Source organism: Kitasatospora sp. McL0602 (assembly GCF_052076145.1).
Lineage (GTDB): Bacteria > Actinomycetota > Actinomycetes > Streptomycetales > Streptomycetaceae > Kitasatospora.
In genome coordinates this window covers 395,555-449,575 of sequence record NZ_CP197246.1, presented here as the reverse complement: position 1 = coordinate 449,575, position 54,021 = coordinate 395,555, and the positions used below count along the sequence as shown (strand labels likewise).

59 protein-coding genes and 2 pseudogenes (2 of these 61 only partly in view) are annotated in these 54,021 nt (G+C 70.6%); 31 read left to right on the top strand and 30 right to left on the bottom strand.

Annotation, left to right across the window (positions count from 1 at the left end; genetic code table 11):
- On the bottom strand, nt 1-79 hold the beginning of the coding sequence (locus ACR68M_RS02160; RefSeq protein WP_441248651.1) for a hypothetical protein. Its footprint begins 338 nt before the window's first position; 79 of the gene's 417 nt are visible here — the first part of the coding sequence; it begins with the start codon at nt 77-79; its stop codon lies off the left edge, out of view.
- A gap of 343 nt (nt 80-422) precedes the next feature.
- On the opposite strand from ACR68M_RS02160, the pseudogene ACR68M_RS02155 reads away from it, so the two are divergent.
- Nucleotides 423-1,156 (top strand): annotated as a pseudogene (locus tag ACR68M_RS02155) (SDR family NAD(P)-dependent oxidoreductase).
- Between the two features lie 78 nt (nt 1,157-1,234).
- Here ACR68M_RS02155 and ACR68M_RS02150 read toward each other — a convergent pair.
- Nucleotides 1,235-1,843, bottom strand: coding sequence for a TetR/AcrR family transcriptional regulator (locus ACR68M_RS02150; RefSeq protein ID WP_441248650.1), 609 nt, complete (start codon nt 1,841-1,843; stop codon nt 1,235-1,237).
- Between the two features lie 187 nt (nt 1,844-2,030).
- Here ACR68M_RS02150 and ACR68M_RS02145 point away from each other — a divergent pair, with 187 nt between their 5' ends.
- From ACR68M_RS02145 to ACR68M_RS02130, 4 genes are all read left to right on the top strand, one after another.
- On the top strand, nt 2,031-2,489 hold the full coding sequence (locus ACR68M_RS02145) for a nuclear transport factor 2 family protein (protein WP_441248649.1): 459 nt from the start codon (nt 2,031-2,033) through the stop codon (nt 2,487-2,489).
- Nucleotides 2,490-2,561: 72 nt separating this feature from the next.
- Complete coding sequence (locus tag ACR68M_RS02140; protein WP_441248648.1) at nt 2,562-3,791, top strand: epoxide hydrolase family protein; 1,230 nt, start codon at nt 2,562-2,564, stop codon at nt 3,789-3,791.
- A gap of 198 nt (nt 3,792-3,989) precedes the next feature.
- Nucleotides 3,990-5,165 carry an IS630 family transposase gene (locus ACR68M_RS02135; RefSeq protein ID WP_441248647.1) on the top strand — a complete coding sequence of 392 codons (1,176 nt, stop codon included), beginning with the start codon at nt 3,990-3,992 and terminating at the stop codon, nt 5,163-5,165.
- A gap of 108 nt (nt 5,166-5,273) precedes the next feature.
- Complete coding sequence (locus ACR68M_RS02130) at nt 5,274-5,816, top strand: DUF4240 domain-containing protein (protein WP_441248646.1); 543 nt, start codon at nt 5,274-5,276, stop codon at nt 5,814-5,816.
- A gap of 18 nt (nt 5,817-5,834) precedes the next feature.
- On the opposite strand, the gene ACR68M_RS02125 is transcribed toward ACR68M_RS02130, so the two are convergent.
- Entirely contained in the window at nt 5,835-6,758 is a 924-nt protein-coding gene (locus ACR68M_RS02125; RefSeq protein ID WP_441248645.1) for a hypothetical protein, read from the bottom strand.
- A 188-nt stretch (nt 6,759-6,946) separates the two neighbouring features.
- On the opposite strand from ACR68M_RS02125, the gene ACR68M_RS02120 reads away from it, so the two are divergent.
- Nucleotides 6,947-8,536, top strand: coding sequence for a M4 family metallopeptidase (locus ACR68M_RS02120; protein WP_441248644.1), 1,590 nt, complete (start codon nt 6,947-6,949; stop codon nt 8,534-8,536).
- Between the two features lie 66 nt (nt 8,537-8,602).
- Here the strand turns inward: ACR68M_RS02120 and ACR68M_RS02115 are convergent, their stop codons facing one another.
- Both ACR68M_RS02115 and ACR68M_RS02110 read right to left on the bottom strand, forming a co-directional pair.
- A complete protein-coding gene (locus ACR68M_RS02115; protein WP_441248643.1) occupies nt 8,603-9,019 on the bottom strand; it encodes a VOC family protein in 417 nt (138 codons plus the stop codon).
- A 10-nt stretch (nt 9,020-9,029) separates the two neighbouring features.
- On the bottom strand, nt 9,030-9,458 hold the full coding sequence (locus ACR68M_RS02110; RefSeq protein ID WP_441248642.1) for a helix-turn-helix transcriptional regulator: 429 nt from the start codon (nt 9,456-9,458) through the stop codon (nt 9,030-9,032).
- A 95-nt stretch (nt 9,459-9,553) separates the two neighbouring features.
- Here ACR68M_RS02110 and ACR68M_RS02105 point away from each other — a divergent pair, with 95 nt between their 5' ends.
- On the top strand, nt 9,554-9,964 hold the full coding sequence (locus tag ACR68M_RS02105; RefSeq protein ID WP_441248641.1) for a VOC family protein: 411 nt from the start codon (nt 9,554-9,556) through the stop codon (nt 9,962-9,964).
- A 104-nt stretch (nt 9,965-10,068) separates the two neighbouring features.
- Nucleotides 10,069-12,456, top strand: a complete 2,388-nt coding sequence (locus tag ACR68M_RS02100) for an ATP-binding cassette domain-containing protein (protein ID WP_441248640.1) — start codon at nt 10,069-10,071, stop codon at nt 12,454-12,456.
- A gap of 1 nt (nt 12,457) precedes the next feature.
- On the opposite strand, the gene ACR68M_RS02095 is transcribed toward ACR68M_RS02100, so the two are convergent.
- On the bottom strand, nt 12,458-12,754 hold the full coding sequence (locus ACR68M_RS02095; protein ID WP_441248639.1) for a hypothetical protein: 297 nt from the start codon (nt 12,752-12,754) through the stop codon (nt 12,458-12,460).
- 91 nt (nt 12,755-12,845) lie between these two features.
- Nucleotides 12,846-14,342, bottom strand: coding sequence for an MFS transporter (locus tag ACR68M_RS02090; RefSeq protein WP_441248638.1), 1,497 nt, complete (start codon nt 14,340-14,342; stop codon nt 12,846-12,848).
- Nucleotides 14,343-14,524: 182 nt separating this feature from the next.
- On the opposite strand from ACR68M_RS02090, the gene ACR68M_RS02085 reads away from it, so the two are divergent.
- Complete coding sequence (locus ACR68M_RS02085) at nt 14,525-15,091, top strand: DJ-1/PfpI family protein (RefSeq protein ID WP_441248637.1); 567 nt, start codon at nt 14,525-14,527, stop codon at nt 15,089-15,091.
- Nucleotides 15,092-15,166: 75 nt separating this feature from the next.
- Here the strand turns inward: ACR68M_RS02085 and ACR68M_RS02080 are convergent, their stop codons facing one another.
- Complete coding sequence (locus ACR68M_RS02080) at nt 15,167-16,348, bottom strand: serine hydrolase domain-containing protein (RefSeq protein WP_441248636.1); 1,182 nt, start codon at nt 16,346-16,348, stop codon at nt 15,167-15,169.
- Nucleotides 16,349-16,562: 214 nt separating this feature from the next.
- Between ACR68M_RS02080 and ACR68M_RS02075 the strand changes: the two genes are divergently transcribed.
- Nucleotides 16,563-17,201, top strand: coding sequence for an NAD(P)H-binding protein (locus ACR68M_RS02075; RefSeq protein WP_441248635.1), 639 nt, complete (start codon nt 16,563-16,565; stop codon nt 17,199-17,201).
- On the opposite strand, the gene ACR68M_RS02070 is transcribed toward ACR68M_RS02075, so the two are convergent.
- Complete coding sequence (locus ACR68M_RS02070; protein ID WP_441248634.1) at nt 17,198-17,632, bottom strand: MarR family winged helix-turn-helix transcriptional regulator; 435 nt, start codon at nt 17,630-17,632, stop codon at nt 17,198-17,200. The genes ACR68M_RS02075 and ACR68M_RS02070 overlap by 4 nt on opposite strands.
- Before the next feature lie 60 nt (nt 17,633-17,692).
- Here ACR68M_RS02070 and ACR68M_RS02065 point away from each other — a divergent pair, with 60 nt between their 5' ends.
- The gene (locus tag ACR68M_RS02065) at nt 17,693-18,094 is read left to right on the top strand and encodes a VOC family protein (protein WP_441248633.1); all 402 of its coding nucleotides are present in this window, start codon (nt 17,693-17,695) and stop codon (nt 18,092-18,094) included.
- A gap of 62 nt (nt 18,095-18,156) precedes the next feature.
- Nucleotides 18,157-18,645: an N-acetyltransferase family protein gene (locus ACR68M_RS02060; RefSeq protein ID WP_441248632.1), complete on the top strand. Its 489-nt coding sequence runs from the start codon at nt 18,157-18,159 to the stop codon at nt 18,643-18,645.
- Nucleotides 18,646-18,661: 16 nt separating this feature from the next.
- Here ACR68M_RS02060 and ACR68M_RS02055 read toward each other — a convergent pair whose 3' ends face one another.
- Complete coding sequence (locus tag ACR68M_RS02055; RefSeq protein ID WP_441248631.1) at nt 18,662-18,925, bottom strand: hypothetical protein; 264 nt, start codon at nt 18,923-18,925, stop codon at nt 18,662-18,664.
- 230 nt (nt 18,926-19,155) lie between these two features.
- Here ACR68M_RS02055 and ACR68M_RS02050 point away from each other — a divergent pair, with 230 nt between their 5' ends.
- Nucleotides 19,156-19,734, top strand: coding sequence for a TerD family protein (locus ACR68M_RS02050; protein WP_441248630.1), 579 nt, complete (start codon nt 19,156-19,158; stop codon nt 19,732-19,734).
- On the opposite strand, the gene ACR68M_RS02045 is transcribed toward ACR68M_RS02050, so the two are convergent.
- Nucleotides 19,724-20,938 carry an MFS transporter gene (locus tag ACR68M_RS02045; RefSeq protein WP_441248629.1) on the bottom strand — a complete coding sequence of 405 codons (1,215 nt, stop codon included), beginning with the start codon at nt 20,936-20,938 and terminating at the stop codon, nt 19,724-19,726. The two genes, ACR68M_RS02050 and ACR68M_RS02045, sit on opposite strands and share 11 nt — an antisense overlap.
- Before the next feature lie 93 nt (nt 20,939-21,031).
- Here ACR68M_RS02045 and ACR68M_RS02040 point away from each other — a divergent pair, with 93 nt between their 5' ends.
- On the top strand, nt 21,032-21,994 hold the full coding sequence (locus ACR68M_RS02040) for a helix-turn-helix domain-containing protein (RefSeq protein ID WP_441248628.1): 963 nt from the start codon (nt 21,032-21,034) through the stop codon (nt 21,992-21,994).
- A gap of 32 nt (nt 21,995-22,026) precedes the next feature.
- Here the strand turns inward: ACR68M_RS02040 and ACR68M_RS02035 are convergent, their stop codons facing one another.
- Entirely contained in the window at nt 22,027-24,252 is a 2,226-nt protein-coding gene (locus ACR68M_RS02035; RefSeq protein ID WP_441248627.1) for a family 2 encapsulin nanocompartment cargo protein terpene cyclase, read from the bottom strand.
- Between the two features lie 276 nt (nt 24,253-24,528).
- On the opposite strand from ACR68M_RS02035, the gene ACR68M_RS02030 reads away from it, so the two are divergent.
- Nucleotides 24,529-25,062, top strand: coding sequence for an N-acetyltransferase family protein (locus ACR68M_RS02030; protein WP_441248626.1), 534 nt, complete (start codon nt 24,529-24,531; stop codon nt 25,060-25,062).
- Nucleotides 25,063-25,222: 160 nt separating this feature from the next.
- On the opposite strand, the gene ACR68M_RS02025 is transcribed toward ACR68M_RS02030, so the two are convergent.
- A complete protein-coding gene (locus tag ACR68M_RS02025; RefSeq protein WP_441248625.1) occupies nt 25,223-26,518 on the bottom strand; it encodes an ROK family transcriptional regulator in 1,296 nt (431 codons plus the stop codon).
- A gap of 252 nt (nt 26,519-26,770) precedes the next feature.
- Here ACR68M_RS02025 and ACR68M_RS02020 point away from each other — a divergent pair, with 252 nt between their 5' ends.
- Entirely contained in the window at nt 26,771-28,183 is a 1,413-nt protein-coding gene (locus tag ACR68M_RS02020; RefSeq protein WP_441251807.1) for an APC family permease, read from the top strand.
- A gap of 99 nt (nt 28,184-28,282) precedes the next feature.
- Complete coding sequence (locus tag ACR68M_RS02015; protein WP_441248624.1) at nt 28,283-29,656, top strand: FAD-dependent oxidoreductase; 1,374 nt, start codon at nt 28,283-28,285, stop codon at nt 29,654-29,656.
- A gap of 25 nt (nt 29,657-29,681) precedes the next feature.
- Here ACR68M_RS02015 and ACR68M_RS02010 read toward each other — a convergent pair whose 3' ends face one another.
- Entirely contained in the window at nt 29,682-30,050 is a 369-nt protein-coding gene (locus ACR68M_RS02010) for a DUF6188 family protein (protein ID WP_441248623.1), read from the bottom strand.
- Nucleotides 30,051-30,210: 160 nt separating this feature from the next.
- On the opposite strand from ACR68M_RS02010, the gene ACR68M_RS02005 reads away from it, so the two are divergent.
- Nucleotides 30,211-30,567 carry a DUF488 domain-containing protein gene (locus ACR68M_RS02005; RefSeq protein ID WP_441248622.1) on the top strand — a complete coding sequence of 119 codons (357 nt, stop codon included), beginning with the start codon at nt 30,211-30,213 and terminating at the stop codon, nt 30,565-30,567.
- Nucleotides 30,568-30,659: 92 nt separating this feature from the next.
- On the opposite strand, the gene ACR68M_RS02000 is transcribed toward ACR68M_RS02005, so the two are convergent.
- Entirely contained in the window at nt 30,660-30,851 is a 192-nt protein-coding gene (locus tag ACR68M_RS02000) for a YegP family protein (RefSeq protein WP_441248621.1), read from the bottom strand.
- A gap of 189 nt (nt 30,852-31,040) precedes the next feature.
- Entirely contained in the window at nt 31,041-31,982 is a 942-nt protein-coding gene (locus ACR68M_RS01995; RefSeq protein ID WP_441248620.1) for a LysR family transcriptional regulator, read from the bottom strand.
- Nucleotides 31,983-32,140: 158 nt separating this feature from the next.
- On the opposite strand from ACR68M_RS01995, the gene ACR68M_RS01990 reads away from it, so the two are divergent.
- Entirely contained in the window at nt 32,141-32,434 is a 294-nt protein-coding gene (locus tag ACR68M_RS01990; protein WP_441248619.1) for a DUF1330 domain-containing protein, read from the top strand.
- A gap of 133 nt (nt 32,435-32,567) precedes the next feature.
- Here ACR68M_RS01990 and ACR68M_RS01985 read toward each other — a convergent pair whose 3' ends face one another.
- On the bottom strand, nt 32,568-33,047 hold the full coding sequence (locus tag ACR68M_RS01985; protein ID WP_441248618.1) for a hypothetical protein: 480 nt from the start codon (nt 33,045-33,047) through the stop codon (nt 32,568-32,570).
- A gap of 300 nt (nt 33,048-33,347) precedes the next feature.
- Between ACR68M_RS01985 and ACR68M_RS01980 the strand changes: the two genes are divergently transcribed.
- On the top strand, nt 33,348-34,505 hold the full coding sequence (locus ACR68M_RS01980) for an IS701 family transposase (RefSeq protein WP_441246950.1): 1,158 nt from the start codon (nt 33,348-33,350) through the stop codon (nt 34,503-34,505).
- A gap of 216 nt (nt 34,506-34,721) precedes the next feature.
- Here the strand turns inward: ACR68M_RS01980 and ACR68M_RS01975 are convergent.
- The 4 genes and pseudogenes from ACR68M_RS01975 to ACR68M_RS01960 form a co-directional block, all read right to left on the bottom strand.
- Nucleotides 34,722-35,243, bottom strand: a pseudogene (locus ACR68M_RS01975) (IS5 family transposase); the annotation flags it as partial.
- Nucleotides 35,189-35,707, bottom strand: a complete 519-nt coding sequence (locus tag ACR68M_RS01970) for a transposase (protein ID WP_441251795.1) — start codon at nt 35,705-35,707, stop codon at nt 35,189-35,191. The pseudogene ACR68M_RS01975 and the gene ACR68M_RS01970, both read right to left, overlap by 55 nt.
- A 285-nt stretch (nt 35,708-35,992) precedes the next feature.
- A complete protein-coding gene (locus ACR68M_RS01965) occupies nt 35,993-37,150 on the bottom strand; it encodes an IS701 family transposase (RefSeq protein WP_441246950.1) in 1,158 nt (385 codons plus the stop codon).
- A gap of 354 nt (nt 37,151-37,504) precedes the next feature.
- On the bottom strand, nt 37,505-38,233 hold the full coding sequence (locus ACR68M_RS01960; protein WP_441248617.1) for a class I SAM-dependent methyltransferase: 729 nt from the start codon (nt 38,231-38,233) through the stop codon (nt 37,505-37,507).
- A 250-nt stretch (nt 38,234-38,483) separates the two neighbouring features.
- On the opposite strand from ACR68M_RS01960, the gene ACR68M_RS01955 reads away from it, so the two are divergent.
- The 6 genes from ACR68M_RS01955 to rox all read left to right on the top strand — a co-directional run bounded on the left by ACR68M_RS01955 (nt 38,484) and on the right by rox (nt 44,320).
- Entirely contained in the window at nt 38,484-39,242 is a 759-nt protein-coding gene (locus ACR68M_RS01955; protein ID WP_441248616.1) for a MerR family transcriptional regulator, read from the top strand.
- 84 nt (nt 39,243-39,326) lie between these two features.
- On the top strand, nt 39,327-39,689 hold the full coding sequence (locus ACR68M_RS01950; protein ID WP_441248615.1) for a hypothetical protein: 363 nt from the start codon (nt 39,327-39,329) through the stop codon (nt 39,687-39,689).
- A gap of 192 nt (nt 39,690-39,881) precedes the next feature.
- Nucleotides 39,882-41,129 carry a hypothetical protein gene (locus ACR68M_RS01945; RefSeq protein WP_441248614.1) on the top strand — a complete coding sequence of 416 codons (1,248 nt, stop codon included), beginning with the start codon at nt 39,882-39,884 and terminating at the stop codon, nt 41,127-41,129.
- A gap of 75 nt (nt 41,130-41,204) precedes the next feature.
- Nucleotides 41,205-42,032 carry an alpha/beta hydrolase gene (locus tag ACR68M_RS01940; RefSeq protein WP_441248613.1) on the top strand — a complete coding sequence of 276 codons (828 nt, stop codon included), beginning with the start codon at nt 41,205-41,207 and terminating at the stop codon, nt 42,030-42,032.
- Nucleotides 42,033-42,067: 35 nt separating this feature from the next.
- Nucleotides 42,068-42,742 (top strand): DUF6585 family protein, encoded by a 675-nt coding sequence (locus tag ACR68M_RS01935; protein ID WP_441248612.1) that lies wholly within the window; start codon nt 42,068-42,070, stop codon nt 42,740-42,742.
- Between the two features lie 150 nt (nt 42,743-42,892).
- Nucleotides 42,893-44,320, top strand: a complete 1,428-nt coding sequence (gene rox / locus ACR68M_RS01930) for a rifampin monooxygenase (protein ID WP_441248611.1) — start codon at nt 42,893-42,895, stop codon at nt 44,318-44,320.
- A gap of 37 nt (nt 44,321-44,357) precedes the next feature.
- Here rox and ACR68M_RS01925 read toward each other — a convergent pair whose 3' ends face one another.
- The 3 genes from ACR68M_RS01925 to ACR68M_RS01915 all read right to left on the bottom strand — a co-directional run bounded on the left by ACR68M_RS01925 (nt 44,358) and on the right by ACR68M_RS01915 (nt 45,880).
- Nucleotides 44,358-44,852, bottom strand: coding sequence for an alpha/beta fold hydrolase (locus ACR68M_RS01925; protein WP_441248610.1), 495 nt, complete (start codon nt 44,850-44,852; stop codon nt 44,358-44,360).
- A gap of 70 nt (nt 44,853-44,922) precedes the next feature.
- A complete protein-coding gene (locus tag ACR68M_RS01920) occupies nt 44,923-45,276 on the bottom strand; it encodes a hypothetical protein (RefSeq protein WP_441248609.1) in 354 nt (117 codons plus the stop codon).
- A gap of 31 nt (nt 45,277-45,307) precedes the next feature.
- Nucleotides 45,308-45,880, bottom strand: a complete 573-nt coding sequence (locus ACR68M_RS01915; protein ID WP_441248608.1) for a dihydrofolate reductase family protein — start codon at nt 45,878-45,880, stop codon at nt 45,308-45,310.
- Nucleotides 45,881-46,026: 146 nt separating this feature from the next.
- Here ACR68M_RS01915 and ACR68M_RS01910 point away from each other — a divergent pair, with 146 nt between their 5' ends.
- A complete protein-coding gene (locus ACR68M_RS01910; protein WP_441248607.1) occupies nt 46,027-46,611 on the top strand; it encodes an SMI1/KNR4 family protein in 585 nt (194 codons plus the stop codon).
- Nucleotides 46,612-46,647: 36 nt separating this feature from the next.
- On the opposite strand, the gene ACR68M_RS01905 is transcribed toward ACR68M_RS01910, so the two are convergent.
- The 3 genes from ACR68M_RS01905 to ACR68M_RS01895 all read right to left on the bottom strand — a co-directional run bounded on the left by ACR68M_RS01905 (nt 46,648) and on the right by ACR68M_RS01895 (nt 48,586).
- The gene (locus ACR68M_RS01905; RefSeq protein WP_441248606.1) at nt 46,648-47,109 is read right to left on the bottom strand and encodes a flavodoxin family protein; all 462 of its coding nucleotides are present in this window, start codon (nt 47,107-47,109) and stop codon (nt 46,648-46,650) included.
- A gap of 35 nt (nt 47,110-47,144) precedes the next feature.
- Nucleotides 47,145-47,990: a methyltransferase domain-containing protein gene (locus ACR68M_RS01900; protein ID WP_441248605.1), complete on the bottom strand. Its 846-nt coding sequence runs from the start codon at nt 47,988-47,990 to the stop codon at nt 47,145-47,147.
- Between the two features lie 116 nt (nt 47,991-48,106).
- Entirely contained in the window at nt 48,107-48,586 is a 480-nt protein-coding gene (locus ACR68M_RS01895; protein WP_441248604.1) for a hypothetical protein, read from the bottom strand.
- Nucleotides 48,587-48,840: 254 nt separating this feature from the next.
- Between ACR68M_RS01895 and ACR68M_RS01890 the strand changes: the two genes are divergently transcribed.
- Together ACR68M_RS01890 and ACR68M_RS01885 are read left to right on the top strand one after the other, a co-directional pair.
- Nucleotides 48,841-49,224: a hypothetical protein gene (locus tag ACR68M_RS01890; RefSeq protein ID WP_441248603.1), complete on the top strand. Its 384-nt coding sequence runs from the start codon at nt 48,841-48,843 to the stop codon at nt 49,222-49,224.
- Between the two features lie 39 nt (nt 49,225-49,263).
- On the top strand, nt 49,264-49,764 hold the full coding sequence (locus ACR68M_RS01885; RefSeq protein ID WP_441248602.1) for a GNAT family N-acetyltransferase: 501 nt from the start codon (nt 49,264-49,266) through the stop codon (nt 49,762-49,764).
- Between the two features lie 149 nt (nt 49,765-49,913).
- On the opposite strand, the gene ACR68M_RS01880 is transcribed toward ACR68M_RS01885, so the two are convergent.
- Entirely contained in the window at nt 49,914-50,759 is an 846-nt protein-coding gene (locus ACR68M_RS01880; protein WP_441248601.1) for a hypothetical protein, read from the bottom strand.
- Nucleotides 50,760-51,118: 359 nt separating this feature from the next.
- Between ACR68M_RS01880 and ACR68M_RS01875 the strand changes: the two genes are divergently transcribed.
- Complete coding sequence (locus ACR68M_RS01875) at nt 51,119-51,886, top strand: alpha/beta hydrolase (protein ID WP_441248600.1); 768 nt, start codon at nt 51,119-51,121, stop codon at nt 51,884-51,886.
- 75 nt (nt 51,887-51,961) lie between these two features.
- Here the strand turns inward: ACR68M_RS01875 and ACR68M_RS01870 are convergent, their stop codons facing one another.
- Nucleotides 51,962-53,044, bottom strand: coding sequence for an SDR family oxidoreductase (locus ACR68M_RS01870; protein WP_441248599.1), 1,083 nt, complete (start codon nt 53,042-53,044; stop codon nt 51,962-51,964).
- Nucleotides 53,045-53,124: 80 nt separating this feature from the next.
- Nucleotides 53,125-53,694 carry a TetR/AcrR family transcriptional regulator gene (locus ACR68M_RS01865; RefSeq protein WP_441248598.1) on the bottom strand — a complete coding sequence of 190 codons (570 nt, stop codon included), beginning with the start codon at nt 53,692-53,694 and terminating at the stop codon, nt 53,125-53,127.
- Between the two features lie 81 nt (nt 53,695-53,775).
- Between ACR68M_RS01865 and ACR68M_RS01860 the strand changes: the two genes are divergently transcribed.
- Nucleotides 53,776-54,021, top strand: the beginning of a protein-coding gene (locus tag ACR68M_RS01860; protein WP_441248597.1) for an NAD-dependent epimerase/dehydratase family protein. The gene runs 711 nt beyond the window's last position; the window shows 246 of its 957 coding nt (coding positions 1-246); its start codon is at nt 53,776-53,778; its stop codon lies beyond the right edge, outside the window.

Sequence of the window (54,021 nt, the reverse complement as noted above, 5' to 3'; positions counted from 1 at the left end):
GCGCGCTGGTCAGGGTCGCCGCCGAGAGCGCGATGGTGAAGGCGGCGCCGATCTTGGCGGCGTTGCGAGCGATGCGCATGGGGTTCCTCCTCGTCGGTGGGCCGCCTGGTGGTTGCTCGCCGACGACGATGCGCTGTCCGGCTGACCGTGGGCTTAGTAGTCAGCTCCGGAAGTCCTTCGGGGGTTGACTTCGGAGTCAATCGTGGGGCTGACCGGGCAGGTGTGTCAGGGGCCAGGCCAAGGCTCAGCGTTGCAACATCACCGACTCTGGACTTGTGAGTCCATTTTCGTCGGCGCACTGTGGGACTCCGCCTGGCTGTCAGGGCCCCGATCGGCCGAAACGCCACATGGGGATCGGCCGTGCGGGTTCATAGCGGAGAACCAATCAATGGAGTGGGCCATGTCTTGAGGGCAAGACCGCCCTGGTGACGGGAGCGACCAGCAATATCGGGCGGGCCATCGCGGAGGCATTCGCGGCCGAGGGGGCACATGTCGTGGTCACCGGCCGCAGCGCCGGGCGCGGCCTGGAGGTCGTCGACGGCATCCGCATGCGCGGCGGTCACGCCGACTTCGTGCAGGCGGACCTGGGTGGCAGCGCCGGCGCCTCGCGGGCGCTGGCTGCGGAGGCGACGCGGTTGCTCGGCGGCCGCATCGACGTCCTGGTCAACAACGCCGGGATCTACCCCCTCAGCACCACGGTGACCATCGACGAGAAGACCTTCGACCAGGTCTATGCGGTCAATGTGAAGACCCCGTACTTCCTGACCGCGGCCGTCGCACCTGCCATGGCGGAGGTCGGCGGCGGAGCGATCGTCAACCTGGGCTCCTGGATCGCACGCCTCGGCATTACCGGCAGTGCCCTCTACAGCGCCACCAAGGGAGCCGTGGAGACCCTGACCCGGGCCTGGGCAGCGGAGTTCGGGCCGCAGGGCGTTCGCGTGAACGCGATCTCTCCGGGTGTCGTTCAGGCGCCCGCTCCCGGCGAGAGCCATCCCGGAGAGGTCATGATGAAGGGCACCCCCGCAGGCCGCGTGGGAACCCCTGATGCGATTGCGAACGCTGCGGTTACCTCGCCAGTGACGAGTCGGCTTTCGTGCACGGCATCATGCTTGACGTCGACGGGGGCCGCACCGCCGTTGCCGTCATCGCCGGCTGAAGCGGTGCCACCGACTCTCGACGGCGCGACAGCCACACCACGCTGCAGTGCGGTGCGGTGCGTGAATCGTCCAGAGGGTTACGGGCCTGTGCTGCCCGTGCGGCGCAGGTCCGTGATCCCCAGGTCGAGGGCTGCGCGCAGGTGCGTGGACCGACCCGTGGACAGCAGGATTGACACACCCCCTTGAATCGCGGCCAAAAGCGCGGCAGCCCTGGCGTCGACGTCGAGGTCGGCTGGGAGTTGGCCAGCCGCCTGGAGAGATCGGATGCCCACGGCCAGGTTCTCCTGCCAGCGGCGCATCAACTCGATCACGAGCGCACGCGCCCCAGGCGTCGAGCGTCCGATCTGAAGAAACAGAGACCCGAGCGGACACTCGTCGCCTTGAGCCTCATAGCGCTCAATCACAACGTCCCGCCACTGCTCCCAGGCTCTCCAGGAATCAAGACGGCCCAGATACGGCTGTTGGTCCTCCAGAACCCGATCCGCCTCGAACTGCGCAACCGCGAGCAGCAGTTCGTCCTTGCCGGCCGGGAAGTAGTGGAACAGCTGACTCTTGCTGGTGCTCGTCCGCGCGATGACGTCGTCCAGGGTCACCGAAGCGACCCCCTTCTCCCGAAGCACCACTGCTGCCCCTTCGACGATCCGGCTCCGCGTCGCCTTCCCCTTCGCTGTCAGTTCCCCGCGCATGATCCGCCTCCTAAAAATGGACTGGCGAGTCCACTATAGATCGGCACCCTGGCAGCGTCGGCACTCGACCAAGGGCACTTTCTGGACTTGCTGGTCCATTTTTGAAGGGGCAGTCTTCAAGAACCGAGCGGTTCATGAATGCGACCGGCCTGGCCGCGCCTGCACTATGAGAACGAGGGGCACCACCGTGGACGACATCGAGCGCCTGACGATCATCGAGGAACTCCGTCGGCTGATGGCGCGGTACGTCTACAGCGCGGATCACCAGCAGTGGGACGAGGTGGGGGCGCTCTTCACCTCGGACGGCACGTTCACCCCGCGCAACGTCGACGGATCCATCGTGCGGCGTATGACGGGGCCCGCCGGGATCGCCGCGAGCGTCGCCGCCAGCGTCGGTCCTGACGCCGTCGTGATCCATCATCTGTTCTCCGACGAGATCGACGTCGAGTCCACTACCTCGGCCCGGGGCACCTGGGCCATGGAGGACCTGATCACCCGGCCTGCCAGCACTGACGACGACGGCAACCCGCGGTTCGTGTCCATGCACGGCTTCGGGCACTACCGGCCCCGGTTCGCACTGGTCGACGGCACCTGGCGGATCGCTCAACTGGACCTGACCCGGCTGCGCATGGACTTCGGCTACTGACAGTCATATTCCACGGGCGCGCTACCCCTGCGTGCCAGGCGGCATCACACTCCCCCCCAGGAGGCACTTTCCATGAGCACCCCTCAGCAGGGCAGCGCACTGGAGCAGTTCACCATCGAGATCGACCAGGACGTCCTGGACGATCTCCGGCGCCGGCTCAAGGCCACCCGGTTCGCGCCCGACCCCGACAACGACGACGAGAAGTACGGGTTGAGCACCGAGTACATCAAGCCGTTGCTGGAGTACTGGGCGGACGGCTTCGACTGGCGCGCCGTTGAGACGAAGCTGAATGCCGTCAACCAGCACCGCATCGACGTCGACGGCACCCCGGTGCACTTCATCCACGAACGGGGCAAGGGCCCGGCCCCGATTCCGCTGCTCCTCATGCACGGCTGGCCGTGGACCTACCACCACTGGCACAAGGTCATCGGACCGCTGACCGACCCGGCCGCCCACGGTGGTGACCCCGCCGACGCGTTCGACGTCGTCATTCCCTCCCTGCCCGGCTTCGGCTTCTCGACGCCGCTGACCAACCCCAGGGAGAACTACGCGGACATGGCGGAGCGATTCCAGCACCTCATGACCGCCGTTCTCGGATACGAGAAGTACGGGGTCGGGGCGGCCGACTACGGCGCGCTCGTCGGTGCCCGGCTCGGCCACAAGTACGCCGACTCGCTCTACGGCATTCAGCTCGGCAACGAAATGCCGCCCACGATGTTCCAGGGCGACCGCTTCTGGGACCTGTCGGGCGGCCAGCAGACCGAGGACCTCCCCGAACCGACACGCTCCCGGCTGGCGCGGCGAAACAACATTTACGTCTCCCACGTGGCTGCGCACCTGCTCGACGGGCAAACCATCACCCACGGCCTGAACGACTCACCGGCTGGCATGCTGGCCTGGATCCTCAAGCGGTACAAGACGTGGAGCGACCGGAACGCCGACTTCGACGCCAACTGGCCCGCCGACGACATCCTCACCTTCGCCACCATCTACTGGGTGAACGAAGCCATCGGATCCTCGATCCGCGCCTACAAGAACGCGAGCCTCTACCCACCGAAGCCGGTCAACGACCTGCAGCCGTACGTCCAGGCCCCGGCCGGATTCACGTTCCTGCTCGGCGATCGCTCGCCCGGCGCCGAGTCCCGAGAGGAGCGCGTCGAGATCTTCAAGACCGGCGGCGCCCGGTTCTACGCGGACATCCGCGATGTGAACGTCCATGAGAAGGGCGGTCACTTCGGCGCCTACGAGAACCCCGAGGCGTGGATCGGCGACCTGCGCCAGACCTTCCGGAAGCTTCGCTGACCCTCCGCGAGTCGCTGGCCGGCTCCCTCGTTCGCCTTCGGCGGCGCTGGTGATGTCTGCGGGTTCCGCCGAGAGGCTAGCCCCTCGGCGGCACGGGCCAGTTGCCTCAGCCTCAACTCGATCGCAGACAGGCATCTGAGGGCTGGCGTTCGGGGGAGGCAGGAGGCGGCCTGTCGTGATCCACTTCTCGTGATCGGCGTGCCCGCCTTGCCCGTTGCCCCTGCCCGCCCGATAGCCCTGACCGCCTCCGAGCGCAAGCGGCTCAAGACGATGGCCTACGGCCACAAGACCGAGCACCGGCTCCGTCAGCGCGCCCAGGTCGTCCTGCACGCGGCCCGGGGCTGCCCCAACGCCCGCATCGCCCGCGAGATGGGGCTGCACCTGGACACCGTCCGCACCTGGCGCGGCCGATTTGCCGCCCGCCGACTGCCCGCCCTGTCCGACCGCAAACGCTCCGGGCGTCCCGCCTCCTTCACACCGCTGCAGACCGCCCAGGTCAAGGCCCTGGCCTGCCAACTGCCCGCTGAGAGCGGCACACCGCTCTCGCGCTGGTCGGCCCCGGAGCTGGCCCGCGAGGTCGTCGGCCGCGCCATCGCCAGCGCGATCTCCGCCTCCACCGTGCGGCGCTGGCTCAAGCAGGACGCGCTCAAGCCCTGGCAGTACCAGTCCTGGATTTTCATCACCGACCCTGCCTTCCGGTCAAGGGCCGAGCGCGTGCTCGACCTCTATGCCCGCATCTGGAATGGCGAAGGACTCGGCGCGGACGAGTACGTGATCAGCGCGGATGAGAAGACCTCAATCCAGGCCCGCTGCCGCTGCCACCCCACCCTCGCCCCTGGCCAGGCCAGGGCGATGCGCGTCAACCACACCTACGGCCGCGGCGGCGCACTGGCCTACCTGGTCGCCTACGACGTCCACCACGCCCGCGTGTTCGGCCGCTGCGAGGCCACGACCGGCATCGACCCGTTCATGGTCCTGGTCTCCCAGGTCATGAGCCAGGAGCCCTACGCCAGCGCGAAGCGCGTGTTCTGGGTCGTCGACAACGGCTCCTCCCACCGGGGCAAGAAGGCCACCGACCGGCTGACCGCCGCCTTCCCCAACGCCGTACTGGTCCACACCCCGGTGCATGCCTCCTGGCTGAACCAGGTGGAGATCTACTTCTCCGTCGTGCAACGCAAGGTCGTCCAACCCAACGACTTCACCGACCTTGCCCAGGTCAGGGACCGGCTCCGAGCCTTCGAAAGCCGCTACAACGCCACGGCACAGCCGTTCCAGTGGAAGTTCACCACCTCCGACCTGGACGATCTGCTGGCCAGGCTCGACCGGCACACCGCCGATCACCCAGAAGAATCCTCCGCCGCCCCAGCCGGATGATCAACCCCCGAAGGACTTACGGCGCAGACCACTTAGCTGCGGCTTACGACGGTGGCGGCGGCGACGTCCGCAGTGCCGCTGTCAGTGCGGGGTGGCACGCTCCGGGGCATGGAGACAGCGGAGTTCTGGCAGTTGATCGAGGACGCCCGGGGGCGGGTCGCCGACCCGGCGGACGGCGAGGCGGTGGCCGAGGAGGCGGTCGGGCTGCTCTCCGTACGCCGTCCGGAGGAGATCGCGGGGGCGCAGCAGGCGTTCTGGGACGTGATGGCGGCGTCGTACCGCAGCCCCCTCTGGGCGGCCGCCTACCTGGTAAACGGGGGGTGCTCGGACGACGGGTTCGACTACTTCCGGGGCTGGCTGGTGACCCAGGGGCGGGCGGTGCAGGAGCGGGTGGTCGCCGATCCGGACGCACTGGCGGACCTCCCGGCCGTCCGGGCGGCCGCGGCGGCAGGGGAGGAGCTGGACTGCGAGCGGGCGCTCGGCATCGCCTGGCGGGCGTACCGGGCGGCCACCGGCGAGGATCTCCCGGCCGGGGCGTTCAAGATCCGGTACCCCCGGCTGGACCCGGACTGGGGCTTCGACTTCGACGACAGCGCCGAGTTGGCCCGCCGGCTGCCGCGTCTGGCTGCGCTCTTCCTGCCCGCCGCCTGACGTCAGGTCGGAGGTGGGTCACTCGGGGCCGGGCAGCCGCCAGTCGAACGGGCAGAGATCGGCCTGCCAGGACGGGATCGCGGCGAGTGCCCCGGCGTTGACCGGTGTGCGCAGGAGGCAGCGGTGCCGGAGGAGTTCACGGCGCTCGGCCGGGGTGAGCAGCGCCTCGGCGGTGTCCAGCCGCGCGGTGTCGTCGAGGTCGACCGAGCCGTCGGGGTGGATCTGCTGCGCCTCCCCGACCAGGTGGTCGAGCCGGAAGCCCGTCCGCCACTGGGAGTTGTGGCCCCAGCCGAGCGACAGGTCGACGGTGGGCCGGTGGCGGCGGCGGAAGGTCCAGTAGAGCGGCGATCGGTCGGCCACGCCGCGCTCGGCATGGTGCGCCCCGGCGCGGACTCGTGCGCCGGAGCGGCTGAAGAGCAGTGGCCCGAGCCCGAGACCCGGCCAGACGACCTCGGTGATCTGCGCGGGCTCGTCCGGGTCCTCGGCCTGCTCGACGTCCACGATCTCGTGCCGGAAGGGGTCGAAGCCGTCGGCCGTCGCGAACGGGCTCATCCCCAACTCGGTGAACAGGGACAGGTACTGATCCATCGTCAGAGCCGGCCAGTGGTCGAGTGCATCCCACGGCCCACCGTCGGTGCCGTCAGTGCTGCCGGTGCTTTCGGGTGGTGGCTGGAAGGCGACCAGCAGGGTGTCGTTGACGCGGCTCAGTGCGTACAGCTCCCAGACCAGCTCCTGCCGTTCGGCGGTCGGACCGTCGAAGGGGCCGGGGCGGCACAGGCGGTCGGCGGCCGTGGCGAGTGCGGCCCGGTAGTCGAGTCGGGCCGACTGGAGCCAGGGGGTGACGACGGCGGCGTGGGCGTCCGGGCCGGTGTGGTCGGCCAGCGCCTCGTAGAGCGCGCGGGCGGTGACCGGGGCCTCTCGCTGTCCCTGCTCCTGGTGCATGGAGGCAGGGTAGCGGTGGGTGACGGACCGACGGTGTGAGGGTCGGTCAGAACTGGTCTGTGGGCGATCGTTTCTGCCTGGATTTGGCTACGGGTTGGTCAAGATTTTGCCCCGGCGATAGCTTTGTTGGCTGCTCATCGACAAGCTCTCCCCAGCTTGTCCCTTCAGCTACCCCGACTGGAGTCAGAGTGAGCCCCACCTCCTCTCAGCGCCGCCACCTCGCGGCCGGAGCCCTCGCGGTCACCGCCGCCCTCGTTGCCGTCACCTTCCAGAGCGGTACGGCCTCGGCCGTCACCAGCCGCGACGCGGCGATCGCCCGTGCGAAGGCCAACGTCGCGCACAACGCGGGGACGTTCGGCTTCGGTGCGGACCAGGCCTTGCAGGTCAAGGACGTCATCATCGACGCCGACGGCACCCAGCACGTGCGGTTCGACCGCACCTACCGCGGGCTGCCCGTGGTCGGCGGCGACCTGGTCGTGCACCAGGACGCCCGCGGCCACTTCAAGGCCTCCTCCAGCGCGGCGGCCCACGACGCGGCGGTCAAGTCGACCGTCCCGGCCGTGCCTGCGCAGCAGAGCGCCAGCCGCGCCCTCCAGGCGGCGCCCGGCATCAGCGACGCGACCAGCAGCCCCGAGCTGGTCGTCTGGGCCGCCGACGGCACGCCCCGCCTGGCCTGGCGCACCACCGTCGCAGGCGCCGGCCGGCACGGCCAGCCGGCCAGCCAGGTCGTCGTCACCGACGCCTCGACCGGCGAGCAGATCGAGTCGTACTCCGCCGACGAGGAGGCGACCGGCACCGGGCACTCCGAGTACACCGGCGACATATCCATCGACACCACCGCGCAGTCCGGTGGTTACGCGCTGATCGACCCCGTCCGGGGCCACAGCACCCGGGACGCGCACAACCTCTCGGCGAGCTCGGTCAAGGCCACCTCGGGGACGCTCGTCACCGACGCCGACAACGTCTGGGGCGACGGCAAGAAGTTCTCCACCGACCGCGCCACCGCCGCCGTCGACGCGCACGCCAACACGGCCTGGACGTACGACTACTACAAGAACACCTTCGGCCGTAACGGCATCAAGAACGACGGCAAGGGCGCCACCGTCTTCGTCCACGTCGGCACCAACTGGGACAACGCCCAGTGGTCCGACGCGTGCTTCTGCATGATGACCGGTGACGGCAACGGCACCACCGACCCCGAGCAGGTCGACCTCGACACCATGGGCCACGAGATGACCCACGGTGTCACCAGCGCCACCGCCAACCTGCGCTACAGCGGCGAGTCCGGCGGCCTGAACGAGTCCACCAGCGACATCTTCGGCACCATGGTCGAGTGGTACGCCAACAACTCGGTCGACACCCCCGACTACCTGTTCAGCGACCAGTCCACCCCGCCGTGGCTGCGCCGCTTCGACAAGCCCTCGCTGGACGGCTCCTCCGCCGACTGCTGGAGCAAGACCGTCGGCCGGCTCGACGTCCACAACTCCTCGGGCGTGGGCAACCACTGGTTCTACCTCGCCAGCGAGGGCAGCGGCACCAAGACCATCAACGGTGTCACCTACAACAGCCCGACCTGCAACGGCTCGACGGTCACCGGCATCGGCAACCAGAAGGTCGCCAAGATCTGGTACCGCGCGCTGACGGTCTACATGACCTCCACCACCACCTACAAGGGCGCCCGCGCCGCCGCTCTCAGCGCCACGGCCGACCTGTACGGCGCCACCAGCGCCGAGTACAAGGCGATCGCCGCCGCCTGGAGCGCGGTCAGCGTCTCCTGACGCCCACGCACCGACGGGCGGTCACCCCTGACCGGGGTGGCCGCCCGTCGGCGTACCGGCAGGGGGTCACTTCCCCAGTGGCTGGGTGAAACGGACCAGGTTGCCCGCCGGGTCGCGGAAGGCGCAGTCGCGGACGCCGTACGGCTGGTCCATCGGCTCCTGGAGGACCTCGCCGCCCGCCGAGCTGATCCGCTCGAAGGTCTCGTCGCAGTCGTCCGTCGCGAAGATGACGCCGCGGAGCTGGCCCTTGGCCATCAGTTCGGCCATGGCCTGCTTGTCGGCGGGGGAGGCGTTCGGGTCGGCGGCCGGCGGCTCCAGGACGATGTTCACCTCGGGCTGCGAGGGGGCGCCGACGGTCACCCAGCGCATCCCCTCGAACCCGACGTCGTTGCGTACTTCGAGGCCGAGCACGTCGCGGTAGAAGGCGATCGCCCGGTCGTGGTCGTCGACGGCGATGAAGCACTGGGAGAGCTTGATTTCCATGGCGCCCACGCTACGGCCGCGCGGCCTGGCCCGCCTCGTCCTTCCGGACCGGGCGGGTGTGGATCTTGGCCATGCAGGCCGGGATGGCGGCGCCGTCGTCGTGGTTCCGGGCCCGGTACGCGCTCGGGCTCTCGCCCACCAGCTCGGTGAAGCGCGAGCTGAACGACCCCAGCGACGTACAGCCGACCGCGAAGCAGACCTCCGTGACGGAGAGGTCGCCGCGCCGCAGCAGCGCCTTGGCCCGCTCGATGCGACGGGTCATCAGGTAGTTGTACGGCGTGGCGCCGAACGCGGCGCGGAAGCTGCGGGAGAAGTGGCCCGAGGACATCAGGGCGTCCCGCGCGAGCGCCGGTACGTCGAGTGGCTCCGCGTAGTCACGGTCCATCCGGTCGCGGGCCCGCCGCAGCCGGACGAGGTCCTCCAGGCCTTGCGGTCTCATCCCGCCAGTCTTCCACAGCACCGGTGGCGGGAGAGGGCCGAACCGATCAGGAATCGAGAAGCGCGGTCCGCGCAGCCACGCCTAGCCTGATCTCCATGGACATCAACATTCACTGGACCTTCCTCCCGCACACCGACCCGGAGGCCTCGCTGGCCTTCTACCGCGACGTCCTCGGCTTCGAGGTGCGCAGCGACTTCGGCAACGGCGCCATGCGCTGGATCACCGTCGGCCCCGCCGGGCAGCCCGGCACGTCGATCGTGCTGGAGCCGCCGGCCGCCGACCCCGGCATCACCGAGGAGGAGCGCCGCACCATCACCGAGATGATGGCCAAGGGCACGTACGCCCGCATCGTGCTGGCCACCCCCGACCTCGACGGCACCTTCGCGAGCGTGGAGGCCGCCGGCGCCGAGGTCGTCCAGAAGCCGACCCAGCAGCCGTACGGCGTGCGGGACTGTGCCTTCCGCGACCCGGCGGGCAACATGGTCCGGATCAGCGAGGTCGGCTGAGCCCCGGCCGGCGCAACCACAGCAGCCGGTGACACCGACGGGGCCGCGAGGGCGGCCCCGTCCGAGAGCTTCCGAGAGCTTCCGAGAGATGGAGACACCAGACGATGAGCAAGCCGCCGAGGACGGAGACGCAGGTGCCCGCGTCGCACGTGGCCGACAGCCACGACCTGATCCGCGTGCAGGGCGCGCGCGTGAACAACCTCAAGGACGTCAGCGTCGAGCTCCCCAAGCGTCGGCTGACGGTGTTCACCGGTGTCTCCGGCTCGGGCAAGAGCTCCCTGGTGTTCGGCACGATCGCCGCCGAGTCGCAGCGGATGATCAACGAGACGTACAGCGCCTTCGTGCAGGGCTTCATGCCGACGCTGGCACGGCCCGAGGTCGACGTCCTGGACGGGCTGACGACCGCGATCATCGTCGACCAGGAGCGGATGGGTGCCGACCCCCGTTCGACGGTCGGCACCGCCACCGACGCCAACGCGATGCTGCGCATCCTGTTCAGCCGGCTCGGCAAGCCGCACATCGGCTCGCCCAAGGCCTTCGCCTTCAACGTGCCGTCGGTCAGCGGCGCGGGCGCGATCAAGAAGGCCGACGGGACGACGGAGAAGCGTTCCTTCTCGGTCGTCGGCGGCATGTGCCCGCGCTGCGAGGGGCGCGGCGCGGTCACCGACATCGACCTCACCCAGCTCTTCGACGAGTCGAAGTCCCTCCTCGAGGGCGCGATCACCGTCCCCGGCTACAGCGCCGACGGCTGGTTCGGGCGGATCTTCGCCGCCGTGGTGCCGGCCGACCGGCCGATCGCCAAGTTCACGAAGAAGCAGCGGGAGGAGTTCCTGCACGGCGAGGCCCGCAGGATCAAGGTCGACAACATCAACCTGACCTACGAGGGGCTGATCCCGCGGATCCAGAAGTCGTTCCTCTCCAAGGACGTCGACTCGTTGCAGCCGCACGTCCGCGCGTTCGTGGAGCGGGCGGTCACCTTCACGACCTGCCCCGACTGCGACGGCACCCGGCTCAGCGAGGCGGCCCGGTCGTCGAGGATCAAGAAGATCAACATCGCCGACGCCTGCTCGATGCAGATCAGCGACCTGGCCGAGTGGGTGCGCGGTCTGGACGAGCCGTCGGTGGCGCCGCTGCTGGAGGCCCTGGGCGAGACCCTCGACTCGTTCGTCGAGATCGGGCTCGGCTACCTCGCGCTCGACCGGCCGTCGGGGACGCTCTCCGGCGGCGAGGCGCAGCGCACCAAGATGATCCGCCACCTCGGGTCCTCGCTCACCGACGTCACCTACGTCTTCGACGAGCCGACGATCGGCCTGCACCCGCACGACATCCAGCGGATGAACGAGCTGCTGCTGCGCCTGCGCGACAAGGGCAACACGGTGCTGGTCGTGGAGCACAAGCCGGAGGCGATCGCGATCGCCGACCACGTCGTCGACCTCGGCCCCGGCGCCGGTACGGAGGGCGGCACGGTCTGCTTCGAGGGCACCGTCGAGGGGCTGCGGGCCGGTGGCACGCTGACCGGCCGCCACCTGGACGACCGGGCCGCCGTCAAGGAGAAGGTGCGGCAGTCCAGCGGCAAGCTGGAGATCCGTGGCGCGTCGGCGAACAACCTCCAGGACGTCGATGTCGACGTGCCGCTCGGGCAGCTGGTCGTCGTGACCGGTGTCTCCGGCTCGGGCAAGAGCTCGCTCGTGCACGGGTCGCTGGTCGGCGGGGCCGGGGACGACGTCGGGGTGGTGGCGATCGGGCAGGGCGCGATCCGTGGCTCGCGGCGCAGCAACCCGGCGACGTACACCGGGCTGCTCGATCCGATCCGCAAGGCGTTCGCGAAGGTGAACGGTGTGAAGCCGGCGCTGTTCAGCGCCAACTCCGAGGGTGCCTGCCCGACCTGCAACGGCGCCGGGGTGATCTACACCGACCTGGGGATGATGGCCGGTGTCGCGACCACCTGCGAGGACTGCGAGGGCAAGCGCTTCCAGGCCTCGGTGCTGGACTACCACCTCGGCGGCCGCGACATCAGCGAGGTCCTCGCGATGTCGGTGGCCGAGGCGGAGGAGTTCTTCGGCGCGGGCGAGGCGCGGACGCCTGCCGCGCACAAGATCCTCGGCCGGCTGGTCGACGTCGGGCTCGGCTACCTCCGGCTCGGCCAGCCGCTCACCACGCTCTCCGGCGGTGAGCGGCAGCGGATCAAGCTCGCCACCCACATGGGCGAGAAGGGCGACGTCTACGTCCTCGACGAGCCGACCACCGGTCTGCACCTCGCCGATGTCGAGCAGCTGCTCGGCCTGCTCGACCGCCTCGTCGACGCCGGAAAGTCGGTGATCGTGATCGAGCACCACCAGGCGGTCATGGCGCACGCCGACTGGATCATCGACCTCGGCCCCGGGGCCGGCCACGACGGCGGCCGGATCGTCTTCGAGGGCACCCCCGCCGACCTCGTCGCCGCCCGCTCCACCCTCACCGGCGAGCACCTCGCGGCCTACGTCGGGAGCTGACCTACCGGCGCCGGGCCGTGGCGGGCGGCCTGGGCACGCCGAGCCAGGCGACGAGATCGGAGCTGACCAGGGTGAGGAGCCACAGCGGCACCACCAGGGGGATGAAGAAGATGCCGCCCGCCGGCACCAGCAGCGTCACGAGGGCGAGGACGGAGAACAGGTAGCCGGCCAGCGTCAGCGGCAGCCGCAGGCACCAGCGCTGCCCGGCCGTCAGCCCGCGGACCATGCGGGCCCAGCGGAGGGCGACGAAGACCGTCACGGTGGCGATGGCGAGCAGGGCCAGGTAGGCGAGGAGCATGGGCGCGGGTGCTTCCGGCTGGGGGCGGGGTGGCCGACCGGGGGCGGGGCGGCCACCGTGAATCTACCCTCGGCCGTCGGCCGGGTGCGGGTCAGGCCTGCTCGTGGCCGGGATCGAGCGGGGGAGAGGTCGGGGCGCAGTACCACTCGCAGTCGGGCGCGGCCACCGGCCGGTCGGGGGCCAGCGCGTCGCTGCGGATGGTCGCGGCGGCGAGCAGCGCGCCCGCCGCGAGCAGACCCGCGCAGATCAGCATCGCGGTGTGGAAGGCGCTGTCGACCTCGTTCGGGATCTGGTACGCCTCCCCGCTCAGGCCCGCCAGCGCCGGGAGCGCGGCGACGGTGAGCAGGCCCGCCGCGCGGGCGGCGGCGTTGTTGACGCCGCTCGCGATGCCCGCCCGGCGCACCTCGACGGCGGCGAGCACGGTGGCGGTCAGCGGGGCGACCAGCAGCGTCATGCCGCAGCCCAGCACCACCACGGAGGGCAGCACGGCCGTCCAGTACGAGGCCCCGGCGTCGATCCGCAGCATCAGCAGGACACCCGCGGCGCAGACCAACGGCCCGAGGGTGAGCGGCAGCCGGGGCCCGACCCGGCGCCCCAGCCGCCCCGCCTGGCCGGAGAACGCCAGCATCAGCAGGGTGATGGGCAGCAGTGCCAGCCCCGCCGTCAGGGGGGTGAACCCCGCGACGGTCTGGAGCTGCACCATCAGCAGCAGGAAGATGCCGCTGAACGCCCCGTACACGCAGAGCGTCACCAGGTTGACGCTGGTGAACAGCCGCGAGGCGAACAGCTCCGGCGGCAGCATCGGCTCCGGGCTGCGGCGCTCGGCCAGTACGAACAGTGCGCCGAGCGCCAGGCCCGCGACACCGACCAGGCCCGAGAGGCCGCGTACGCCCTCGGTCAGGGCGTACGTCACGCAGCTCAGGGCGAGCGCGGCGAGCGCGGCGCCGCGTACGTCGAAGTGGCCGGAGGCCTGTTCGTCGCGGCTCTCGGGGACGTGCCGGGTGGTGACGGCCACCACGACGGCGGCCAGCGGGACGTTCAGCAGGAAGATCCACCGCCACCCGGGCCCGTCCACCAGCCAGCCGCCGAGGAACGGCCCGACGGCCGCCGAAACCCCGCCGAGGCCGGACCAGACGCCGACCGCCCCCGAGCGGTCGTCCGGGTGGAAGCTCGCCTGAAGCATCGCGAGCGAGCCCGGCGTCAGCAGCGCGCCGCCGATGCCCTGGAGGGCACGCGCGGCGATCAGTACGCCGACACCCGGCGCGAGCGCGCAGAGCGCGGAGGCCAGCGCGAACCAGCAGACGCCGATCACGAAGATCCGCCGCCGCCCGAAGCGGTCGCCGAGTGAGCCGCCGAGCAGGATCAGGCCGGCGAGGGTGAGCAGGTACGCGTTGACCGTCCACTGGAGGGCCGCGATCGAGGCACCGAGATCGGTGCCGATCCGGGGCAGCGCGACATTGACCACCGTGCCGTCGAGCATCGCCATCCCGGAGCCGAGCGCCGTCGCCAGCAGCACCCACCGCCCCTGGACGGTGCCCAGCCGCAGACCGCCCCTGCCGTCCTCTTCGCCGTCCTTCACGTCGACCACACCCCTACCCTCCTCCTCGCCGGAGACCGGCGCACCCCATACGCCGGAAGCGCCGGTGAGGGGCGCACGCGGGGGCGCACGGTGCGCGCCGAGCGTGCGCGGGATTGTCCGACGGGCCGTCAGCAGACAGGCTGGGGCGGGGCCCACACCAGGTGGGCGGAGGAAGAGGCGGTAGCGCGGGCATGGCAGCCAAGATCCTGATCGTCACCGGCGACGCGGCGGAGTCGCTGGAGGTCTTCTACCCCTACCAGCGGCTGCTGGAGGAGGGGTACGAGGTGCACATCGCTGCGCCGACCCGCAAGACGCTCCAGTTCGTGGTGCACGACTTCGTGGACGGCTTCGACACCTACACCGAGAAGCCCGGGTACTGCTGGCCCGCCGACAAGGCCTTCGCCGAGGTCGACCCGGCCGAGTACGTCGCCCTGGTGGTCCCCGGCGGCCGGGCCCCCGAGTACCTGCGCAACAACCCCGAGCTGCGGCGCATCACCGACCACTTCTTCCAGCTCGACAAGCCCGTCGCCCAGATCTGCCACGGCCCCCTCATCAGCCTCGCGACCGGCGCCCTGGCGGGCCGCCGCACCGCCGCGTACCCGGCCCTGGAGCCGGACGTCACCGCGGGCGGCGCCGGCTTCGAGGACAGCGAGGCCGTGGTCGACGGCGTCCTGGTCTCCGCCCGCGCCTGGCCGGACCACCCGGGCTGGATGCGCGCCTTCGTCCAGGTCCTCCGCGAGAAGGCCCCGGTCGAGTAGCGCAGCCCGGCCCGGCTCAGCTCGGTGGCTGTTCTCGGCATGGCCGGCCTCGGCGCGATGCCGGGGGACGGTGGACTAATGGTCGGCCAGCAGCGCGCAGACGAAGTCCTCCTCGACGGCGCGCAGGTGTGCCAGCAGGTCCGGGTTGCCCTTCTGGTTCACCTGTTCGGCGACGGAGAGGGTGAGGCTGCGGCGGCCGTCCGGGGTGCCCACGGCGAGCTGGGTGTAGCCCGCGGTGTTGCCTGTGTGCCCGTACACCGCACCGCACCGGGTGGTGTACTCGAAGATCGCCAGCCCGGCGCGGTTGGTTCCCGGACCGGCCGGCTCGGAGGCGCCCGGGACGAAGGCCCGCTGCTGCCGGCGGGTCGCGTCGCTGATCAGCGGGCCGCCCGCGTACCCGGCCATGAACGCGCTGAAGTCCTTCGGGGTGGACACCAGGCCGCCCGACGCCCAGGACCCCGAGGCGCCGAACAGGGTGCTGACGTCCTCCGTCGGGCTGCCCGGCTCGACGTCGTAGCCGTGCAGGTAGGGCTCGGGCAGCTGGTAGTCGGACGGGAGGCTGGTCTGCGTGAGTCCCAGCGGCTGGTAGACCTCGGAGGCGAGCAGGTCCTCGTAGCGCTGCCCGGTCGCGGCCTCGGCCATCAGGGCGACGGCGATGTTGTCGGAGTTGGAGTACTGGTAGCGGGAGCCGGGGTCGAACCCCAGGTCCTTGTCGGCGACGAAGTCCAGGAGATGCCGGGAGTCGAACACCCGGTGCGGATCGGCGCGGATCAGCTCAACGAAGTCCGGTGCGGCGCTGTAGTCCGGCAGGCCGCTGGTGTGGTTGAGCAGCTGGCGCAGCGTCACCGAGCCCCAGGCGGCCGGCAGCGAGGGCAGGCGGTCGGCGATGGTGTCGTCCAGCCCCAGCAGCCCGCAGTCGACCAGGCGGAGCGCGACCGCGCCACTGAACGCCTTCGCAGCACTGGCGAGGCGCATGTGGTCGGTGGGGCGGGGTGGCCGGTCGGTGCCGACCTCGGCCACCCCGGCCCGGTACACCCGCAGGCGGTCGCCGTCGCGGAGCACCGCGATGGCGCCGGGCGGGCCGTCCGGGCGGTCGACCAGTTCCTGCAGGCGGGCCCGGAGCGCCCGCTCGCCGTCGCCGCCGGGCCCCGCCAGGGCGGGCCCGGCGGGCACCAGCGCCAGCGAGGCGGTGAGCAGGACGGCAACCGCGCGCCCGTGACGGCGGGGCAGCGTCGAACGGCGGGAGCGTAGTGACACGGCGGGGCCTCCGGACGGCGACTCGGCGGCGGGAACGGTGGCCGCTCTAGCAGCAAGGAATCACCCGTCGACGGCCCGGAGAAACGGCCGGACGCCCGCCGTGACCCGGCTGGCCGAGTGCGCCGTCCCAGTCTCAGCTGAGCTCAGGCCAGCTCAGCTCAGCTCAGCGAGTCGGTCGGGCGATCGGGCGGCCCGGTGGCCGATGCTGGTGGCCATGGACGTAGTCATCGCAGGTGGGCACGGGCAGATCGCGCTGCGGCTGGAGCGGCTGCTCGTCGCCCGGGGAGATTCGGTGACCGGGCTGATCCGGCGGGCCGGGCACGCGGAGGAGCTGACGGCTCTCGGTGCCCGGCCCGTCGTATGCGACCTGGAGGTGATCACGCCCGACGCCCTCGCGGAGGTGCTGCGCGGGGCCGACGCGGTGGTCTTCGCGGCAGGCGCCGGCCCGGCCAGCGGGAGCGCGCGCAAGGACACCGTCGACCGGGCCGCCGCCGCGCTGCTCGCGGACGCGGCCGAACTGGCCGGCGTACGGCGGTACCTGATGATCAGCACGATGGGGCTCGACAGTGCGGGCGCCCCCGGCATGGACGCCGAGTTCAGCGACTACCTGCGGGCCAAGGCCGCCGCCGAGGACGACCTGCGGGCCCGTGACCTGGAGTGGACGGTGCTGCGCCCCGGACCGCTCACGGACGACCCGGGCACCGGCCTGGTCCGGCTCGCGGAGCCGCCGCTGCCGCTCGGCTCCGTGCCCCGGGACGACGTCGCCCTGGTGCTGCTGGCCCTGCTGCACTCGCCCGGCACGGCCGGGAAGACCCTGGAGCTGACCTCGGGGGACGAGCCGGTGGCGGTCTAGAGCTGCGCCGCGAACACCCGTGTCAGCAGCTCGTGCAGCTGGGCGCGTTCGGCGGTGTCGAGGGGGGCGAGCAGGGTGTCCTGGACGGCCTCGGCCTCGGTGGTGAGGGTGGCGAGCAGGGCCAGGCCGGACGGGGTGACGGTGACCTGGACGCGGCGGCGGTCGGCGGTGTCCCGGGCGCGTTCGACGTGGCCGGGGGCCGCCAGGTCGTCGATCACCTTGACGACGTCGCTCGGGTCGATGCCGAGGCGGTCGGCGAGCTCGCGTTGCGCGTGCGGCCCGAAGTCGGCGAGGGCGGCGAGCACCGCCATGTGCCAGAGCCGCAGGCCGCGTTCGCCCAGCCGGGTGGCGAGCGCGCCGCGCGCCGTCTTGCCGGTCCGGGAGAGGAGGTAGGTGGTGAGGGCGGAGAGGCTGGGCGGGGTCTCGGTCACGTCGACTATCGTAGGCCACGGCCAATAGTTGGTCACCACCTACGAAATGGGGGTCACGCCATGGACGCACTGCACCCGCGCCTGCTGGTCGGCCGGTATGCCGACGCCTTCCGCTTCTACGACGCCGTGCTGCCCGAGCTGATCGGCGCGACCCGCACCCGGGGCTCGGCCGACGGCCCGTACGCGAGTTGGGACGTCGGGGCGGAGGGGGTGCTGGCGATCTTCGACCGCGCGGTGTCGGCGGCGGCGCTCGGGCTGGCGGAGGGCGGGAGCGGCGGGGGCCTGGACCGGGCGATGTTCGTCAGCCGGGTCGAGGACGTCGACCGGGGCTACGAGCTGTGTCTGCGGCACGGCGGCGAGGCCGTCGCCGCGCCCGCCGACCGGCCCGAGTGGGGGCCGGGGATGCGGACGGCGCACCTGCGCGACCCGGACGGCAACCTGCTGGAGCTCCAGTCCTACTGACCAGACATCGGCCGGGGGAAATGGGCTGGCGGCCCGGCCGCCCGTACCGGCATGCTGGCCGGATGCTGATCAGAGAAGCCGAGGTGGCGGACTGGCCCGCCATCTGGCCGTTCTTCCATGAGATCGTCGCCGCCGGCGAGACGTTCACCTTCCCGACCGACCTCACGCGGGACGACGCCCAGGGCTGGTGGCTGCTGCCCGCCCCGGGCCGGACGGTGGTCGCCGTCGACGAGGCGGGCGCCGTGCTCGGCACGGCGAAGATGAACACCAACCACCAGGGCAACGGCTCGCACATCGCGAGCGCCAGCTACATGGTCGACCCGGCCCGGTCGGGGCGTGGGGTGGGGCGGGCGCTCTGCGAGTACTCGATCGCCTGGGCGCGGGCGGCCGGCTACCGGGCGATGCAGTTCAACGCCGTGGTCGAGACCAACGTGCCCGCGGTGAAGCTGTACCGCTCGCTGGGCTTCGAGGTGCTGGGCACCCTGCCGAAGGGCTTCCGGCACCCGGTCGAGGGCTACGTCGGGCTGCACATCATGCACCTCGCGCTCTGACCGCCGACCGGCCCGCTCAGGTGCCCTCGGTCTGGAGCAGCTGGACGCGGGCGGGGTCGAAGGCGACCCAGTGCGGCGGGCGGCCGCTCCGGGCCGTCCGGATGCGGCACCAGCTGCGGCCGTCGGGGGCCTGCCACCAGGCGTTGATCCGCCCGAGCTGCCAGCTGCCGTCCTCGTGCCGGATCTCCACCGGCTGGTACACCTGCCGGAGTTCCGCCTCCGGGGGCTCCGGCAGCACGGTCTCCGGCTGCAGGGCGTCCGGCCGCAGGGTCTCCGGCACCGGAAGCGATGCGGTTCGGTGATGGATCGTCAAGGCTGAACCCTTGCTCGACGGGTAGGACTGAAGGGGCTGCCGGGCAGCCCGTTCGACTCTACAGGCTTGTAGAGGAAGGTCAGGGGGGCCTGTCAGGTGGGCGGTGGGGTTCGTCGCGACATGTCTCTACAGTGTTGTAGATTTCAGCATCGTCTGTACGGGGGCGCCGGGGCGCCGCAATCACCCAAGGAGGGGCCGTGGGAGTCACACTTGCCAAGGGCGGCAACGTCTCGCTCACCAAGGAGGCACCGGGCCTGACGGCCGTGTCGGTCGGCCTCGGCTGGCAGTCCCGCACCACCACCGGCGCCGACTACGACCTCGACGCCAGCGCGCTGCTCTGCGGCGCGACCGGCAAGGTCGTCTCCGACCTCCACTTCGTCTTCTTCAACAACCTCACCAGCCCGGACGGCTCCGTCCAGCACACCGGTGACGAGCTGGCGGGCGGCACCGGCGACGACGACGACGAGACCATCAACGTCGACCTCTCGATGGTGCCCGCCGAGGTCGCGAAGATCGTCTTCCCGGTCTCCATCTACGAGGCCGACTCCCGGGGCCAGACCTTCGGCCAGGTCCGCAACGCCTACATCCGCGTGGTCAACCGCGCCGACGGCCGCGAGCTGGCCCGCTACGACCTCACCGAGGACGCCTCCACCGAGACGGCCATGCTCTTCGGCGAGCTCTACCGCTACGGCGCGGAGTGGAAGTTCCGCGCCGTCGGCCAGGGTTACGCCTCCGGCCTGCGCGGCATCGCCCTCGACTTCGGCGTCAACGTCTGACGTCTGGCCTCTGACCGCTGGCGTCTGCCGCAACCTCGCGCCTGTGCGGGCTCCGCCGCAGGCGCGGGGCCAGGCTCAGCGTGACGGCCACCGAGAGGGTGCCCATCACCGCCATCGTCGTCTCGGGGGAGAGTCGGCCGGCCAGTGCCCCGGCGAGGGCCGCGCAGAGCGCCTGCACCGTCAGCATGCCCGAGGTGTGCAGGCCGAGCGCCTGCCCCCGGGTCTCGGCGGGGACGAGTGCGAGCAGCCGCTCCTGGTAGAGAAGGCTGACGCTGAACCCCGCCGAGGCGACGGCGACCAGGGCGATGCCCGTACCCGGGCCGGGGTGCAGCGGGAAGAGCAGGTAGGGCGCGGCCAGCAGCAGCGGCGCCAGGGTGAGCAGCGGGCGGCGCCACGCCTGCGGGAGGAAGCGCCCGGTCAGCGTGTCGCCGGCCAGCATGCCGACGGCCCCGGCCATGAAGAGTGCCCCCGCCGAGGCGCCCGCGTACGGGACGAACATCGCCTCCGCGCCGACCATCAGGCCGTTCGGCAGCCACAGCCCGACGTACACCGCCCGGATCGCCGGGTCGCCCAGCAGCCGCCGGTTGACCACCCAGGTCTGCCGGACGGACGGGCGGCCGCTCGCGCGGGCCGGGCGGCGCCGAAGACCGAGCCGGGCGGTCAGGGCCGCGGTGAGGTAGAGGCCCGCGCTCAGCAGCAGCGCGGCGCGCGGGGAGAGCAGGTGGATCAGGGTGGCGCCCAGGCCGTTGCCCAGGATCTGCACCACGCTGCCGGTCATGCTCAGCACCGAACGCCCGAGCAGATAGCCCTCGGCCGGGAGGATCTCCGTCACCAGCCCCCAACGGACAGCCCCGCCGACGGAGTTGACGAGCCCGACGGCCAGCACGATCGCCAGCAGCACCGGCACGCCCGTACCCGGGACGGCGAGGGCCAGCGCCGCCACGGCGAAGACCAGCGCGAGCACGACGGTGGTGCGGCGCGGCGGCAGGTGGTCGGCGACGGAGAGCAGCGTGGTGGCGCCCAGCACCTGGGCGAAGGACGCCCCGTACATCGACACGGCGGCGAGCAGCGCCGAGCCCGTCCGGTCGAAGACCAGGGTGGCGAGCGCCAGGCTGCTGACGGTGCCGCCCGCGACCAGGCAGGCGACGACCCCGAACAGCGGGGTGAATTCGGGTGTGCGAAATATCTCTCGGTACGTGCGCATGCCGGTAAGGGTGGAGCGCCGACCGGGCCCGGCCCTACTGTTTCGGCCTGGGACGAAAGCAGCGAGGCAGGCGGGCAGAGGGGGCGGTGGGGCGTGGGGCTCTGGCTGGTGGACGCGGACGTGCTGGCGCGCAGCCGGTTCGTGGTCTCGCCGCTGATCGAGACGGTCGCGGCGCTCGGGGTGCTGAGCGACGAGCGGCCCGAGCCGTGGCAGCGGCCCTGGCTGGCCCGGCACCTGACGGCCTACCGGGCGCGGCTGGCGGCCGACCCGGTCGCCCGGGTCTGGGTGGGTTCCGTGCTGCGGACGCGCTGGATGCCGGACTTCGTCGGGATGCCGCCCCGGCCGGGGGAGAACTCCTTCGACCAGGAGCTGGCCCGGCTGCGGGCGACCCCGGCGGACGTGGCACACGCCGACATCGCGGTCAGCTGCCAGGGCGTGCTGCCGGCACCGCTGGCCGTGCCGGACGTCGCCGAGCGGGTCGGCGACCTGCTGGCCTGGGTCTGGGAGCGGGCGGTCGAGCCCGACTGGCCCCGGCGGGCCCGGATCTTCGAGGCCGACATGGTGAGCCGCATCCACCTGATGGGCCGCCAGGGCTGGGCCACCGCCGTGGAGGACCTCATCCCGCAGCTGCGCTGGCTCGGCGACGGGCGGCTGCGGATCAACGGCTCCGACCGGCCTGCCCGGGACCTGACCGGCGCGGAGCTGCTCTTCGTGCCGAGCAGCGCCCGGCGCGGGTGGGTGGCCTGGGACCTGCCGGAGCGGTACGCGGTGATCTACCCGGCCTCCGGGCTGCTGGCCGAGCCCCGGCTCGAGGCGCCGCCCGCCCTCGGGCGGCTGCTGGGCAGCACCCGGGCGGGGCTGCTGGCGCGGCTGGAGCCGCCGCTGAGCACGAGTCAGCTGGCGGCGCTGACGGGCCTGGGCGTCGGCACGGTGGGGGACCACCTCAAGGTGCTGCTCGACGCCCGGCTGGTCGCCCGGCGCCGCTCCGGGGCGTCCGTGCTGTACTACCGGACGGGGCTCGGCGAGCAGTTGGTCGCCGAACCCCGTCCGGTCTGACGGGCTGCGTTTTTCGGCCGGGCTGTGGGCCGTCAGGGCGCGGAGGTGAGGCGGACCGCCGAGGTGCCGAGCCCGGCCGGGCCGCTGAGCAGGCCCGTCAGCGGCGCGGCGTGGCCGCCGAGCACGGCCTCCTCGTAGCGGTGGCAGCCCTGGTGCCAGTTCAGGATGCCGATCAGCCAGTCCTTGAGCTCGCCCGCGTACCGGTCGAGTGCGCGGCGGATCTCGGGGGCGAGGTCGAAGTCCTCGTACATGGCGGGGAAGGCGTTGGCGATCAGGTGCTGGAACTCCCGCATCCGGGACGACATCAGGTCGGTCACGATCCCCTGGGCCTCGGCCCGGCCGCAGTCGAAGAAGTTCTGGACGACCAGGACGCCGTTGTGGATCTCGCCCTCGTACTGGATCTCCTTCTGGTAGGAGAACAGGTCGTTGAGCAGGCAGGCGTAGTCGGAGGCGGCCTTCTCCAGGGCCTGCACCGGCCGCAGCGCGAAGACCTCGTCCGGCACGGTCTGGCTCTGGGCGAGCCGGGAGAGGCTCATCGTCAGGTCGGAGCCGAAGGTCATCCGGCGCATCTCGATGTAGTCCACCGGGTCGGGGATGCGGTTCTGGATCTGGTTGGAGATCTCCCAGAGCCAACTGGCCGTCATGTCCTCGACGGCGGTGCGGAACTTGCGGCGGCCGCTCTGGCTCATCGGGCCCGCCGTACGCTCCCAGAGGTCGGCGAGCCCCCGCTCCAACGCGCTGGACGGGGTGGGCGCCGCGACGGCGGAGTCGATCGGCATGAAGAGCGAGAGCCGCTCGTTGCAGGCCTTGGCGGCGGTCATGTTGAGGGTGCGGCCGAAGACCACGGGGAAGTAGTCGTCGGCGTAGGTGCCCCAGGAGAGCCAGTCGCTGGTGAGGTTCAGCTCGTCGAGGGAGGCGTCCGGGTGGATGCCGGCGGAGCAGAGCGGGAAGTCGAAGCCGCGCAGCGAGCGCTCGGTCCACAGCCCGCTGCCGGGCAGGCCGGGCAGCGCGTCGTAGAAGCCCATCCGGCCGCACCACTCGGCGGTGTGGTCCCGGGAGGCGTCCAGGTGCGGGCTGAGCCGGAGCTGGAAGGGCACGTCGAAGTCGGGCAGGTCCGTCGGCCCGACCTGCTGGAACGGGACGTGGGTGAAGCTGCGCAGCCTGGTCGGCATGGTCGCCGCCAGGGAGCTGAGCACGCTGCTGGCCGAGGTGCCGAGGCCGGAGGGCGCGCCGAAGAAGGTGGTGGCCGCGGCGGCCGGGCCGCCGTACTCGCCGTTCATGTAGCGGCTGGAGCGCATGTGCCACTCGTGGCCACCGGACTGCCAGTCCTGGAGGCCCTTGACGTAGGAGAGCACGTCGGCGCAGGACTTCGGGTCGAGCCCGGTCTCCTGGAAGAGCGGGGTCAGCTCGGTCAGGGCGGTGTGCTCGAACTGCTGGAGCCGGGACGTCAGCAGGTCGTTGACGGCCTCGGCGGCCTCCTGGGTGGAGCAGTCGAGGAAACGTTCGAGTACCAGGATGCCGTTCGACAGCTCGCCCTCTTCCTGGATCTCCCGCTCGTAGGAGAAGAGGTCGTTCCGCAGGTGCACACCGTCCGAGAAGGTGTCCCGGAGCACCCGCAGCGGCCGGCTGGCCGCGATCACGGCGGGGACCTCGGCACCCACGGCGTGCTCGATCAGCCCGGCCGACCACGGCGCACCGCCGACCTTGCGGCGCATCTCGATGTACTCGACGGGGTTGGCGACCCGGCCCTCGTCGATGTTGGAGAGCTCCCAGAGCGACTCGTCCAGCAGGTGCTTGGTGCTCTCGGCGAAGCGCGTCAGCCAGCTCTCGGACATGCCGGGCACGGTACGGGCCCAGAGGTCGGCGAGGCCCTGCTCGACCTGGTTGGTCGGCTCCGGCACCACGGCCCCCGGCCGCACCGGCATGAAGGCGGGGAGCCGGTCCAGGTACTCCTTGGCCCCTGCGGTGTCCAGGGTGCGCTTGAAGATGTCGAGGAAGTGGTCGTCGAAGAAGAAGACCCAGACGTACCAGTCGGTGATGAGGGAGAGCTCCTCGCTGGAGCAGTCCGGGTGGGTGTAGGCGCAGAGCAGAGCGTAGTCGTGGGAGTCGAAATCCTGTTCGTCCCAGATGCCCGACCCCTCGATCATCTGCATTTCGCGGGCCCACGCCTTCGAGTGCTCGCGGGCCGCTTCGAGGTGCGGATTCAACCGCGCCGGGTACGGCGTGTAGAACTCGGGGAGCTTGAAGGGTTGGGGCATCGGTGCCTGGCCTTTCCTCGGGTACTGTCCCGCCGGTGGATCAGCGCTCACGGTAGGGCGACAGGCGTACGGATGGGCCCGAGGAGACGTACCTTCGCCCGATCAGGTGAATCCTGGGGGAGGTGGGGTTGATGAGGCGGAGGGGCCCGGTAAGGGCCGGCCTGGCATTAATCGGTATGACATTAATAGGCCGCACCGGTAATCATCGGCGGCAATTGCGGGAAAATTCGCCCGGAGGTTGCCCGCGCCGCGCGGCCGTCGATATGGTCTGGCCTCATGAAAGTGAAATCGACGACGAGTTGTGGGGTTTACCTGCCGAGGCTGACGAAACTGCCCACGGGAGCCGTCACCGTCACCCGGGTCGCCAAGATGCGGGACTATTCGGCCGTTCAGCGGATGCACAGCCGGTGTTCGGCCGAAAGCCGGACGATAAGGTACTTCACCCCCACCTCCGGGCTCTCCACCCGGGGCTGGCACGATCTCTGCGACCAAGGCCGGGGCCTCACGCTCATCACCACTCCCCGGGCCGACACCCGCAAGGTGATCGCGATGACCAACGTCCTGCACACGTACGAGGACGGCGTGGTCGAGTTCGCCGTCCTGGTCGAGGATGCTTGGCAGTCACGCGGGCTGGGCAGCGCACTGGCCTCGTACGCGCTCGAATCCGTCCGCACCCAGGGCGCGCGCGCACTCACCGCCTCGGTGATGGCGGTGAACGGGCGGGCGATGCGGATGCTGCGCCGGATCGGTGCGACGACCAGCTCCCCGCCCGGTTCGGAGGTGGATTTCCGGGTCGACATCGATATTTGACCGGGCCGTTTCGGCGGTATGCCGTCGGTGGCAGCCCGGATATTCGGGTGAATTCTGCTGTACGGGTGAACTGCCGTCGGTTCGGCCAATTCACCCGACCCGGCGAATTATGCGCGCCGGGCCCGCTCGGCTCCGGGCGGCGCTCACCTCCGGCCGGCGCTTATCCTCGGTCCGCACTCGCAGACCGGCGGCGGAAGACCTCGGGGCGGGCGGTGTCCAGGGCGGTGGCGAGGGCGCCGAGCAGGACGGCGTCCTCGCCGAGCAGGCTCGCGGCCAGCCTGGGTCGCAGCGGGGTGAGGGCGTGGAGGGCCCGCTCGACCGGGGCGAGCAGCAGGTCGGCGCTGTGGCCGAGGCCGCCGCCGAGCACCACCAGATCGGGGTCGAGCACGCTGGCGGCGACGGCCACGGCGTAGGCGAGCTGCTCCGCCTCGCGCTGGACGGCGGCCAGCGCGGCGGGGTCGCCCGTACGGGCCGCGTCGAACACCTGCTTGGCGTCGGCCGCGCCGCGTAGCCCGAGCTGCTCGGCCGTGCGGACCACCGCCTCGGCGGAGGCGGCGTGTTCGAGGGTGTTCGCCGAGTTTGTGGTGCCTGCCGTGCCTGCGGCGCTGGCCGTGCCGCCGGGCAGGGGCAGGAAGCCGATCTCGCCGGCTGCGCCGTGCGCGCCCTGGCGGAGCTTGCCGCCGGAGACGACGCCCATGCCGAGGCCGGTGCCGATCAGGAGGTAGACGAAGACCTTGCTGCCGGAGCCCGCGCCGCGTGCGTACTCGCCGAGGGCGGCCAGGTTGGCGTCGTTGTGCACGCTGATCGTGGTGTCCAGTCCGGCGCCGATGCGGTCGAACAGCCCCCGGCGCCCCCAGCCCGGCAGGTTGGCCGCGTACCGGACCCGCTGCTGCGAGGCGTCCCAGACGCCCGGGGTGCCGATCGCGGCGTGCACCACCTGTTCCGGTCGCAGCCCGGCCTCGGCGATCGCGGCGCGGGCCGCCTCGACCACCGCGTCGGCGACTTCGTCGGCGGTGCGGCCGTGGTTGGGCACGTCGCGGCGGGCGGTGACGGCCCCGGCCAGGTCGGCGACGGCGACCCGCAGCCAGCCCCGGCCGATGTCGATGCCGAGCACGTGACCGGCCGTCGGGTCCGGCTCGTACAGCACGGCGACCCGGCCGCGCTCGGGCGCGAGCAGCCCGGCCTCGCGGGCGAGCCCGGCCTGTTCGAGCGAGGCGAGCGCGGCGGAGACGGTCGGCTTGGAGAGGCCGCTGTCCCGGGCGAGTTGGGCGCGGGAGGCCGGGCCGCCGGTGCGCAGCCGCTCCAGCAGGAGCCACTCGTTGGTGCTGCGCAGGCGCTGCTGGTTCCACGGCTGGTCGTGGGGGTGGTCGTTTGGCTGGGTGTGGGTGGTCTCGGACACGGGCCCCCGGGCCGGTTCGGGGCCCGCGCCGGGTCCGGTGGCCGGGTGGGAGCTCATGGGGTGCCTCCTGGGGTGTGCGCGGTTCGGGCAGCTGATCATCCTATGGGCCGCGCGGCCTGTGCGGGTTGTGGTGGCGTTTCTCTTGACGCATCAAGTAAGGGTCTTTAACTTAATCACGCCCGGCGCCTTTCGTCAGCGCCGCCCGGCGCCTCCCGGCGTCGCACCTCCTCCCCCCACGCCTCCCGGAGGTACCTCGTGTCACCCGGATTCGTCCGCCGCATCGGCCTGTTCCAGGCCACCGCCATCAACATGAGCCAGATGTGCGGCATCGGCCCGTTCGTCACCATCCCGCTGATGGTCGCCGCCTTCGGCGGGCCGCAGGCCGTCATCGGCTGGATAGCCGGCGCCGTCCTGGCCCTCGTCGACGGCCTGGTCTGGGCCGAGCTCGGCGCCGCCCTGCCCGGCTCCGGCGGCAGCTACCGCTACCTCCGCGAGGCCTTCCAGCACCGCAGCGGGCGGCTGATGCCGTTCCTGTTCGTCTGGACGGCGATGCTCTTCATCCCGCTGATCATGTCCACCGGCGTGGTCGGCTTCGTCCAGTACCTCGGCTACCTGCTGCCCGGCATGACCCAGGGTCAAAGCGATCTCGTCGGCCTCGCCCTGGTCGTGGTCGTCACCCTGCTGCTCTGGCGCCGGGTCGAGAGCGTTGCCCGGATCACCACCGTGATGTGGGCCGTGATGATCGTCTCCGTCGCCGCCGTCATCCTCGCCTGCTACACCCACTTCACGCCGTCCCGGGCGTTCAGCTGGCCCGCGCACGCCATCCAGCTGACCCACGGCCAGTTCTGGATCGGCTTCGCCGCCGGGCTCACCATCGGCATCTACGACTACCTCGGCTACAACACCGCCGCCTACCTCGGTGCCGAGGTCAAGGACCCCGGCCGGGTGATGCCCCGCGCGATCGTCTACTCGATCGTCGGGATCATGGGCATCTACCTGCTGCTGCAGATCGGTGTGCTCGGCGTGATCGACTGGCACGAGATGCTCGACCCCGGCTCCACCGCCTCGCAGTCCGTCGCCTCCGCCGTGCTGGAACGCACCTGGGGGCGCGGCGCCGCCGACGTCGTGACCGTGCTCATCCTGATCACCGCCTTCGCCTCCGTCTTCACCGGCCTGCTCGGCGGCTCCCGGGTGCCGTACGACGCCGCCCGCGACGGCGTCTTCTTCCGCGCCTACGGCAGACTGCACGCGAAGCACCGCTTCCCCGTGCTCGGGCTCCTCACCATGGGCGCCGTCACCGCAGTCGGCTTCTACGTCGGCCGCCACGTCTCCACCAGCGCCGCGCACCCGCCGCTGACCGTGCTGATCGACCTGCTCACCACCGTCATGGTCCTCGTCCAGGCACTCGCCCAGATCGTCGCCCTGACGGTGCTCCGGCGCCGCCGCCCCGAGCTGGAGCGTCCGTACCGGATGTGGCTCTACCCCGCACCGAGCATCCTGGCGGCCGTCGGCTGGCTGGTCATCTACGGGTACGCCGACCGCAACTCGCCCGGCTTCCACCCCATTGAGTGGTCGCTCGCCTGGGTCGCGGCGGGCTGTGGCGCCTTCCTGCTCTGGGCGAAGTTCGAACGCACCTGGCCGTTCGGGCCGAAGGAGTTCGCGGATGGGCCCGACCTGTCGGATCAGCCGGATCAGCCGGACCAGCCGGAGCTGACGCTGTGACCGGATTGTTGGCGTGAGGACGGAGTGCGGCCGGGGCCGTCGGTGATGATGGGAGCTGACGGTCCGGTAGGACGAACAGCGGAACGAAGGCGGTCGGGCATGACGGAGCATCTGGTGGTCATCGGTGGTGACGCCGCCGGGATGTCGGCGGCCTCGCAGGCCCGGCGCCGGCGCGGCACCGACGAACTCCGGATCACCGCCTTCGAGCGCGGCAACTTCACCTCGTACTCGGCCTGCGGCATCCCGTACTGGGTCGGCGGCGAGGTCGCCGAGCGGGACTCGCTGATCGCCCGCACCCCCGACCAGCACCGGGCCAACGGCATCGACCTGCGGCTCGGCACCGAGGTCACCGAGATCGACCGGGCGGGGAAGCGCGTCCGCACCCGCGAGCTCGCCACCGGCGTCGAGGAGTGGACGGCGTACGACCAGCTGGTCATCGGCACCGGCGCGGAGCCGATACGGCCCGCCCTACCGGGCTTCGACGCGCCCGGCGTGCACGGCGTGCAGAACCTCGCCGAGGGCGCCGCGCTGATCAACTCCCTCCGGGACGGGCTGCGCACCGCCGTCGTGGTCGGCGGTGGGTACATCGGCGTCGAGATGGCCGAGGCGATGGCGCTGCGCGGGCTGCGCGTCACGCTGGTCAGCCGCCCGGCCGAGCCGATGCCCACCCTCGACCCGGACATGGGCCGCCTGGTGCGGCTCGGCATGGAGAAGCTCGGCATCGAGGTCCTCGGCGGCGCCGAGGCGGTCGAGGTGCTGCTCGGCGCGGACGGCCGCCCCACCGCCGTCCGCAGCACGGCCGGCGAACACCCTGCCGACCTGGTCGTGCTCGGGCTCGGCGTCCGCCCCCGGACGGCCCTCGCCCGCGCCGCCGGGCTGCCGCTCGGTGCCCACGGCGGGCTGCTGACGGACCGCTCGATGCGGGTCGTCGGCACCGACGACGTCTGGGCGGGCGGCGACTGCGTCGAGGTGCTCAACCTCGTCTCCGGCGGCCACCAGTACGTCGCGCTCGGCACCCACGCCAACAAGCACGGCCTGGTGATGGGCACCAACCTCGGCGGCGGCGACGCCATCTTCCCCGGGGTCGTCGGCACCGCCGTCACCAAGGTCTTCGACCTGGAGATCGCCCGCACCGGTCTGAACGAGCGCGAGGCCGCCGCCGCCGGGCTGCGCTGGAAGTCCGCCGTCATCGAGTCGACGGCGCGCGCCGGGTACTACCCCGGCGCCGAGCTGATGACGGTCAAGATGCTGGCGGAGGAGGGCAGCGGACGCCTGCTCGGCGTGCAGATCGTCGGCGGCGCGGGCGCGGGCAAGCGGATCGACATCGCGGCCGTCGCACTGACCGCCCGGATGACGGTCGGCCAGATGATCTCCCTCGACCTCGCCTACGCCCCGCCGTTCTCGCCCGTCTGGGACCCGGTGCTCGTCGCCGCCCGCAAGGTCGCCGGACGGATCGGCCAGAACCCCTCGTAGCCGGTGAGGTCCCCCTGAGGGGATCTCACGCGGTGAGGTAGCCCCCCGGCAGCGCGGTGAACAGCGAGCCGGAGGGGCCGCCGACCTCCCACGGCCGGTACGCGGTGTCCGGGGGGACGGTGAGCGTCAGCGCGCAGTCGAAGACGAGGCGGAGGCCGCCCGCAGCGGTGGCCGCTGCCTCGGCGATCCGGGCGCCGGGCAGCCGGAGCAGCCCGCCCGTCGGGTGCAGGGCCAGGCTGGGGAAGAAGTGCTCCACCCCCGAGGGGCCGCCCAGCCGGAAGTCGCTCGCCACCGTGAGAGTCAGCCGCCCGGACAGGCCGAGCACCAGCTCGGTCCCGTATCGCACGGTCTCGACCTGGCGGCCGCCGAGTACGGCAGCGAGTGCGTCGGTCATGCAGTCCTCCCGGGGCCACGGGCTGTTCCGCACCCATTGTCGCGCGCTGACCTGCGCGTGTCAGGACTTCCGCGCGCCCGGCCGCGCCTCTGCGCACCGGACGAGGCGAGGGCGTCCAATGGTTCCCGTCCGGCGTCGCAAGCGCGGAACGGAGCAGCTGATGACCGTGTCGTACCGGAGGATCTACGCCGAGCCCGGCCCGGAGGAGGGCCCCCGGGTGCTCGTCGACCGGCTCTGGCCGCGAGGGCTCAGCAAGGCCGACGCCGGGTACGACGAATGGCTGCGCGACCTCGCCCCCTCGACCGAGCTGCGCCGCTGGTACGCCCACGAGCCCGACCGGTACCCGGAGTTCCGTCGCCGCTACCGCGCAGAACTGGCTGCACCGGCCGCGGCCGAACCGCTCCGGCACCTGCGCGAGCTGGCGGCAGCCGGGCCGCTCACCCTGCTGACCGCCTCCCGGGCGGTGGAGCTGAGCAACGCGGCGGTGCTCGCGGAACTGCTCGACGAGCAGGGCTGACGCGAGCTTCTCTGCGCGGAGGCGTGCGGCGGGCATGCGGCGGGCCGGCGCCTCGGAGTGAGGAGACCGGCCCGTGCAGTGGCGCGGTGACGTTACGCCGGGGCCTTCGCGTTCTCCTCGACCTGGGCGTACGGCGCGATCTTCTTGATCGACTCGATGCTCTTCAGGCACAGCTCCTTCGACTCGTGCGCGTCGCTGGTGACGACGACCGCGCCGTTGCTGGCCTTGAGCCGGAAGCGGTGCATGCCCGACTCGTCGTAGTAGAGCTCGAACTTGCCTGCCATGGACTTTCACCTCTCGTGTGGGTAGCCCCCTCCTGACGCACCGTAGGCTGGACCAGCCGCCCTCGCCTGCGGGGTCACCCGTCCGGGGTGCGGGTTCGGCGGGGGCCACCCCGCGTGCCGCCCCGTTCTACGTCTACGCCTCCGAGGCCCGGACCCGGATCGTTGCCCCGCGCCAGGCGATCGACCCGGTCACCCCGCCACCTCCCGCGAAGCCCGACTGCCTCTGTCAGCGTCCTGCAGCCAGTGCAGCTCGTGCGCCAGGGTTTTGGCGACGGCACGGATGCGGTGGTGCAGTGGCGACTGCTCGCGTGGGAGGACCAGGTGGTACGTCAGGCTGGGCGCGTCCCGTAGCGGTCGCCAGGTGAGACCGGCCGGTTGTGCCGTGGCTGCGGCTTCTCCGGCCGGGGCGAGGGTGACCCCGTCGCGCAGGTCGCGCTGAGACATGTCGAAAGAGAGTGCGGGCGTGTGGAATCGGGGGTGTGGTCGGGTGTCCCGGAACAGTGCGGACAGCTGATCGTGGATCACGGGGTTGGCCGCACGGTCCGGGAGTCGCAGCGGATACGCGGCCGCGTCGGCGATCTCGATCTCCGGGTGTTCGGCCAGCGGATGGTGCTGCGCCAGCTGGACCCCGATGCGCGTACGCCGCAGCAGGAACCGGCGCACGCCACGGCCCGGCTGTTCACCGCGGGTGATCCCGGCATCGATGCGGCCGTCGGCGACCGCGGGGGAGATCTCCGGTGTCGCCATCGGGACCGCGCCGACCTCGAGTCCGCTATTGCCGCGGATCAGTCTGTCGACCAGGGCCGGTGCCGTCTCGGCCCCGGCGCTGAGGCTGTATCCGATGCGCAGCGTGCCCAGTTCACCGGCCGCCGCGCTCCGGGCGGTGTCCCATGCTCGGTCCAGCGCCGCAAGCGCGGGCGGCGCGGACTCCGCCAAAGCCGCACCGGCCGTGGTCAATACGACGCTACGCGTGGTACGGACCAGCAGGGCCGTACCGAGTTCCGCCTCCAGTCGGCGCATCCGGGCGCTGAGTGCGGGCTGTGCGATACCGATCCGTGCGGCCGCGCGGGTGAAGTTCAACTCCTGCGCCAGGACCAGGAAGTACCGCAGGCTCACCGTATCCGGCGCCACGTGCCCTCCCTGCCGATTGATAACGATCCGTTCTGAGCCTATCCCGTACCGGTCTTTCCCTCGGCCGCACATCAAGCCCTAACCTGCGCATGCCGGGATCGATCGATCCGAGTGTCAATTCGAAGTCGGACCTGTCCGGCCGAACACAGGAGGTTGCCATGGCCGAGGGCTACTGGGTCAGTGTCTACCCCGCCATATCCGACCCTGGGATGCTGACTGCCTACGAGAAGCTGGCCGGTCCGGCTGTCCGGGCCGGGGGCGGGCGCCTCCTGTCCCGTGGCGGTCGAGTCGTCGCCCACGAGGCCGGAATCACGCAACGCGTCGTTCTGATCGAGTTCGACAGCTTTGAACAGGCCGTCGCGGCATACGAGAGCGAGGCATACCAGAAGGCGCTGGTGGCCCTCCCCGACGGCTTCGAGCGCGACTTCCGCATCATCGAAGGCATCGACTGACCGGCGGGCCCAGCATCGTTGAGTATCCGTCACCGCTCTACATGGAGTGGATCAGAACCGTTGGAATTCCCCACCGGCGGCCAGTTAGGGGGGAGCTGACTGGTCGCCACTGGTGACTGATTGTGGAGGGCTGCTATGCGGCCCGAGTGAGGTCCATGGTCCAGTTGGTGCGCCATGTGGTGCCACCGTCGTACGAGAACGCCTGCTCCCAGCGCGGGGCATCCAGGTTGCGGGCGGTCCACTGGAAGCGCACCTTCACCGTGTGCCCACCCAGGACGTCATCACAGAAGAACTGGCCGACGCCGTCTGTGAAGGAGCCCTCGACGTAGGGGTCCAGGTGTCCCGGCCGGCCGCTGGCGGCCCACCAGATCCGCCACACCTTGGCCTCCGGGTCGAACTGCCGCAGCGTGAAGCCCTCGAAGGCATCGGTCCAGATCCGGTCGACGTGCCCCAGGCCGCCGAGGATCGGTTCTGCGGCTGCCGTGGCGTCGAACTCGGTCCACTCCTCGCAGGCAGGGTCGGTGACGTCGGCCAGCTTGCGATTACGCACCTGCCAGCGGCCGAAGATGAAGTCGAAGTCGGAACGCCCATCGGCGGGTACGGCAGAACTCACAGCGGTGCCTCCTGGAATATCGCGCTGCCGACTCGGTTCGGGCAGCGGCAGGCGCGCAATCGTACGTTCCGATGCCGTGCACGGTGACAACATTTTGATCAAGCCGTTGATGCTCGCAAGTACGCCTCGCCGGTCGGATGAATGCGCGGGGTTGGCGGGGCGGCTGCGGTGGGATCGGGGCGTCCCGTCTCCACCCGCACGTACGGAGCCCGCATGCGCGTCCGCTCAGCTTTCGGAACCGTCCTAGTACTGCAACGGTGCTTGCCGTGACGGTTGTCGGGTTCGCTCGTTGGGCTGTTCATGGGTGGGGACATATCCGAGGTCGATGCTCGCCGCTGGTCGGATGGGCTTGCCGGGTTGCATGAGCGGTTTGCGCACCGGTTCGCGCGGAGCGAGTCGCGGGAGTCGGCGTTGGCCTACATGCGAGGCCTGTTGGCTCCGCTGGAGCGCAAGAACGGCTGGACGGTGGCAGAGGAGGCCGGGCATGGCGGCCCGGATCGGATCCAACGGCTGCTGAACCGTATCGACTGGGACCCGGACGCGGTGCTCGACGACGTGCGTGAGTACGTGGTCGAGCACCTGGCCGACCCGGGCGGTGTGCTGATCGTGGACGACACCGGGTTCCTGAAGAAGGGCGTGCGGTCCGCCGGGGTCCAAAGGCAGTACTCCGGCACCGCGGGCCGCACCGAGAACTGCCAGGTCGGAGTGTTCCTCGCGTACTCGAGCGGGCGGGGCCGGACCCTGATCGACCGGGCGCTCTACCTACCGAAGTCCTGGACCGACGACCGCGAGCGCTGCCGAACCGCCGGGATCGACGACGGCGTCGAGTTCGCTACCAAAGTCCAGCTTGCGAGGGCGATGGTCCGCCGAGCGATCGACGACCGGATCCCGTTCCGCTGGGTGACCGCGGACGCGGGATACGGTTACAGCAAGGGCTGGCGCTACGAGCTCGAGCAGGCCGACGTGTTCCACGTCGTGGCCACCACCCGGCACGACACCGTCGTCACCCGGCAGGCCATGGACCACCGCCTCCACGACCTGGTCGCCGATCTACCCCGGCAGAAGTGGAAGCGCCGGTCCTGCGGCGAGGGCGCCCATGGTCTGCGGATCTACGACTGGGCCCGCGTCGAGGTCCGACCGTGGCACCGGCCCGACCGCAGGCACTGGGTTTTGGCCCGCCGGAGCGCCGCCGACCCGACGAAGGTCGCCTACTACATCGCCTACGCGCCCGCCGACGCCACGCTCAACGAGTTGATCGCCGTCGCCGGCGCCCGCTGGGCGGTCGAGGAGTGCTTCCAGAGTGCGAAGGGTCAGTGCGGTCTGGACGACTACCAGGTCCGCCGTCATTCGGGCTGGTACCGGCACATCACTCTCGCCATGGCCGCCCATGCCTACCTCACCGTCATGCGGGCCCAGCACCTTGAAAAGGGGCCGGACCTGCTCGAACGTCAGACCTGATCCCGCTGACCGTCCCCGAGATCCGCCGGTTGATCACCGGCCTCACGCGGCCTGTCCGCCGAAGCATCGACCACGTCCTGCACTGGTCCCGATGGCGCCGCAGACGCCAGCACCAGGCCCGGACCAGCCACTACAAGCGACGAGGCCACAGCCCAAGAGCTGAAGCCTCGTCAGGACAAGCACCGTTGCAGTACTAGGAGCTGTTCGGGGTTCGGATCATGTGGGTGAAGTGAGGTGCTTCAGCCACATGATCGAGCCTCGGAGGTGGAGTCCTGCCTCGAAGCTCTCCGGACTCTTGTCGTAACGAGTGGCCACCCCGCGCCAGGTCTTGACCTTCTGGAAACAACGTTCGACGGTGTTCCTCTCCTTGTAGAGCTCGGCATCGTGGCTGACGGGCCGGCCGCCCCTGCTGCCCTTCTTCTTGCGGTTGGCGGCCTGGTCCCTCTTCTCCGGGATGACGGCTCTGATGCCACGCTTGCGCAGGTAGGCCCGGTTGGCCCTGGAGGAGTAGGCCTTGTCCCCGGCGACCGTGTCCGGCCTGGTGCGCGGGCGGCCGACCGGCCCGGGGACCCTAATTTTCTCCAGCACGGTCCGGAACTGCGGGCAGTCCGCCGCCTGACCTGGTGTCAGGACAAAGGCGAGCGGAAGCCCTACGGAGTCGACCGCGGCATGGATCTTGCTGCTCAGGCCGCCCCGGGACCGGCCGAGTCCGGCAGCCTTCGCACGGGCTTTGCCACGACGCCGCGTTGCGGCAGGACCCGCACTTGCCTGGCCTGCACCGGTCGTGTCCGCTGAGGCCTGCGATGCACCACCCGCCACACCGGCGGCTGGCGCGGCAGCGGAGCCCCTTTTTCCTCGGTCAGTGCCTGCTCGAGGGCATCCAGAGTCTCCCCGGCAACCGCCAGCCCGGCGGAGTCCTGGTGCGCGCGCACAACCGTGGAGTCCACGCTCACCAACTCCAGACCCACCAGCCCACGCCCGGCCGCCTCCGCGATCAACGCGTCCATCAACCCCTGGAACACCCCGGCCCTGGACCAGCTGCTGAACCGGGAGTACACCGTGGACCAGGGCCCGTACCGCTCCGGGACATCACGCCAACCCGACCCGGTACGAAACCGCCAGATCACCCCGTTGAACTGCTCCCGCACCCGCCGAGGCAACGGCCCCGTAGCCGCGACCGGCAGAAGGGGCTCGATCAGCATCCACTCGGCATCCGTCACATCAAAACGCGCCACACCCGAGTTCTACCAGCAGCCAGCACGGCAAAGAGATCCGAACCCCGAACAGCTCCTAGTACTGCAACGGTGCTTGTCCTGACGAGGCTTCAGCTCTTGGGCTGTGGCCTCGTCGCTTGTAGTGGCTGGTCCGGGCCTGGTGCTGGCGTCTGCGGCGCCATCGGGACCAGTGCAGGACGTGGTCGATGCTTCGGCGGACAGGCCGCGTGAGGCCGGTGATCAGTCGGCGGATCTCGGGGACGGTCAGCGGGATCAGGTCTGACGTTCGAGCAGGTCCGGCCCCTTTTCAAGGTGCTGGGCCCGCATGACGGTGAGGTAGGCATGGGCGGCCATGGCGAGAGTGATGTGCCGGTACCAGCCCGAATGACGGCGGACCTGGTAGTCGTCCAGACCGCACTGACCCTTCGCACTCTGGAAGCACTCCTCGACCGCCCAGCGGGCGCCGGCGACGGCGATCAACTCGTTGAGCGTGGCGTCGGCGGGCGCGTAGGCGATGTAGTAGGCGACCTTCGTCGGGTCGGCGGCGCTCCGGCGGGCCAAAACCCAGTGCCTGCGGTCGGGCCGGTGCCACGGTCGGACCTCGACGCGGGCCCAGTCGTAGATCCGCAGACCATGGGCGCCCTCGCCGCAGGACCGGCGCTTCCACTTCTGCCGGGGTAGATCGGCGACCAGGTCGTGGAGGCGGTGGTCCATGGCCTGCCGGGTGACGACGGTGTCGTGCCGGGTGGTGGCCACGACGTGGAACACGTCGGCCTGCTCGAGCTCGTAGCGCCAGCCCTTGCTGTAACCGTATCCCGCGTCCGCGGTCACCCAGCGGAACGGGATCCGGTCGTCGATCGCTCGGCGGACCATCGCCCTCGCAAGCTGGACTTTGGTAGCGAACTCGACGCCGTCGTCGATCCCGGCGGTTCGGCAGCGCTCGCGGTCGTCGGTCCAGGACTTCGGTAGGTAGAGCGCCCGGTCGATCAGGGTCCGGCCCCGCCCGCTCGAGTACGCGAGGAACACTCCGACCTGGCAGTTCTCGGTGCGGCCCGCGGTGCCGGAGTACTGCCTTTGGACCCCGGCGGACCGCACGCCCTTCTTCAGGAACCCGGTGTCGTCCACGATCAGCACACCGCCCGGGTCGGCCAGGTGCTCGACCACGTACTCACGCACGTCGTCGAGCACCGCGTCCGGGTCCCAGTCGATACGGTTCAGCAGCCGTTGGATCCGATCCGGGCCGCCATGCCCGGCCTCCTCTGCCACCGTCCAGCCGTTCTTGCGCTCCAGCGGAGCCAACAGGCCTCGCATGTAGGCCAACGCCGACTCCCGCGACTCGCTCCGCGCGAACCGGTGCGCAAACCGCTCATGCAACCCGGCAAGCCCATCCGACCAGCGGCGAGCATCGACCTCGGATATGTCCCCACCCATGAACAGCCCAACGAGCGAACCCGACAACCGTCACGGCAAGCACCGTTGCAGTACTAGGCGCGGTCCTGCTCGCCGTCGCCGTTCCCACCTCGGCTCAGGCCGCCACCGGTGTGTTCATCTATGACGTGAGGGGCGGGCCGCCGCAGACGATCGTGGACCCGGAGCCCTGGAAGTGCTACGACTTCCCACCGAATGTGATCGAAGCCTTCAACCGCACCTCGGCGGCCGCGATGGTGTTCCAGGACGCCGGGTGTCCTGCGGGTGCTGTCACCTTCCTGGCCCCCAACCGGGAGCGCCCCGGGGGGTTCAGGAGCCTGAGGTTCGAGGGGTAGCAGCACCGCCTCCGGCCAGGAGTCAGACCCGCTGCATCCGGTAGACGCAGGTCCGGTAGGGCATCTCGACGCTGTCGCGGCCGGCCAGGGCCGGGTCGGTGGCGGTCAACTCGCCGATCTCCCGGTCGAGGCGGGCCCGCTCGGCGGCGTCGGCGGTCAGGTAGGTGGAGCGGGACCGCACCAGGTCGATCAGCCGGTCCGTCGGGACGGTCACGGTGTGCTCGATCAGGCCACGTTCGGGTTCGGTGAACCACGGCGTCACCGGCCCGTACTGCCAGGCGCTTTCCAGGCCGTATCCCTCGGTGCCGACGATGCCGGAGAGCGCGGCCACCCACGGGGTGCGGTCGTCGCGGATGTTCCACAACGCGGCGAAGACGCCGCTCTTGCGCAGCACCCGGTGGATCTGCGGCAGCGCGTCCTGCGGAGTGAACCAGTGGTACGCCTGCCCGACCACGACGGCGTCGACGGACTCGTCCGGCAAGGGGATGTCCTCGGCGCTGCCGGCCAGTACCTGCATGCCCGGGTGGCGTTCGGCGGCCACGGCGCGCATCTGCTCGTCGGGTTCGACCGCGATCACCTCATGGCCGGCGGCGCGCAACACACCGGCCAGCGGCCCGGTGCCCGCCCCCAGATCCAGTACGCGGACCGGCTCGGCGCCGATCGCCCGAGCCACCGCCCGCACCGGGTAGGTCGGCCGGATCGAGTCGTACAGCCGGGCAGCAGAACCAAAGGACAGCGCAGAGATCGACATGCTCGTGACCGTACCCAGATCCGGGCCGACGATGCCGACGCCGCGGCAACCCAGGTACACGCCGACGACTGCCGGTCGGCAGTCGGTGCTGCCTGGGACTACGTACTGCGGCGGGTCTCCTCCAACGGGGTGTGGTTGAGTTCCGATCGGCTTGGTACTTCCCTGTGTGGTTCGGGAAGTTGACCTTGCCGTTGCGTCAACTTCTACGGTCGTGTGTGGCCGGACAGTCCGGTCGGGATGGGAGACGGTGATGGCCTGGTCGATCGCGGAGGTGGCCCGGATGTCGGGTGTGACGTCGCGGACGCTCCGCCATTACGACGAGGTGGGCCTGCTGCCGCCGGCATCGGTCGGGAGCAACGGCTACCGCTACTACGGGGAGGGCGAGTTGCTGCGGCTGCAGCAGATCCTCGTGATGCGGGAGCTGGGCCTGGGGCTGGTCGAGATCGGGGCGGTGCTGGCCGAGCAGGTCGACCAGGTGGAGGCGCTTCGGGCGCATCACCGGCAGCTTGTGGCCGAGCGGGACCGCCTGGAGACGCTGGCCCGCACCGTCAGCCGCACCATCGCCGCGTTGCAGGACAGGAAGGACGACGACATGTCGACGATGGAGCACCCGGAGAACCTGTTCGAGGGGTTCGACGCCTCGAGCTACCAGGACCGGGCGGGCGAGCGGTGGCCGCAGGAGGCGGAGCAGTCCCGGCAGTTCGCCGACACGCTCACCGCGCAGGACCACGAGCGCCTGCAGCGGGAGGCGACCGCGCTGCTGGTGCGCCTGGCCGCGCTCATGGCGGCCGGTACGCCGGTGGCCGACCCGGCGGTGCAGGCCGAGGTGGACACGCAGTACCAGGGCCTGTGCCGGATGTGGACCCCGAACGCGGCCGCGTTCAAGGCTCTGGGGCAGACCTACGTCACCGACGCGCAGTGGCGGTCGGTCTACGACCGGGTCGCCGACGGCCTGGCCGAGTACCAGCGCGACGCGATGGCCGCCTACGCCACCGCTCGCCTGAGCTGACCCCCGCGCTTCGCCGGGAGGCCGCTGCGGCCCCGGCCTCCCGGTGTGGCACGTCCCGAACCGCGCACCGAACAGGAACCCGCCGTGATCCCCACCAACTGGATCCATCACCACCGCTCCCAGGACAACGAGCTCCTGGGCTACCTGTGCCCGGCCAACGGCACACCCGCTCAGTTCGTCCCGGTCACCGTCTTCGGCTACCCCCTTGCGGCCCCGACCGACTGGGACCAGGCCCGGCACGTCCTCCAGTCCACCGGCCTCAGCTGCCTGGCCGAGCCCTGGCTGCTGACCGTGCCCGACCGTGAGGAACCCGTCACGGTCCAGATCATCGAGGCCGCCCCTGGGCAGCTGAGGATACGCAGCATCGACTACGGCTACCAGGGCACACCCTTCGGCGAGGTCATCATCCTCCCGGTCCCCGATACCGGCCGCCTCCAGCGGCGCTGACCTCAACGGACTTCTCGTGCTCGCCCTGGTCCACAGCTTCCCGGTTGCCTCCAAGTCGAGTTCGTCGAGGCGGCAGAACGTAGTCAGGTCAGGGCGGGCGAAGGTAGCGTCAGGCACCTTGAGCCCTGCCCGGCCACCGCCGTGCACGCCGGCCACGCCCTCAACTGTGAAGCGCCACTTCAGGAGCCGATGATGGATGACGACATTCAGCTGGTCAGCGACGGCGACGGCCTGGCGGTCATCGGGAGTCCGACGGCGGTCGAACGCTTCCTCGTCTCCGAAGGACTGCCGTCGACGGATCTCGGACTGCCACGGCTCGGTTCCACCCTCGGTGCCGTGGCCGGGGCCGCGCAGGCAGGTTCCGAGATTGCAGCCAACTCGGGCCGCTGGGTGAAGTTGACCGAGCAGTCCGCGCAGGCTCTCAAGAAGTACAAGCTGATGGAAGGCTCGAATGCGGGTGTCAGCCGTGCCGTGTTGACGGAGAACGGCAAGATCAAGGGGCTCCTCGAACTGGCGAAGACGCCCGGATCGCTGCTGACCAATCCGGCGCTTCTGGCCGGTGTCGCGGGGCTGATGGCGCAGCTTGCGATGCAGCAGACCATGGATGAGCTCACCGACTACATCGCCGCGATCGACGAGAAGGTCGACGACGTGCTCCGCGCCCAGAGGGACGCGGTGTTGGCGGACATGATCGGAGCGGGCTTCGTCATCGAGGAGGCCTTGACCGTCCGGGAGCAGGTGGGTCGGATCTCCGAGGTCACGTGGTCGAAGGTGCAGGTCACGTCGATGACGATCGCGCGGACGCAGGCCTATGCGTTGCGTCAACTGGACGCGCTCGCCGAGAAGATGGAGCGAAAGACCAAGATCGGTGATCTCGCGAAGGCGTCCAAGGCCGCAGAGTTCACCGTTCAGGAGTGGCTCGCCGTGCTGGCTCGTTGCTTCCAACTGCACGACGCGATCGCGGTGCTCGAACTCGACCGCGTGCTGGATGCGTATCCGGATGAGCTGGACGGGCATCGCCTCGCGCTCCGGGCTGCCCGGCAGCACCGGATGGATCTCATCTCGCGGAGCACCGAACGTCTGATGGCCCGCGTGGACGCGGCTGTCGGCACGGCCAACACGAAGGTGCTGCTGCACCCGACGGCGTCCCCCGCCCTGGTGCACTCGAGAAACCATGTCGCGCTGGCCGTCGCTGACTTCCACGGGCGGCTCGGGATCCGGCGCGGGCGGCAGTCACTGGACGCGAGACGATGGGTGGATGCGGCCGCGGAGACGAGGGACAAGGCGCTCGAGACGGGAGCGGAGGGCGTCAATGCCGCCAGGCGGCTCGGTAACGAGTCCCTCGACCGAGCCAGATCGGTGACGGGCAAGCTCTCCAGTGGGATTGCCGAGCGTGTGCGCCGTCGGCGCGGGGACGACGTCGGCACAGATGTGCCGTAGGCGGGCCGTTTGCTTCGGCCGCGAGCGACCACTAGCGTCGCGGTCATGACAGCCATGACTCCCGAGCCCCCCTTATTGACAGAGAGTCACAACCGGCTGGAGGGCGGCGAGGAAGACTGGCGCTGCCTGGACGTGAGGCAGTACGTCCTCGCGGCGGACGGGGAGAAGCTGGCCTGCACGGTCGGGCAGCCGGCGCTCCCTCCCGCAGGCCTGAGTGCGGTGGTGCTGCACGGTGCAGGCGCCGCCGACCAGCACGTGCATGCCCAACTCGCCCGCCTGCTGGCCGAACGCGGCTGTCGGTCGATCAGCCTCGACTTCTCCGGGCACGGGGTGAGCAGCGGTGAGCTCAGGGAGCTGAGTCTCCGGCGTCGCTTCGATCAGGCCTGTGCGGTGGTCGAGGAGTTCGCCGGCGACACGGACCAGCTGGTCCTGGTCGGGGCGAGTATGAGCGGGCAGACCGTCGCCGATCTGCTCGCCCGGTACGGCACCCGTGTGGTCGCCGTCGGTCTGCTGGCCCCGGCCGTCTACTCGCGCCGGGCCTGGGACCTCCCGTTCGGCGGGGGCTTCACCGAGGTCATCCGCACTCCGCAGGCCTGGCGTGACTCGGCGGCCCTCGACGCCTATGCCGCCTTCGCCGGACGGGCCGTTCTCGCGGTGCCCGCCGAGGACCACGTGATCCCGCCGGCCGTGAACGAGTCGCTGGCCCGCGCACTCTCCACCCGGGCCGACTTCACCCACCTGGTGCTCCCCGAAGCAACTCACCATCTGGGACGCTACTTCAGGGCGTATCCGGCGGAGTGCGCCCAGGTTGCCGACCTGCTGCTGGGCCCCTCGGCGCGGCCGTTGTCACCGTCCCGGCAGGGAGGAGAACAGGTCGCAGGCGGAGCAGTTGGTCCAGGTTGATCGGCAGAACTGACGTCTCGGAACGGGGGAGTGACGTGGAGCAGGAGATAGCTGGGCCCGACAGCAGGGTGACGGCGATGGCCGGGGAGGAGCGGCTCGGCGCGTGGCGGCTGGTGGCCGCGAACCGGAAGGGCCGTTTCCGGAAGACCTGGGGCGATGCACGGCTCCACCTGTACGACGAGGGGCTCGTGGTCACCGACCCGGAGCGCGGGGAGTGGGTGTTCCGCTGGGACTCGATCAGCGTCCTGCAGAACCTGAGCACGCTCAACGGCGCGGTCAGGGACGCCGCCTACACGCTGATCGGCCGGGACGGCTCGGCCGTGACGATCGGGCGCGGCATCCACGGGCTGTTCGAGAGCAAGCTCAAGGCCGCCGGGGTCACCTCGCTCACGCGCGGCCCCTACATCGTGCTGGAGCGTTCGTGGGGCCCGGAGATCCAGCAGGGCGTGCTGCGCACGCAGGGGGTGGCGGCGCTCGAACGGCTGGGGAGGGGTGAGACGTTGGCGTTCGGCCGGGTGTCGGTCGACCGGGACGGCGTCTCGTTCAAGGGGAAGACCGCGCGGTGGGCGGAGGTCAAGGAGGTCAGCATCCTGAATGCACTGGTGTGGTTCAACGACGCCCGGGGTCGCAGCATGCTGACCGGCGTCGGTGTCCCTGAGGTACCGAACCTCTACCTGCTCCTGGCCCTGGCGGACCAGCTGAAGGGCTGAGGAGTCGGGGGGAAGGAGGCTGCACACACTCCTCTCCACTACCAACATATACCGCACCGGGGGCCTTGCGGCAAGGCCCTGGTGGTGGCGCAGAATGGGCGGCCCAGGCCAGGACCTGCGGAAATGTCGATCTCGTGGATGGGTGTTCGGATGTTTGACGTGATCGTTTCCGGTGGTGGGCCGACCGGGCTGATGCTGGCCGGTGAGCTGCGGTTGCAGGGCGTGCACGTGGTGGTGCTGGAGAAGGAAGCGGTGCCGCCTGCGCAGTCCCGTGCGCGTGGCCTGCACGCGCGCAGTGTCGAGTTGATGGACCAGCGCGGCCTGCTGGACCAGTTCCTCGCGCTCGGCCAGCAGTTCACGGTCGGCGGCTTCTTCGCCGGGCTCGGCAAGTCGTGGCCGGCCCGCTTGGATACCTCGCACTCGTACGTCCTGTCGATCCCGCAGGTGGTCACCGAGCGGCTGCTGACGGAGCACGCCACCGGGCTCGGGGCTGAGATCCGGCGCAGCTGCGAACTGGTCGGGCTGAGCCAGGACGAGCACGGCGTGAGTGTCGAACTGGCCGACGGTACGCGGCTGCGCTCGCGCTACCTCGTCGGCTGCGACGGCGGCCGAAGCACGGTCCGCAAGCTGCTGGGCGTCGACTTCCCGGGGGAGCCCGCCAGGATCGAGACGCTGCTGGCCGAGGTGGAGGTGACCGTCACGCCGGAGGAGCTGGCCGCCGCGGTGGCCGAAGTCCGCAAGACCGAGCTGCGGTTCGGCGCCATCCCCGAGGGGGGCGGGGTGTACCGCGTCGTCGTGCCCGCCGACGGGGTGGCCGAGGACCGGACGACCGCGCCGGCCCTCGAAGAACTTCGGCAGCAGCTGCGGGAGTTCGCCGGTACGGACTTCGGTGTGCACTCGCCGCGCTGGATCTCCCGCTTCGGCGATGCGACCCGGCTGGCCGAGCGCTACCGCGTCGGCCGGGTGCTGCTGGCCGGCGACGCGGCGCACATCCACCCGCCGACCGGCGGGCAGGGGCTCAACCTCGGTGTCCAGGACGCGTTCAACCTCGGCTGGAAGCTGGCCGCCGAGGTCAACGGCTGGGCGCCGGACGGGCTGTTGGACAGCTATCAGGCCGAGCGCCGCCCGGTGGCCGCCTCCGTCCTGGACAACACCCGTGCGCAGACCGAGCTGATGTCCACCGAGCCGGGGCCGCAGGCGGTGCGTCGACTCCTGGCGGAACTGATGGACTTCGAGGAGGTGAACCAGTACCTGATCGAGAAGATCACCGGAATCGCGGTGCGGTACGACTGCGGCGAGGGGCACGAACTGCTCGGACGGCGGCTGCGGGACGTCGAGTTGAAGCAGGGCCGTCTCTACGGGCTGATGCACGGCGGCCGCGGTCTGCTGCTCGACCAGACCGGCCGCCTGTCGGTGGCGGGCTGGGCGGACCGCGTCGACCATGTCGTCGATGTGAGCGAGGAGTTGGACGTGCCCGCTGTCCTGCTGCGGCCGGACGGTCACGTGGTGTGGGTCGGCGAGGACCAGCAGGACCTGCTCAGCCGGCTGCCCGAGTGGTTCGGCGCGGCCGCCGGCTGAGCGTGCGGTCTCCCGTCCCACGGCTCAGGGTCACGGATCAGCGGGGCTTGAAGTCCTCGATCGCCTTCCAGATCGCCGCCTGCATGGACTTGCCTCCGCCGCGCCCGGAGTCCTCGATGATCTGGAGGCGTGCGTCCGGCCACGCCTTCGCCAACTCCCACGCCGTCTGCACCGGGCTGCCCATGTCGTGCCGCCCGTGGATCAGTACCGCCGGGATGCCCGCCAATCTGTCTGCGTTGCGCAGGAGTTGGTCGTCCTCCAGCCAGGCGTCGTTGCTGAAGAAGTGCGCGCAGATCCGGACGAACGCGATCTGCGCGTCGACCTCGCGGTCGCTGTACATGCCGGGAGTGCCGTTGGGCTCGTCCGAGATGACCGCGTCCTCCCAGGCGAGCCAGTCGGCAGCGGCCTTCTCGCGGACCGCCCGGTCGGGGTTCTCCATCAGCCGTGCGTAGGCCGCGAGCAGGTCGCCGTCCCGCTCGGCCTCGGGGACGCCGTCGCGGAACCTGTCCCAGGCCTCGGGGTAGAACTTCACCCAGGCAAAGTTCCACTGCGTCGCCTGCGACCACCACGCGCACGCCGACACGGTGGGAGCCACCAACGTTCTACGGGCCGGGCTGGTCCGTCGCAACGCCCAACAGGGTTAGCGAGAAGACCCCGGCTTCAGCCGGGGGAGGAGTCACGTCGTCGATCAGATGCTGCGTGGTGTTCAGGCGCATGTCCGCCGCCGGGTCGCTGGCATGTGGAGTACTGCGACCGCAGTTGCGCTGGTCGAAGCGGATCACGCGGTAGCGCTGGGGATCCCAGGCCCTCGTCGGCCGGTCCGCGGTGCCCGACCCCGGGCCGCAGTGGAGGCTCAGGGCGGGCTTGCCGAGCTGCTCGTAGTAGATGCGGTTGCCGTCTCCGGTGTCGAGGAAACCGCTCTGGTAGGGGTGAGTTGGGGGGTAGAGATCAGCCATAACGGTCGATCCTACGTACACGGTGGCAGTCTCAGCGGTGCCGCCGGTAGTGCAGCCCGACGGTCCCGTTGCTCCGGGCGGTGCTGGAGACCAGGTCGAGTTGGTAGGACCTGGGGTCGCCGTCGAACAGCCGGGTGCCCTCGCCCGCCACGTAGGGGAACAGGTCCAGGTGGAACTCGTCGATCAGGTCGAGTCGCATGAGTGACCGCCAGAGACGGACACCGCCCCAGAGGATGATGTCTCCGTCTCCGTCTCCGTCTCCGCCGTGCCTGAGCCGGTCGATCTCCTCGGTGGTGTCACCGGCGGCGATCGTGGTGCGGGCCCAGTCGGCGGTCTTCAGCGTGCGGGAGAAGACGACCTTGCGCGCGGGGTTGAGAATCTCCGCGACGGGGTGGCCGGTGTCCTTCGTGAGGGCATCGGCCATGGCCTCGTAGGCGACCCGGCCCATGACGTGGGTGTGCGCGCTCCGGAAGCGACCGAGCGACTGCTCCTTTTCGGCCGGGTCGTCGGGAAGGCCGAAACAGAACCGCCAGTACTCGGTGCCCTCGTCGGCGAGAAGGCCGTCGAGCGAGTAGAAGAACACGCACGCAATCAGCTTCCGCATGAGGAGGGCTCCATCGCCTCGCGTCGCAACATTCCGGTATAGCCCATTTTATTCATTCTTCCGGAATACCGCGTGCCACTTCAGGGGCGCGCTGTCGGTGGGCTGTGTTCAGATTTCGATGCTTGCTTCATCACGAGGGGGAGTACATGGAGACCGTGCGGGAGATCTGGGATCGGATCGAGGCCGAGCTCGGCAGGATGTCGCCGAGGGTGCGGGCCGCGCTGCCGGCCGGTGCGACCGAGGAGGAGATCAGGGCTGCGGAGGCTGCGATGGGGGTGGAGCTGCCGGAGGAGGTCAGGGAGTCCTACCGCCGCCACAACGGCCTGCCCGGCGTCCGCATTCGCTGGCAGGACCCGCTCTACTCGCTCGACGAGATGGTCGCCGACTGGCGTTGGCGGGCCGACGACGTGGGTGACTTCGACGACGAGGACGCGGAGGAGGACGGCGTGATCCGCCGCAAGGTCGCCTGGTCGGCCGGGTGGATTCCGATCCTGAACCACGGCAACGGCGATGTGGACTGTATCGATCTTGATCCGCCCGCCCCGGAGCGACTGGGACAGATCATCGACTGGACGCACGAGGGCTGGACGGCCGACTACGTGACCACCGGCCTGCGGGCCCTTCTTGCCGAGCTCGCCACGGATCTGGAGACCGGCCGGTACGAGGTCGACGAGGCGGGCGACAGCTCGGCTGACGACGACCTGCCCCGGTTGAACTGGCTGGGGGACTGAGCTCTCCTCGGCTGCGGCTGGTCGTGCCGGACCGGGTCAGGACGTGGCACCGATCCGCGCTCGTAGCCCTTCGGCAAACAGGCGCGCCGCCTCCAGATCGGCGGCATTGGGCCGTCCCTTGTTGATGCCGCCGATGAGCCGGAACGGAGGCCAGGTGTCGAAGCCGCGACACGAGAAGGTGCCGTGCACTTCGAAGCCCTTCCGTTCGAGAGCCCGGACGAGGGGGCGGAACGGCGGCTTGGGCAGCCCGCTGGTGGCGAACACGAACGCCTTGCGTCGTTCCCCGGGCGGGAGCGACCGGACGAACTGGCGCAGCCTCGGGTTGAATGTCCTGGAGAAGATCCCGGCGCCGAACCCCACGAGGTCGCAGGCGGCGAGTTCTGCCATGTCGACCTCCTCGGGGTCGACAACACGGGCCCCCAGGGCCAGTCCCATGACGTCAGCGACCCTTTTCGTGTTGCCGTGCGACACGGACGCGCACACGATGACGGTCTTCATGCTGATACTCCTTGCTGTGAAGTGTTCCGCGTGGGTCACTCGGCTGGACGGCGTCCCCAGGCCGAGATCAGCGGCGCGAGTGTCAGGTCGAGTTCGCCGGCGTGGATGGCGGCCAGGTGCGCGTCGATCTCGGCGTCGTCGGCCAGGCCGGCCGCGAGCAGTTCGCCGCGTACGTGCCGGATGGTCGATGCCTCCAGCTGGTCGCAGGCCGGCCCGCCGAACGGGAAGGAGCCCCCTGCGGCGACATCCACCAAGCCGGCCTCACGCAGTGCACGCGGCAGGGTCCGGCCGTAGCGCAGGTCCGCGCCGCGGCGCTTCAGCAGCTCCCGGACGGCGTCGCGCAGCCGGTTGGCCCGCTGCTGCGCAGGGCCGCTGTCGTCCAGGCACGCCAGCGGTTGCAGTGCGGTGTCGGCGTCCTCGACCAGCAGCCAGCCGCCGGGCCGTAGCGCTGCCGCCATCGTGGCCAACGCCCTTACCCGGTCGGGTACATGGATCAGCACGAGCCGGGCGTGCACCAGATCGAACGTCCCCGGCTCCGGGGGCGGATCGGCGGCGACGTCGTGTTGGCGCACCTCGTACCCGGCGCCCGTCTTCAGCCACGACGGGTCGATGTCCGTGACCAGCACGTGCCCGGTCGGACCGACGGCCGCCGCGAGCGCCTCCGGGATGCTGGTGCCACCGGCCCCCACCTCCCAGCAGCGCGACCCGGCCCCGACCCCCAGTCGGTCGAAGTGACCGCGCGTCACACCGTCGAACAGCTCGGCCAGCCAGACGAATCGCTCGCCCGCCTCGGCGCGCGCGTTGTCCAGCAGATACCCCTGGGCGGGAACTGTCGGATCCGGTCGGCCACCGGCGTGCGGCGGGCGGGGCGAGGAGGTCATTTCTCCATGGTCCACCTCACCTCCCCGGGCGACCAACGCCGCGACGACGGGAGAGAGGTATCTCACACACATGTCGAACCCGACGGGCCGTCAGGAACCGGACACCGTACGATATGTCACTCGATTCCGAGGGGCCCGATGCCCAGGTCCTCACGCATGAGGCGACGCATCTGCGCCATGGCCTCGCGTCGCCGCGCTATCAGGGGCGCGTCGTCGGCCGAGCCCACGGCCGCTCCACGGGCGTAGGCATCGCGGATCGTGCGCAGGCTGTGGAACGCCTGGTTCGCCGCCTCCACCACCTGCGGCGGGCCCACGAGCCAGAGGCGTTCGCTCGCCGTGTAGATGCCGGTGCCACGCACGGCCTCCCGCACCGCCGCGTCGCGTGCTGATTCGGACATGTGGTCGCCCAGCGCGACGGCCCGTATCTCCTCACCTGCGGCTTTGAGTGCGGAGACGTACTCCGTGTAGACCTCGCGCCGTACCTCCAGAGCGTGCCTGGCTTCCTCCCGCCGCCACTTGTTGCGGTCGGCGATCAGGGTGGCTGCGATGCCGATGACGGCACCGGTCAGTGTGGAGAGCAGGGGCGTCAAGTCCATGCGGCACAGCTTCTCCAAGCCGGTGCACCGGCGCCAGTGGTCCCCGAAAGGGTGCCGAACCGGCCTCCCGCCCCGGGGCTGCGAATTGGCCGGTCTGGTAGGTGTACCGACCGGCCCCGGGTGGTTACGTTCGTGACCGGCAAGTAGGGGGCCCCGCAAGGGGGTTGCGACGCGGGCACTGCGCCGGGCACACCCGGCCGGAGGTGCTTCGTCTCCCATAGGGACCAACATGCACAGGGGGAATGGCCATGGGGATGACACGACGTCTGGCTGGGCTCGGTGCGGCGGCAGCGATGAGCGCCGCACTGATGATCAGCGTGCCGACCGCCGCGCACGCGGCAAGCTACTGCAGCGGGAACGTCGTCGAGCAGCACGACGGCAACGGCTTCAGCTCCCGTCTGATCGAGTCGTACGACGGCAACAGCATTTGCGTCAACACCTGGAACCAGACCGGTCACCAGGCCTGGACGTGGGCCGTCATCAAGTACCCGAACGGCTCCGATGTGGCCCATGACTGGGGCAACTACACCCAGTACGCGTCCACCGGTTGGGTCCCCAAGAGCGGCTGCTGGCAGTGGGTCGGCATCCCGGTCAGCCCCGGCTCGGGCACCTGGAACGTCTACTACCACTGCTTCTAGTCAGGTGGCCTCGGCGCGCCGTCTGGGTAGAGTTGCGCCGTGCCTGAGTTGAAGCAGCTGGATGCTGGCCATGCCCCGGCGGTGCTGGCCTTCGAGCTGGCGAACCGTGCCTACTTCGCTGCCTCGATCTCCGACCGGGACGACGACTTCTACGACCAGTTCGCCGACCGGCACAGTGAGTTGCTGGCTGATCAAGAGGCTGGCAGCTGCGCCTTCTACGTGCTGGTCGCCGAGGATGGCTCGGTTCTGGGCCGCTTCAACCTGTACGACTTCGAGGACGGCACTGCCAACCTCGGCTACCGGGTCGCGCAGCACGTCGCCGGCCGCGGCGTAGCGACCGCGACCGTCCGGGAGTTGTGCCGGGTGGCGGCGGCGCGGCACGGGCTGCGCTCACTGCGAGCAGCCACCTCCCACGCCAATGCCGCGTCCCAGAAGGTGCTGGCCAAGGCCGGGTTCGTCCCGGTCGGCCCGGCAGACCCCGCAGACCTCGGCGGTAAGTCAGGCACCTGGTATCAGCGCGACCTGGCGCCCCAGCCCTAGACCGCGATCTTGAATCGAAAACGCCCAGGTCGCGGTCTGCTCGCCGGGCCGATGAACGTCTACTAGCCCTACCAGCGCCAGACCGCCCGCGCATGACGATCACGGCCTACGGTCGTTGGCGTGGTGGCCGCAGGGCCAAGTGTTGGCCGTCATCCGGCGACAGCGGGTGCGAGCCGCCGGACCCCGAGCACCGACCGTGCGGTGTTCATCGCTGCCCTGGCGCGGGCGGCCCCGGCGGTCGTGACCCCGGCGCCGCCGCCCAGAGTGACTGCTCGCCTGGCGAATCCGGCGCAGGGGCGGCAGATGCCCGCCTGCGGGACGGGGTCATGGCACTCGGCGCACTCGAAGCGTTGGGCCGTGGGTGGCTGCTCCGGGCTGTGGGTGGGTGGCATTTTGTGGGTCAGCCGGTGGCGGAGGACGGCTGCGGGGGAGTGCACGGTGGCCGGTAGGCCGGGGAGCAGGGCCTGGGTCAACTGGGTGATGTTGCTGCCGCGTTCGAGCCACTGGGTGACCAGCGGGGCGAGTTTCAGGGCTTCGGCTTCGCCCAGGTGCAGGCGTGGTTCTGGCCGGATGACCCGGAACAGTGTCGCCATTGCTTCGCGGGCGTGCTGGGTTTGCTGGGCGGGGAGGGTGGGTTCTTCTGCCGGGTTCTTTACAGGAGGGGTGTCAGGGTGGCCGGTGGTCGCGTCACCGGGGGTCGGACGGGGGACATCCGGCAGGTCCGGGCGCTGCGGGGTGTCGTAGGCGTGGGCCTCGCTGCGGATCGTGCCGTCGGGCAGCCGGATTCTGTCGACCCGGTAGTACCCGGCTTCGGTGAGTTCTTTGAGGGCTTTGCGGATCGCGCCGCGCCCCTGCGGGCTGGTGTCGGCCATCGAACGGCCGTCCTCGCGGCGGCCGTCGGGGCGGGAGAGGAGGTCGGCGAGCAGCCCACGGGCGGTGTAGCTGAGCCGACGGTCCTGGAGAAGCCCGTTCGGCAGGACGGTGAATGAGCGCACGTGGGCGCTACGATGTACACGCATTGGGAGTTGCTGCTCCTGGTGTCGGACCCCGGGGTGTTAGCGCACCGCCGGGGTCACTCATGTTCAGTTAACTACGCAACGTAGTGCACACCCTGTGGCGCGGCTGGGCGTCTGCCATCATCCGCCGTAATCCGCCATGTACTGCTGTCCGGAAGTGGGTTGAGGGGATGATCATCGGACTGGTAGCTTTCACCCGACCGTGAAGACGCCAGAGGAGGTGAGACCCATGAGCGCTGTACCCATGTGGGTGCTCCCCCTCTCGCCACGGTCGGGCGACTGACGCACGCGTCGCCGGGAGCGCCTCGACAACCAGGCACTCCCGAAGGGCAACCCCCATGCACTCTCTGCAGTTCACTGCCGAGTCGTCGTCGAACGGCGTGCTCGAGCGCGACTTCACCGTAGGTGATGTCCCCGGTGTCCTCTGGTCGCCGGCCTCCGACGCGGCCGACCGCGCGCCCCTGATCCTGATGGCCCACGGCGGCGGCAACCACAAGAAGCACCCGGCGATGTCCGGCCGCGCCCGGCTCCTGGTGACCGGCCTCGGCTTCCACGTCGCCGTCATCGACGCGCCCGGTCACGGCGACCGGCCGCGCACTGCGTACGACGAGGCGGAGATCGCCGAGCTGTTCCGGGCGAGGGCGGCGGGCGAGCCGGAAGGCCCGATCGTCGTGCGCTACAACGACCAGCTGGCAGAGCTCGCCGTGCCCGAGTACCAGGCGATGCTGGACGCCCTCCAGGAGCTCCCGGAGATCGGCGCCGACGGGCTGGTCGGCTTCTGGGGCATCAACATGGGTACCGCGATCGGCATCCCGTTCGTCGCGGTCGAACCCAGGATCGCCGCCGCGGTCTTCGGCCAGCACTGGCCGGACACCCTGGCCGAGAAGGCGAAGCAGATCACCGTCCCGATCGAGTTCGACCTCCAGTGGGACGACGAGCACATCTCGCGCGAGGAGGGCCTCGCACTGTTCGACGCCTTCGCCTCGAAGGAGAAGTCGTTGCACGTGAACTCGGGCAAGCACAAGGAGCTGCCCAGGTTCGAGGCCGAAAGTGCGGTGCGGTTCTTCGCCCGGCACTTCGGCCGGTCGGTCACCTCACCCGCCTGACGGGCATGGTCGCGGTGCCCGCCCGTAAGCCGGGCGCTGCGACCGACTATTGCATCGCCCTTTGCATCCGAACTGTTACTTTCCGTGCCCGGATCGGGTGCATGTCGCGCCGAAGTTGTCGGCCACCAGGCGGGTGGACCAGCGGCGGAGGAGGTCTTCTACCGGCGGGTGGGCGAGACCGGCGGCGGTGGCGAGACGGTCGGCGGACGTGGTGTCGTACCGGTCATCCGAGAGGAACGACAAGGTCTCCGGCTCCACACCCGTCAGCGCGCGCGGCAGACGTCGGACAAGCCCGACAGGCAGGCGGAGAGCGGGAGTTCGGACACCCAGGTGGTCGGCCAGCAGGGCGACCACCTCGGGCAGCGGCGGGGTGGCCGGGTCGAGCACGGTGTGGCGTCGGACGGCGCCTTCGTCGTGGTCGGGCACGGCGGCGAGGAAGCGGGCCAGGTGGTCGATCGCCACCACCGGGACGAAGGTGCGTCGGTTGCCCGCGAGGGCGGGCAACCGACCGTGCCAGAGCTGCTCGACCAGGGGGGCGAGCCCGATGTACTGCCCGGCCTCGCCGGTGACGGAGTGTCCGACGACGGTGCTCGGGCTGACCACGCTGAGTGGCACGCCGAGCTGCGGCGCGAGCACCCGGACGGCCGCGTCACCCTCGTACTTCGACGCCTCGTACGGCCCGAGCCTGCGGTAGAGCCGCTCGGACTCGGTGGCGGGCAGCGGGAAGACCGGGTACTCCCGGCGTCCGACGCGGTAGCCGGAGAGGTGAACAAGCCTGCGCAGGTGCGGGAGTTGGGCTGACCAGCGGAGCACGTGCGCGGCGCCCTCGGCGTTCGCGGCGCGAGCCTCGGCCACCGGCAGGCCGAAGCGGTAGCGCGCGGCGAGGTTGTGCACGTCGCGGACGGCCTCCAGGCTCGCCCGCTCGGCGGGGGAGAAGCCGAGATCGGGGCGGGTGACGTCGGCGGCGAAGGTGGTGAGGGCGGCGAGGGCGGAGTCGTCGGCGCCGTGCTCACACAGCCAGCCGCGCAGCTGCGCCGCGCTGCTCGGGCGGACTCCGGCGGCTACCGGGTGTCCCTGGGTGAGGAGTTCGAGGACGAGCCAGCGTCCGAGGAAGCCGGCGGCGCCGAGGACCAGGGTGGTCGGTGCGGGGGCGGTCATGGGAGCTCCCTGAAAGTAATAGATCGGTCTACATATTTTGAGGACGCGGATGAGTGTGGGTGAGATGGGGGAGTGGTGGGTCAGGCGAGCAGGGAGACGGCCGCGCGGGTGCCCTGGTCGAGCGGGAGGCGGCTGCGCCGGACGCGGGCCAGCAGCAGCGCCCCCTCCAGCAGGGCGAGCACACTCCCGGCGGTGGCGTCGGCGGCGGCCGGGTCACGGCCCTCGCTGACGAGCAGGTCGGCCAGGGCCTGCTGCCAGTGCTCGTACGCCTCTGCGCAGATCAGCCGGAGCGGGTCGTTGGCGGCCGAGACCTCCAGGGCGACGGTGGCCAGCGGGCAGCCCTTGGTGAAGTCGGACTGCTCCATCCGGTCGCCGAGGGCCGTCATCAGCCGCTCGACCACGGCGGCCGATGTGGTCGTGGCGGCCGACAGTCCGGCGATCAGGTCGCTCACCTCGCGCCCGGCCTCGGTCAGCGCCTGGCCGACCAACTCGTCCTTCCCGGCGGGGAAGTGGAAGTAGAGCGAGCCGCGCGGTGCACCGCTCTCCGCGAGCACCTGGCTGAGCCCGGTGCCGAAGTACCCCTGCGCCTCCATCAGCGCCCGGGTCGCCTGCACCAGTCGTGCCCGTGTCTCGTCGCCCTTGGCTCCCATGCACCCAACAGTAGACCGACCGACATATTTTGACCAGAGCCGGTCGGGGGCAGGTCAGGGTGGCCGATACGGTGGTGGGTTATGAAGATTCTTGTGCTTGGTGGTACATCGTTCGTGGGCCGGGCGATCGTCGACGACGCGCTGCGGCAGGGTCACGAGATCACGCTCTTCGGGCGGGGGAAGACCGGGGTGGAGCTCTTCCCGGAGGTCGAGCGGCGGCTCGGGGACCGCGCGTCGGGGGACTACGAGTCGCTGCGGCAAGGGAGTTGGGACGCGGTTGTCGACGTGAGCGGGCTGCTGGTGCGGCAGGTCGAGGCGGCGGCGGAG

Coding starts and splice junctions, on each gene's coding strand:
- ACR68M_RS02150 (WP_441248650.1), bottom strand. CDS start 1,843: ATGCGCGGGGAACTGACAGCGAAGGGGAAGGCGACGCGGAGCCGGATC.
- ACR68M_RS02015 (WP_441248624.1), top strand. CDS start 28,283: ATGACGGAGCATCTGGTGGTCATCGGTGGTGACGCCGCCGGGATGTCG.
- ACR68M_RS02060 (WP_441248632.1), top strand. CDS start 18,157: ATGCTGATCAGAGAAGCCGAGGTGGCGGACTGGCCCGCCATCTGGCCG.
- ACR68M_RS01895 (WP_441248604.1), bottom strand. CDS start 48,586: ATGGACTTGACGCCCCTGCTCTCCACACTGACCGGTGCCGTCATCGGC.
- ACR68M_RS02065 (WP_441248633.1), top strand. CDS start 17,693: ATGGACGCACTGCACCCGCGCCTGCTGGTCGGCCGGTATGCCGACGCC.
- rox (WP_441248611.1), top strand. CDS start 42,893: ATGTTTGACGTGATCGTTTCCGGTGGTGGGCCGACCGGGCTGATGCTG.
- ACR68M_RS02095 (WP_441248639.1), bottom strand. CDS start 12,754: ATGCTCCTCGCCTACCTGGCCCTGCTCGCCATCGCCACCGTGACGGTC.
- ACR68M_RS01875 (WP_441248600.1), top strand. CDS start 51,119: ATGCACTCTCTGCAGTTCACTGCCGAGTCGTCGTCGAACGGCGTGCTC.
- ACR68M_RS02140 (WP_441248648.1), top strand. CDS start 2,562: ATGAGCACCCCTCAGCAGGGCAGCGCACTGGAGCAGTTCACCATCGAG.
- ACR68M_RS02005 (WP_441248622.1), top strand. CDS start 30,211: ATGACCGTGTCGTACCGGAGGATCTACGCCGAGCCCGGCCCGGAGGAG.
- ACR68M_RS01905 (WP_441248606.1), bottom strand. CDS start 47,109: ATGAAGACCGTCATCGTGTGCGCGTCCGTGTCGCACGGCAACACGAAA.
- ACR68M_RS01955 (WP_441248616.1), top strand. CDS start 38,484: ATGGCCTGGTCGATCGCGGAGGTGGCCCGGATGTCGGGTGTGACGTCG.
- ACR68M_RS01945 (WP_441248614.1), top strand. CDS start 39,882: ATGGATGACGACATTCAGCTGGTCAGCGACGGCGACGGCCTGGCGGTC.
- ACR68M_RS02110 (WP_441248642.1), bottom strand. CDS start 9,458: ATGAGACCGCAAGGCCTGGAGGACCTCGTCCGGCTGCGGCGGGCCCGC.
- ACR68M_RS02025 (WP_441248625.1), bottom strand. CDS start 26,518: ATGAGCTCCCACCCGGCCACCGGACCCGGCGCGGGCCCCGAACCGGCC.
- ACR68M_RS02100 (WP_441248640.1), top strand. CDS start 10,069: ATGAGCAAGCCGCCGAGGACGGAGACGCAGGTGCCCGCGTCGCACGTG.
- ACR68M_RS02115 (WP_441248643.1), bottom strand. CDS start 9,019: ATGGAAATCAAGCTCTCCCAGTGCTTCATCGCCGTCGACGACCACGAC.
- ACR68M_RS01970 (WP_441251795.1), bottom strand. CDS start 35,707: ATGCTGATCGAGCCCCTTCTGCCGGTCGCGGCTACGGGGCCGTTGCCT.
- ACR68M_RS02125 (WP_441248645.1), bottom strand. CDS start 6,758: ATGCACCAGGAGCAGGGACAGCGAGAGGCCCCGGTCACCGCCCGCGCG.
- ACR68M_RS01980 (WP_441246950.1), top strand. CDS start 33,348: ATGGGTGGGGACATATCCGAGGTCGATGCTCGCCGCTGGTCGGATGGG.
- ACR68M_RS02130 (WP_441248646.1), top strand. CDS start 5,274: ATGGAGACAGCGGAGTTCTGGCAGTTGATCGAGGACGCCCGGGGGCGG.
- ACR68M_RS02020 (WP_441251807.1), top strand. CDS start 26,771: ATGAGCCAGATGTGCGGCATCGGCCCGTTCGTCACCATCCCGCTGATG.
- ACR68M_RS01920 (WP_441248609.1), bottom strand. CDS start 45,276: ATGGCTGATCTCTACCCCCCAACTCACCCCTACCAGAGCGGTTTCCTC.
- ACR68M_RS01900 (WP_441248605.1), bottom strand. CDS start 47,990: ATGACCTCCTCGCCCCGCCCGCCGCACGCCGGTGGCCGACCGGATCCG.
- ACR68M_RS02045 (WP_441248629.1), bottom strand. CDS start 20,938: ATGCGCACGTACCGAGAGATATTTCGCACACCCGAATTCACCCCGCTG.
- ACR68M_RS02075 (WP_441248635.1), top strand. CDS start 16,563: ATGGACGTAGTCATCGCAGGTGGGCACGGGCAGATCGCGCTGCGGCTG.
- ACR68M_RS01965 (WP_441246950.1), bottom strand. CDS start 37,150: ATGGGTGGGGACATATCCGAGGTCGATGCTCGCCGCTGGTCGGATGGG.
- ACR68M_RS01915 (WP_441248608.1), bottom strand. CDS start 45,880: ATGCGGAAGCTGATTGCGTGCGTGTTCTTCTACTCGCTCGACGGCCTT.
- ACR68M_RS02030 (WP_441248626.1), top strand. CDS start 24,529: ATGAAAGTGAAATCGACGACGAGTTGTGGGGTTTACCTGCCGAGGCTG.
- ACR68M_RS02085 (WP_441248637.1), top strand. CDS start 14,525: ATGGCAGCCAAGATCCTGATCGTCACCGGCGACGCGGCGGAGTCGCTG.
- ACR68M_RS01910 (WP_441248607.1), top strand. CDS start 46,027: ATGGAGACCGTGCGGGAGATCTGGGATCGGATCGAGGCCGAGCTCGGC.
- ACR68M_RS02035 (WP_441248627.1), bottom strand. CDS start 24,252: ATGCCCCAACCCTTCAAGCTCCCCGAGTTCTACACGCCGTACCCGGCG.
- ACR68M_RS02105 (WP_441248641.1), top strand. CDS start 9,554: ATGGACATCAACATTCACTGGACCTTCCTCCCGCACACCGACCCGGAG.
- ACR68M_RS02010 (WP_441248623.1), bottom strand. CDS start 30,050: ATGACCGACGCACTCGCTGCCGTACTCGGCGGCCGCCAGGTCGAGACC.
- ACR68M_RS01870 (WP_441248599.1), bottom strand. CDS start 53,044: ATGACCGCCCCCGCACCGACCACCCTGGTCCTCGGCGCCGCCGGCTTC.
- ACR68M_RS01990 (WP_441248619.1), top strand. CDS start 32,141: ATGGCCGAGGGCTACTGGGTCAGTGTCTACCCCGCCATATCCGACCCT.
- ACR68M_RS01960 (WP_441248617.1), bottom strand. CDS start 38,233: ATGTCGATCTCTGCGCTGTCCTTTGGTTCTGCTGCCCGGCTGTACGAC.
- ACR68M_RS01865 (WP_441248598.1), bottom strand. CDS start 53,694: ATGGGAGCCAAGGGCGACGAGACACGGGCACGACTGGTGCAGGCGACC.
- ACR68M_RS02000 (WP_441248621.1), bottom strand. CDS start 30,851: ATGGCAGGCAAGTTCGAGCTCTACTACGACGAGTCGGGCATGCACCGC.
- ACR68M_RS01890 (WP_441248603.1), top strand. CDS start 48,841: ATGACACGACGTCTGGCTGGGCTCGGTGCGGCGGCAGCGATGAGCGCC.